The sequence below is a fragment of the Paenibacillus sp. OT2-17 genome, assembly GCF_009827695.1.
Lineage (GTDB): Bacteria > Bacillota > Bacilli > Paenibacillales > Paenibacillaceae > Paenibacillus > Paenibacillus polymyxa_B.
On sequence record NZ_WUDQ01000004.1, the window covers coordinates 1 to 57,671 of the forward strand.

General features: G+C 45.8%; 46 protein-coding genes and 1 pseudogene (1 of these 47 running past the window's edge). 26 read left to right on the forward strand and 21 right to left on the reverse strand.

Features of this window, described 5'->3' with window-relative positions; translation table 11 throughout:
* Both GRP75_RS02345 and GRP75_RS02350 read right to left on the reverse strand, forming a co-directional pair.
* Positions 1–426 (reverse strand): PAS domain-containing protein (locus tag GRP75_RS02345; RefSeq protein WP_160788518.1); only part of this gene is annotated, 426 nt, incomplete at its 3' end.
* Between the two features lie 257 nt (positions 427–683).
* Positions 684–1,937 (reverse strand): cation:dicarboxylate symporter family transporter, encoded by a 1,254-nt coding sequence (locus tag GRP75_RS02350; RefSeq protein WP_023986561.1) that lies wholly within the window; start codon positions 1,935–1,937, stop codon positions 684–686.
* A gap of 211 nt (positions 1,938–2,148) precedes the next feature.
* Here GRP75_RS02350 and GRP75_RS02355 point away from each other — a divergent pair, with 211 nt between their 5' ends.
* Both GRP75_RS02355 and GRP75_RS02360 read left to right on the forward strand, forming a co-directional pair.
* Positions 2,149–3,453: a sensor histidine kinase gene (locus GRP75_RS02355; RefSeq protein WP_160788519.1), complete on the forward strand. Its 1,305-nt coding sequence runs from the start codon at positions 2,149–2,151 to the stop codon at positions 3,451–3,453.
* Between the two features lie 5 nt (positions 3,454–3,458).
* Entirely contained in the window at positions 3,459–4,388 is a 930-nt protein-coding gene (locus tag GRP75_RS02360; RefSeq protein WP_160788520.1) for a response regulator, read from the forward strand.
* Between the two features lie 203 nt (positions 4,389–4,591).
* Here GRP75_RS02360 and GRP75_RS02365 read toward each other — a convergent pair whose 3' ends face one another.
* Positions 4,592–5,095 carry a MarR family transcriptional regulator gene (locus GRP75_RS02365; protein WP_076265112.1) on the reverse strand — a complete coding sequence of 168 codons (504 nt, stop codon included), beginning with the start codon at positions 5,093–5,095 and terminating at the stop codon, positions 4,592–4,594.
* A gap of 320 nt (positions 5,096–5,415) precedes the next feature.
* Here GRP75_RS02365 and GRP75_RS02370 point away from each other — a divergent pair, with 320 nt between their 5' ends.
* Both GRP75_RS02370 and GRP75_RS02375 read left to right on the forward strand, forming a co-directional pair.
* A complete protein-coding gene (locus GRP75_RS02370; protein ID WP_075153559.1) occupies positions 5,416–5,913 on the forward strand; it encodes a DinB family protein in 498 nt (165 codons plus the stop codon).
* 203 nt (positions 5,914–6,116) lie between these two features.
* A complete protein-coding gene (locus GRP75_RS02375; RefSeq protein WP_068938350.1) occupies positions 6,117–7,316 on the forward strand; it encodes an MFS transporter in 1,200 nt (399 codons plus the stop codon).
* A 23-nt stretch (positions 7,317–7,339) separates the two neighbouring features.
* Here the strand turns inward: GRP75_RS02375 and GRP75_RS02380 are convergent, their stop codons facing one another.
* Positions 7,340–8,161 (reverse strand): endonuclease/exonuclease/phosphatase family protein, encoded by an 822-nt coding sequence (locus tag GRP75_RS02380; protein ID WP_028541917.1) that lies wholly within the window; start codon positions 8,159–8,161, stop codon positions 7,340–7,342.
* Positions 8,162–8,166: 5 nt separating this feature from the next.
* Positions 8,167–9,831, reverse strand: a complete 1,665-nt coding sequence (locus GRP75_RS02385; protein ID WP_160788521.1) for a PTS transporter subunit IIBC — start codon at positions 9,829–9,831, stop codon at positions 8,167–8,169.
* A gap of 242 nt (positions 9,832–10,073) precedes the next feature.
* Between GRP75_RS02385 and GRP75_RS02390 the strand changes: the two genes are divergently transcribed.
* The 3 genes from GRP75_RS02390 to pgmB all read left to right on the forward strand — a co-directional run bounded on the left by GRP75_RS02390 (position 10,074) and on the right by pgmB (position 14,202).
* Positions 10,074–11,081, forward strand: a complete 1,008-nt coding sequence (locus GRP75_RS02390; protein ID WP_028541915.1) for a LacI family DNA-binding transcriptional regulator — start codon at positions 10,074–10,076, stop codon at positions 11,079–11,081.
* Between the two features lie 154 nt (positions 11,082–11,235).
* Positions 11,236–13,518, forward strand: coding sequence for a glycoside hydrolase family 65 protein (locus GRP75_RS02395; RefSeq protein ID WP_160788522.1), 2,283 nt, complete (start codon positions 11,236–11,238; stop codon positions 13,516–13,518).
* 24 nt (positions 13,519–13,542) lie between these two features.
* Positions 13,543–14,202 carry a beta-phosphoglucomutase gene (pgmB, locus tag GRP75_RS02400; RefSeq protein ID WP_028541913.1) on the forward strand — a complete coding sequence of 220 codons (660 nt, stop codon included), beginning with the start codon at positions 13,543–13,545 and terminating at the stop codon, positions 14,200–14,202.
* Between the two features lie 236 nt (positions 14,203–14,438).
* Here the strand turns inward: pgmB and GRP75_RS02405 are convergent, their stop codons facing one another.
* Complete coding sequence (locus GRP75_RS02405; RefSeq protein WP_160788523.1) at positions 14,439–15,227, reverse strand: DNA/RNA nuclease SfsA; 789 nt, start codon at positions 15,225–15,227, stop codon at positions 14,439–14,441.
* Positions 15,228–15,364: 137 nt separating this feature from the next.
* Here GRP75_RS02405 and GRP75_RS29455 point away from each other — a divergent pair.
* The 4 genes and pseudogenes from GRP75_RS29455 to GRP75_RS02420 all read left to right on the forward strand — a co-directional run.
* Positions 15,365–15,442 (forward strand): annotated as a pseudogene (locus GRP75_RS29455) (hypothetical protein); the annotation flags it as partial.
* 157 nt (positions 15,443–15,599) lie between these two features.
* Positions 15,600–16,550 carry a helix-turn-helix transcriptional regulator gene (locus tag GRP75_RS02410; RefSeq protein ID WP_028541912.1) on the forward strand — a complete coding sequence of 317 codons (951 nt, stop codon included), beginning with the start codon at positions 15,600–15,602 and terminating at the stop codon, positions 16,548–16,550.
* Between the two features lie 64 nt (positions 16,551–16,614).
* Positions 16,615–16,995 (forward strand): nuclear transport factor 2 family protein, encoded by a 381-nt coding sequence (locus GRP75_RS02415; RefSeq protein ID WP_028541911.1) that lies wholly within the window; start codon positions 16,615–16,617, stop codon positions 16,993–16,995.
* Between the two features lie 54 nt (positions 16,996–17,049).
* Positions 17,050–17,700, forward strand: a complete 651-nt coding sequence (locus tag GRP75_RS02420) for a nitroreductase family protein (RefSeq protein WP_023986548.1) — start codon at positions 17,050–17,052, stop codon at positions 17,698–17,700.
* 111 nt (positions 17,701–17,811) lie between these two features.
* Here GRP75_RS02420 and GRP75_RS02425 read toward each other — a convergent pair whose 3' ends face one another.
* Positions 17,812–18,468 (reverse strand): alpha/beta hydrolase, encoded by a 657-nt coding sequence (locus GRP75_RS02425; RefSeq protein ID WP_028541909.1) that lies wholly within the window; start codon positions 18,466–18,468, stop codon positions 17,812–17,814.
* Positions 18,469–18,739: 271 nt separating this feature from the next.
* Between GRP75_RS02425 and GRP75_RS02430 the strand changes: the two genes are divergently transcribed.
* The 3 genes from GRP75_RS02430 (at position 18,740) to GRP75_RS02440 (ending at position 23,844) form a co-directional block, all read left to right on the forward strand.
* Positions 18,740–20,395 carry an SWIM zinc finger family protein gene (locus GRP75_RS02430; RefSeq protein WP_160788524.1) on the forward strand — a complete coding sequence of 552 codons (1,656 nt, stop codon included), beginning with the start codon at positions 18,740–18,742 and terminating at the stop codon, positions 20,393–20,395.
* Positions 20,392–23,352, forward strand: coding sequence for a DEAD/DEAH box helicase (locus GRP75_RS02435; protein WP_160788525.1), 2,961 nt, complete (start codon positions 20,392–20,394; stop codon positions 23,350–23,352). The genes GRP75_RS02430 and GRP75_RS02435 overlap by 4 nt, the downstream gene beginning before the upstream one ends.
* 147 nt (positions 23,353–23,499) lie before the next feature.
* On the forward strand, positions 23,500–23,844 hold the full coding sequence (locus GRP75_RS02440) for a hypothetical protein (RefSeq protein ID WP_023986544.1): 345 nt from the start codon (positions 23,500–23,502) through the stop codon (positions 23,842–23,844).
* Positions 23,845–23,935: 91 nt separating this feature from the next.
* Here the strand turns inward: GRP75_RS02440 and GRP75_RS02445 are convergent, their stop codons facing one another.
* A complete protein-coding gene (locus tag GRP75_RS02445; RefSeq protein WP_160788526.1) occupies positions 23,936–26,029 on the reverse strand; it encodes a pectate lyase family protein in 2,094 nt (697 codons plus the stop codon).
* A gap of 375 nt (positions 26,030–26,404) precedes the next feature.
* Between GRP75_RS02445 and GRP75_RS02450 the strand changes: the two genes are divergently transcribed.
* The 8 genes from GRP75_RS02450 (at position 26,405) to lacZ (ending at position 37,919) form a co-directional block, all read left to right on the forward strand.
* Entirely contained in the window at positions 26,405–26,926 is a 522-nt protein-coding gene (locus tag GRP75_RS02450) for a ClbS/DfsB family four-helix bundle protein (RefSeq protein ID WP_103744750.1), read from the forward strand.
* A 75-nt stretch (positions 26,927–27,001) separates the two neighbouring features.
* Positions 27,002–27,637, forward strand: coding sequence for a uridine kinase (gene udk, locus GRP75_RS02455; protein WP_013308305.1), 636 nt, complete (start codon positions 27,002–27,004; stop codon positions 27,635–27,637).
* A gap of 260 nt (positions 27,638–27,897) precedes the next feature.
* Positions 27,898–29,457, forward strand: coding sequence for a response regulator transcription factor (locus tag GRP75_RS02460; protein ID WP_160788527.1), 1,560 nt, complete (start codon positions 27,898–27,900; stop codon positions 29,455–29,457).
* A gap of 38 nt (positions 29,458–29,495) precedes the next feature.
* On the forward strand, positions 29,496–31,310 hold the full coding sequence (locus GRP75_RS02465; protein WP_160788528.1) for a cache domain-containing sensor histidine kinase: 1,815 nt from the start codon (positions 29,496–29,498) through the stop codon (positions 31,308–31,310).
* Between the two features lie 403 nt (positions 31,311–31,713).
* Positions 31,714–33,003 carry an ABC transporter substrate-binding protein gene (locus tag GRP75_RS02470; protein ID WP_053324404.1) on the forward strand — a complete coding sequence of 430 codons (1,290 nt, stop codon included), beginning with the start codon at positions 31,714–31,716 and terminating at the stop codon, positions 33,001–33,003.
* 101 nt (positions 33,004–33,104) lie between these two features.
* Complete coding sequence (locus tag GRP75_RS02475; protein ID WP_013308301.1) at positions 33,105–34,001, forward strand: carbohydrate ABC transporter permease; 897 nt, start codon at positions 33,105–33,107, stop codon at positions 33,999–34,001.
* On the forward strand, positions 33,998–34,822 hold the full coding sequence (locus tag GRP75_RS02480) for a carbohydrate ABC transporter permease (RefSeq protein ID WP_023986538.1): 825 nt from the start codon (positions 33,998–34,000) through the stop codon (positions 34,820–34,822). Before GRP75_RS02475 ends, GRP75_RS02480 begins: the two co-directional genes overlap by 4 nt.
* 52 nt (positions 34,823–34,874) lie before the next feature.
* Positions 34,875–37,919 carry a beta-galactosidase, LacZ type gene (gene lacZ, locus GRP75_RS02485; protein ID WP_160788529.1) on the forward strand — a complete coding sequence of 1,015 codons (3,045 nt, stop codon included), beginning with the start codon at positions 34,875–34,877 and terminating at the stop codon, positions 37,917–37,919.
* A gap of 127 nt (positions 37,920–38,046) precedes the next feature.
* Here lacZ and GRP75_RS29460 read toward each other — a convergent pair whose 3' ends face one another.
* The 3 genes from GRP75_RS29460 to GRP75_RS02500 all read right to left on the reverse strand — a co-directional run bounded on the left by GRP75_RS29460 (position 38,047) and on the right by GRP75_RS02500 (position 41,314).
* Positions 38,047–39,663 (reverse strand): DUF4179 domain-containing protein, encoded by a 1,617-nt coding sequence (locus GRP75_RS29460; RefSeq protein WP_160788530.1) that lies wholly within the window; start codon positions 39,661–39,663, stop codon positions 38,047–38,049.
* Positions 39,647–40,165, reverse strand: a complete 519-nt coding sequence (locus GRP75_RS02495) for an RNA polymerase sigma factor (protein WP_160788531.1) — start codon at positions 40,163–40,165, stop codon at positions 39,647–39,649. The genes GRP75_RS29460 and GRP75_RS02495 overlap by 17 nt, the downstream gene beginning before the upstream one ends.
* Positions 40,166–40,375: 210 nt before the next feature.
* A complete protein-coding gene (locus GRP75_RS02500) occupies positions 40,376–41,314 on the reverse strand; it encodes a YwqG family protein (RefSeq protein WP_160788532.1) in 939 nt (312 codons plus the stop codon).
* 194 nt (positions 41,315–41,508) lie between these two features.
* On the opposite strand from GRP75_RS02500, the gene GRP75_RS02505 reads away from it, so the two are divergent.
* Positions 41,509–41,772, forward strand: a complete 264-nt coding sequence (locus tag GRP75_RS02505; RefSeq protein WP_013308294.1) for an AbrB/MazE/SpoVT family DNA-binding domain-containing protein — start codon at positions 41,509–41,511, stop codon at positions 41,770–41,772.
* On the forward strand, positions 41,769–42,173 hold the full coding sequence (locus GRP75_RS02510) for a type II toxin-antitoxin system death-on-curing family toxin (protein ID WP_023986534.1): 405 nt from the start codon (positions 41,769–41,771) through the stop codon (positions 42,171–42,173). Before GRP75_RS02505 ends, GRP75_RS02510 begins: the two co-directional genes overlap by 4 nt.
* 38 nt (positions 42,174–42,211) lie before the next feature.
* Here GRP75_RS02510 and GRP75_RS02515 read toward each other — a convergent pair whose 3' ends face one another.
* The 6 genes from GRP75_RS02515 to GRP75_RS02540 form a co-directional block, all read right to left on the reverse strand.
* The gene (locus tag GRP75_RS02515; RefSeq protein WP_028541897.1) at positions 42,212–44,179 is read right to left on the reverse strand and encodes a BglG family transcription antiterminator; all 1,968 of its coding nucleotides are present in this window, start codon (positions 44,177–44,179) and stop codon (positions 42,212–42,214) included.
* A 46-nt stretch (positions 44,180–44,225) separates the two neighbouring features.
* A complete protein-coding gene (gene mngB / locus GRP75_RS02520; protein ID WP_237448900.1) occupies positions 44,226–46,901 on the reverse strand; it encodes a mannosylglycerate hydrolase in 2,676 nt (891 codons plus the stop codon).
* A gap of 44 nt (positions 46,902–46,945) precedes the next feature.
* Positions 46,946–48,061, reverse strand: coding sequence for a PTS fructose transporter subunit IIC (locus GRP75_RS02525; RefSeq protein ID WP_160788564.1), 1,116 nt, complete (start codon positions 48,059–48,061; stop codon positions 46,946–46,948).
* Between the two features lie 99 nt (positions 48,062–48,160).
* Positions 48,161–48,478 (reverse strand): PTS fructose transporter subunit IIB, encoded by a 318-nt coding sequence (locus GRP75_RS02530; RefSeq protein WP_023986530.1) that lies wholly within the window; start codon positions 48,476–48,478, stop codon positions 48,161–48,163.
* Positions 48,478–48,933, reverse strand: coding sequence for a PTS sugar transporter subunit IIA (locus tag GRP75_RS02535; protein ID WP_023986529.1), 456 nt, complete (start codon positions 48,931–48,933; stop codon positions 48,478–48,480). Before GRP75_RS02535 ends, GRP75_RS02530 begins: the two co-directional genes overlap by 1 nt.
* Positions 48,934–49,045: 112 nt before the next feature.
* Positions 49,046–49,939 carry an AraC family transcriptional regulator gene (locus GRP75_RS02540; protein ID WP_160788534.1) on the reverse strand — a complete coding sequence of 298 codons (894 nt, stop codon included), beginning with the start codon at positions 49,937–49,939 and terminating at the stop codon, positions 49,046–49,048.
* A 130-nt stretch (positions 49,940–50,069) separates the two neighbouring features.
* Between GRP75_RS02540 and GRP75_RS02545 the strand changes: the two genes are divergently transcribed.
* Positions 50,070–52,328, forward strand: coding sequence for a glycoside hydrolase family 127 protein (locus GRP75_RS02545; protein ID WP_160788535.1), 2,259 nt, complete (start codon positions 50,070–50,072; stop codon positions 52,326–52,328).
* Positions 52,329–52,488: 160 nt separating this feature from the next.
* On the opposite strand, the gene GRP75_RS02550 is transcribed toward GRP75_RS02545, so the two are convergent.
* Positions 52,489–53,637 (reverse strand): RDD family protein, encoded by a 1,149-nt coding sequence (locus tag GRP75_RS02550; RefSeq protein WP_160788536.1) that lies wholly within the window; start codon positions 53,635–53,637, stop codon positions 52,489–52,491.
* Positions 53,615–54,487, reverse strand: a complete 873-nt coding sequence (locus GRP75_RS02555; RefSeq protein ID WP_160788537.1) for a LysR family transcriptional regulator — start codon at positions 54,485–54,487, stop codon at positions 53,615–53,617. The genes GRP75_RS02550 and GRP75_RS02555 overlap by 23 nt, the downstream gene beginning before the upstream one ends.
* 135 nt (positions 54,488–54,622) lie before the next feature.
* Between GRP75_RS02555 and GRP75_RS02560 the strand changes: the two genes are divergently transcribed.
* Positions 54,623–55,612 carry a zinc-binding dehydrogenase gene (locus GRP75_RS02560; protein WP_160788538.1) on the forward strand — a complete coding sequence of 330 codons (990 nt, stop codon included), beginning with the start codon at positions 54,623–54,625 and terminating at the stop codon, positions 55,610–55,612.
* Positions 55,613–55,701: 89 nt separating this feature from the next.
* On the opposite strand, the gene GRP75_RS02565 is transcribed toward GRP75_RS02560, so the two are convergent.
* Both GRP75_RS02565 and GRP75_RS02570 read right to left on the reverse strand, forming a co-directional pair.
* Entirely contained in the window at positions 55,702–57,093 is a 1,392-nt protein-coding gene (locus tag GRP75_RS02565; RefSeq protein WP_053324395.1) for an MATE family efflux transporter, read from the reverse strand.
* A gap of 275 nt (positions 57,094–57,368) precedes the next feature.
* A protein-coding gene (locus GRP75_RS02570) for a glycoside-pentoside-hexuronide (GPH):cation symporter (protein WP_023986522.1) crosses the window boundary here: on the reverse strand, positions 57,369–57,671 show its 3' end. 1,068 nt of this gene lie beyond the right edge of the window; 303 of the gene's 1,371 nt are visible here — the last part of the coding sequence; its start codon lies beyond the right edge, outside the window; it ends in the stop codon at positions 57,369–57,371.

Sequence of the window (57,671 nt, forward strand, 5' to 3'; positions counted from 1 at the left end):
CAGCAAATGATCTGACAAAGCTGCCAATGACCTGTCATGATCTTCGGGGTGCAGCCGGGATGCCCAGCTGTTTAATACATTGGGGAAGTCCTTTTCGCTCTGATACCCCAGCATAGCGCGAAATTCTTCTGACCATGTGAACGTATTACTTGGATTGACGGGATCACCCGCAACCACCTCCATGTCCCATAAGCCAATCTCTATAGCTTTGGTAACAAGCTTCAGACGAATGTCAACATGTTGAGCATCCTTTTTCATGGACTCAAGCGCTTGGTTGACATTGTTAGCGATTTCTTGAACCTCGGAAGATTTGGATGAAACTTGTATTGCGGCAGAATAATCCTTCTGCTGTATTCTTTGTGAAAGTTTGCGGCTTTCTTCTACTAAAGGAGCAAGTGAGTGGGTCTCATTTTTTTTAAGAAACATATATGCTCTTCCCTTCTAAGCCAATATATAAAACGATATAGTTTAATATCGGAATTTTATTAATAATCATTATAAATAAATCTAAAATTGCATAGGTAATAAGAATCATTTTTATGTCCATATACCTATATATCCATACAAAAAACATCGAAAAATGTCGAAAAAGGAAATATCTTAATAAGTTTGGAAACGAAAAGAACACCTTCGCATTACTTCGCAAAGGTGCCCTTTCTGTTAACTATTCCGTTCATTGCATCTTATTTAATTGAAGCGACGTATTCTTCGCCCTTTTCTTTATCATATTGGCCTTCCCATTTGGACATGACCACAGCGGCAAGCGAGTTGCCTAATACATTGACTACCGTACGCGCCATATCCAGAATGCGATCAATACCAGCGATAAAAGCCAAACCCTCCAGCGGGAGGTTCACTGCTCCAAGTGTAGCGAGCAAAACGACAAAGGAAGCACCCGGCACCCCTGCAATACCTTTGGATGAAATAATCAAAACTAGCACCAGCGTGATTTGTGTCGTGATTGGCAGGTCAATGCCGTACATTTGGGCAATGAAAATCGCAGCCAGTGCCTGATACAGGGTGGAACCGTCCAGATTAAAAGAATACCCAATCGGAATAACAAAGGAAGTAATTCCTTTAGGACATCCGAACTTCTCCATCTTCTCCATGATCTTAGGCAGAACACTTTCCGAACTGGCCGTCGAATATGCAAGCAACAGCTCACTTTTCAAAATTTTAATCATGGTCCAGAGACGGGTACCGCAAAGCTTGGCGATAATTCCAAAAACAATCACAATGAACAGCGCCATGGAGCCGTACACCGACAAAACAAGCTTCAATAATGGCCATAACGAGGCCAATCCAAACTTGGCCACTGTCGTTCCAATCAGTGCGAATACTCCGAACGGAGCCAGGCGCATGACCTGATTGGTTACCCAGAACATGGCGTCGGCTACGCCTTCAAAGAAATTCAGCACGGGCTTGCCCTTGTCACCAATCGCCGCTACCCCTAGTCCAAACAGTACGGAGAAGAATATAATAGCCAGCATATCTCCCTCACCCAGAGCTTGAATAATATTGGTAGGAACAATATGCACAATCGTATCTATAAAGCTATGGCCTGACTTCTCTGCAGTCTCCACATAGGAATGAATATCACTCTTGGCCAGGTGGGACATATCCACGCCGTCACCCGGTCGAACCAAGTTGGCAACAAGCAGTCCGAAAAGGATGGCGATTGTCGTTACAATCTCAAAGTACAGAATAGACTTGCCGCCAAGTTTACCTAGTTTTTTCATGTCTCCCACGCCGGCAACGCCGATAATGAGCGTTGAGATCACAATAGGCACGACAATCATCTTGATCAAGCGGATGAAAATATCGCCGATTGGCTTTAAGTAGACTTCCACCCCTGAATTGCCGTAAAATAAGGCACCAATAATAATACCTAAAGCCAGACCGATAAAGATTTGCATCGTCAAATTAATCTTTTTCACTTCGTGTCCCCCCTGGCTGATTTGTATATTTTTGCAGTATGCTGTTCTTAATATTCAAATGATGTTATTTATACTACAATCTGATCTATAAAAAACGACAATTATCTACAGCCACATTTATTTTTTTCTATAAATTCACAAACTTTAACGGCGAGCCTGTGAATTTAGCTCACATTGCCTTTCTGACTGAATACCCAGGAGGTGAATATGGATGAAGTTGAATACGCTCCTTTTCCTGCTCATGCTTGTATTTGTACCGCTCGCAGGTGAGCTGAATATTCACCCGTTCGCTAATACATTCCGTCTTAGCTTTGGTACGCCTGTATTTTTTTTCTTTCTGTTATCTATTCGTCATATTCCGCCTGCATTATCGGGAGTGCTTGCAGGGATAGCTGTAGTGGCCTTTCGCATCTTACTCAATCATTACACTCAGCCCAGCCTTCCCTTTGAAGAGATGCTGACACTGCACGGCCCTACCTTTTTTTATTACATGGTCTACGGTCTGCTCTTCCAGGTCCTTAACATTAATGCTGAGCCTTACCGCGCGCTCCGCGTGGGCATCCTCTCTGTAGGGATTGAGGTTGCCGCAAGTGTGTCGGAACTTAGCGTCCGGTGGAGCATTGACGGCGATTTCTGGGACATCGTTAAGATCAGCAAAGTAGCTTTCATGGCTATGATCCGCAGCTTCTTCGTGCTTGGGTTTTATAATATGATTCGGTTAAATCAATCGGTTCAGCATGAAGAGGCACAAAGGCAGCAGACAGAGCGAATTTTACTCCTTGTATCGGACTTGTATGAGGAGTCGGTCCAGTTAGGCAAAACGCTGTCACATGCAGAACAAATCACTCGTGAAAGCTACGAGCTGTACCGTGAGCTACAGCAGGATGAATCTTTGAAAGATAGAGAACATTACGCCAGACAGGCACTTCGTATTTCCGGACAGGTTCACGAGATCAAAAAAGACAGCCAGCGGATTTTTGCTGGTTTGTCCAAGCTGATTGATGCCGAAAGCGGAGTCCATTACATGGCTTCTCAAGAGCTTGGGGAGCTAATCATCCGAACGAACAGCAAATACGCCCAATCGCTGGACAAGTCTATTCGTTTTACCCTAGATGTCGATCCTTTGTTACCCAAGCTACATGTTTATACCGTTTTGACACTTATTAATAACCTGACAGCCAATGCGGTTGAAGCAATGAGGGACAACGGAAGGATTGACGTTTCCATTCGTTGTCTCCCGGGAAAAGAGGACATAGCTTCCTTTAGTGTTACCGACAACGGTCCGGGTATTCCTCAGCGGAAACGGGAAACGGTCTTCACACCGGGGTACACGACCAAGTATGATGAGGAAGGACAGCCGTCGACCGGTATGGGATTGTTTTATGTGCGTGAGGTCGCGGAGAGCCTTGAAGGAACGATTGAACTGCAACAGGATGAAGAAGAGAATACAGATAGATTACAGACCACTTTTAGAATTACATTGCCTTTACGGAAACTGACGGAGAAAGGAAGATAGCCCGGATGCGTTTTTATATTGTGGATGACGATCAGGGAATTCGTTCTATGCTGGCAGATATTATTGAAGACGAAGGTCTAGGGGAAGTCATCGGGGAAGCAGAGGATGGTACCTACGTGAATAGCGGCCTCCTGGAGTTGAACCGGATTGATGTATTGCTGATTGACCTGCTGATGCCGCTTCGTGACGGCATTCAGACCGTGCGTGCACTCGGCGATCAATTCAGCGGCAAAATCATTATGATTTCTCGCATCGAATCCAAAAACATGATTGGCGAGGCGTACTCGCTCGGTATTGAATATTATGTGGCCAAGCCTTTGAATCGACTGGAGATTATTGCAGTTATTCATAAGGTGGCTGAGCGTCTGCGCATGCAGCAATCGATTACGGATATCCAGCGCACGCTTCAAGGGTTGTCGATGTTCACATCGAATAACCCAACGGCAACAATTGAACCGACCCGAAACATCGTAACTTCCGGGCAGTTTCTGCTCTCTGAAATGGGGATGATCGGGGAAGCCGGGAGTATGGATCTACTGGACATGCTGGAATTTCTGGACCAGTATGAGGAGGAAACAGGCAATCTATCTCCCTATTTGTTCCCGCCGTTGAAGGATATATTTTCCAATGTGGCGTCCAAACGGTTAGGGGCTTTAGCCTCAGCAGTAGAGCTGAGTAAGGAAATCAAAGCATCGGAGCAACGTGTCCGCCGCGCTATTTTCCAGACGCTAAGCCATATAGTATCGCTCGGATTGACCGACTATACCCATCCTAAATTTGAAAATTATGCATCCAAATTTTTTGATTTTACAGAAATCCGCAAAAAAATGCTGGAGCTGCAAAACAATGTGGAGCCTTCACTGTCCCAAGCCCGCATTAATACGAAAAAGTTCGTACAGGTGCTCTATATGGAAGCAAAACGGCTATTACACTAAGCATTTTGCATAAATCCCAAGAGTATTCACAAATCAGCAATATATAGATCGGAACGGGTTAGTCCGTCTAAATATTGTACCTTCGAGCGTTGGGAATCGAATTATGCAAACTGCTGACATTAAAAGAAAAGCACCTGCATCTCCCCATGCATCTATTACTCGGAGATAAAACAGGTGCCCATCGTTGATGATTCGATATCCCTTTAGTCCAGACTCTTGTCCTGCCACTCCATAGTTTCTAAGAGATCTACACCATCGGACAGCAGACGTTTCAAGACATTCAGTTCTTCCGAGCTATAACGATTTAAAAATTCAAATAACTGCTGCTGTACCTTAACATGCAGTCGTTCATGCACAAGAAAGAGTCTTTTCCCCAACGGGGTTAACCGAAAATAAATTTCTTTCTTGTTGTCGTTAAGCTGGGTTCTGCGAATCCAGCCTTCCTTGATCAGCTTGGTGCTGACTTTCGAAACTGTACCCTTGCTCAGCTCAATTCGATCCGCTAATGTCGTAACATTAATCGGCTCATGCCTCCCAATACAGTCAATGACGTGCACATCCGTCAGATTGAGCGAAGCAATTCCATCAAAATGCTCGTGGATTTCTTCGAGAATAGTCATGCTCTCTCTCTGCTGATGCTGCTCCAGCTGGTGATTCATCTTAATGAGCAAATCATAAACATGCTGAACTGATGTCGCTTTCTCCATACGAACAAATGGTCACTCCTTTGGCATACTCCTCCTTTCATTATAGCCCATTTTTGTTTCATAGAAAACAATATATGTATACGGAAAGCTCCCCTTTAACATTTCCGTATATATACAAAATATATCTATTGTAGATACTTTGTTTCCCTTGAAACAATTTTATTTTAGTGAAATTGAGAATGATTATCAACCTTTTTTTAAAAAGTTATTTCTATTTCACTCCAAACTAAGTAGGTATTTTCATTTTGAAAAATATAATTGTATAATCGTAAAATGAGAATAAGCTAGAAACAAGTTCTCCATAGAAGGGATGATGATACATGTCGGATGCAAACCAATTATTCGGTCAAGCACTGGTTAAATCACTGGTCGGGGAACGTGGACATATTCGAGTAGCTCGGGCTTTACCAGACATCGACGTCGAGCTGGCAGGGAAGAAAAATGCAGAAATGCCTTACAGCATTTACCAACTGCTGAAGCATATGATTTACTGGCAGCAATTTATGTTGGAGCATTTGGAAGGACGGAAGCCCCAGCTTCCGGGGAATGTCATGGAAAGCTGGCCCGAAGAGACTGGACCGCAAAGCGATGAGGCATGGCAGGCTGTTATTAACGAATTTTTACAGGGCGTGGATCAGGCTGTGCAGATTGCCGAAACCGCGCAACTGGATGATTCACTAGCTCATTTCCCAGGTGAAACGAAAGCAGGACTTCTGCGGAATATCGCTTCCCACAATTCATATCATTTGGGTGAAATCGTACTGCTACGCCGGATTTATGGAGCTTGGCCACCACCAGGAGGCGGCTTTCCCGCTTAAGGCAACACCACGCTCTAATCAAGATTTCCCCCATCCGCTGCTTCATACCTCCGTCATTGCATTGGGATTTAGGCACCACGAGGAACTCGCTTGCGTACCCTATATGGGAACCCGCTAACTCGACCTGAAGCCGTTCATCCGTAATCAGGTGCAATCCGAATAACGGTTCCCATGATGCAAGATCAAAGAGAGGTTTCGAGGTTATGGTGAGACACTTATATTTAAATCGTAATATCGCCTGTATGATCGTTATCAGCCTTATTGCTAATATGAGTGGGAGTATGATCCTTCCACTCTTTGCTATTTATGTAGAGCAATTCGGGATATCTACACTCGGCATGAGTATTTTATTTTCTCTGTTTTATGTGGGAAGATTTCTTGGTGGAGGCATGGCAGGACGAATTTATGAAAAGATTGGCGCAAAACGCTTGGGGTTGAGCCTACTCATTGCCGAAATCGCTTGTATGCTCCTGTTTCCGATTGCAACAAGCTTCATCATTCTATCCATACTGAGACTCCTCCAAGGCTTGGTAGCTATAGGGCTAACCGTCTTTGTAAGAGTCACGATCAACCATATGAGCACCGCAGAGAATCGAGGCACACTCAATGGATATATCAGCAGCAGTGAAGGTGCCGGTATGATTTTAGGGCCTCTTATGAGTGGAGCTATTGTTTCTTATTTTTCTTTATCCATTCCGTTTTATTTCGTTGCTATTTTCTCATGTATATCCTTCGTTGCCGTTTCAAGAATGACTTTCCTCAGTTCTCCCTTAAAGCCACAAGAACAGCATTCGCCCCCTCTAAAACCCAAAGGAAAAACCATGTTAACGAAACCGTTACTTGTCTATTCTACCGTTCATTTTCTTGAAATGAGTGCATTCGCTATATTTTTAACGTACTTCTCTGTATATGCAACCTACAAGCTCCATTGGAGTCCCGCAGAAATTAGCTTAGCTTTTACAATTATCGGCATATCAACCTTCATATCAGCACCCTTTATTGGCAAAATATCTGATCTACTTAAGGATCGCTTGATGCTTTGTATCATCGGTCTATTGTTGATCATGGTGGAAATCATCTTATTTCTTTGGTTCACAGAACCATGGATCGTATACTTAGCGATGTTCATCGGAGGTATAGGAGGAGCCAGCTATCTGGATTCCTTTTACTCGCAACTAGGGGATGTTATTCCTGAGGAAAATAGAAGCTCATTTATCGGCAACGTCGTATCTTTGTCCGAATTGGGGGCCATTGTGTCTCCGATCATCGCAGGTGCACTCATGGAACGGTTTAGCATCAACACTCCCTTTTACTACAATTTGATTTTGGTGTTGATCGCTATAGTTATCCAATATGTCATTCGATTCAAGTCGAAATCTATAAGAAAAAGGCCAATTGCATAAGCAACTGGCCTCCTTTCTTTTCATCACAGCTCTAACTCAACTGCAACCCCAAAATGATCCGATACAACTGGTCCTGTCTTCCCGTTCAGTACAACGGTTGAGGATTGAACCTGTGCAGCCTTATTGGAGAAGATAAAGTCAATGCGGAGCGGCTCCGCGTTACTTTCCCAGCCAGCAATAGCTTTAATCACCGTGTGGCCTTCATCACGTACTGCTGCATTCGGATAGGTATCTGACCAGCCGGATTGCAGTACATAGTCATATCCTTCTCCACGTACTTCGGCCGCGTTGTTGAAATCACCCATCATAAACACAGGAGTCGGAGCAAAAGAATTTAGCACTTTGGTTGTACGATCCCATAGTCCACGGAAGGATTCTTCATCATTCCACCAGTTATAATGTCCACTTACAAACCAGGCCTGTACTCCGTCCACCACAGTTTGAATGCCGACAATTTTACGCGAGCGGTAGTTGTCATAATCCTGTAGCGAGGAAACATATTCGTTCACCGTAGCTGTAATCGGTGTTTTGGACAGAATCGCCAAACCCTCGTCGTATTTGGCAAAACCAACATGCGCGGGAGCCCACGTCCAATGATAGGCGTTGGACAATAGCCCGTTCAGCACATAAGCATAGTTATCACGCTTAATGACAACTTCAGGATCTGCGCTATAGTAAGCGCCCAAATCGTCCGGCGACAAAGGAGTCTCTTCCATGGACTGGTTCACTTCCTGCAAAGCAATGACATCAAACTGCTGTTCATCAATAAAAGCAGCCAGTTGCTTTAGCTTATCGTGCTGGTTTTCTTCCATCCAAGCATGTGCATTTAAGGTTAACAACTTCAAAGTAATCACCTGTTGAGTATGTCTTGTATATCTGATTTAAGCACATCAGCCTTCGGTCCGTAAACTGCCTGCACCCCATTATCTACTTTTATCAAGCCCAAGGCACCCAGCGCTTTCCACGTCTTTTCGTCCCCAACGGCATCTGTATCCTTCACCGTCACACGCAGACGGGTCATGCAAGCGTCCACCTCGACAATGTTCTGCTCACCCCCAAGCGTCTTGATGATATCCGTAGCCAGTTGATTTTGAGTGGAAACAGCTGCCACACCCTCTGTCTTCGTATTCCCCACCTCGGAAGTGCCCTGAGGCTCCTCATCCGTATAGTTCCCCAGTCTTCCCGGCGTAGCCATTTTGAATTTACCGATCATAAAATAAGCGATAAAGTAGGTTGCTACCGCAAACACCACACAAGTCAGCACGAAGTTAATAATATCCTGCACCAAACCCGCATTTATAGACAACGGTAATCGGGTCAGCAGTTCAATCATACCAAACGAATGTAAACGCAAATGTATGATGTCGGCCATTCCGAACGCAATACCGGTAAGAACAGCATAAACCACATACAGCACAGGTGCTACGAACATAAACATGAATTCCAGTGGCTCCGTTACCCCTGTTAAAAAGACAGCTGCGGCTGCCGAAAAGATCATCGACTTGTACTTGCTGCGTTTATCTTTGTCTACACGGCGATACATAGCCACCGCTAGTCCCATAAGGATTCCTGCTCCACCGATCATTTGTCCTACCTTGAAGCGGGCAGGCGTCACGCCTTCCAACAAGCTATTGTAGGCTGTCGGATCGGTACCACGAAGCGCACTCAGGTCACTTGCCCAAGCCAGCCACAGCGGGTCTTGCCCGGCAACGACGCTTCCTGCCCCGGAACCCGTAAGTGTCGTGTAAACGCCACCAAGTTGAGTATAGTTAATAGGAACAGTCAGCATATGGTGAAGTCCAAAAGGAATCAGTAGTCTTTCCAGTGTACCATAGACAAATGGCGCTACAAAAGGGGCCGACTCTCCCGAAGTCGCCAACCAAATACCGAACTGATTAATCCCCCCCTGAACAAATGGCCAGATGGCAGACATGATTAAACTTACGATGACAGACCATAAAATCACAACAAAAGGAACAAAACGTTTACCGTTAAAAAAGGCTAAAGCGTCTGGCAGCTTGCGGTAATTGTAGTACTTGTTAAATACCACGGCCCCGACAAATCCGGAGATGATACCAACAAACACACCCATATTAAGTGCAGGCGCCCCTAAGATAGAGGTAAAATAGCCACTAACCGGAATGGATGCACCAAAAAGAGTGTGGGTGGTGGCACCTTCCTGGGTTAGCATTTTCGAGGACACACCCAAAATCGTTCCTGTTGAAATATTAATGAGAATAAAGGCAATTAAGGCAGCAAAAGCCCCGCCCGCTCGTTCCTTAGCCCAGGAACCACCAATCGCCACTGCAAATAGAATGTGTAAATTATTGATAATACCCCAACCCAAATTCTCCATGACCCCGCCGACAGTCAACCAGAAATGGATATCGCCAGCCAACATCGCCACTACTTTACCGAGCGAAATCATAATCCCTGCTGCCGGCATGACAGCAACAACCACTAGCAGTGCTTTCCCGAGCTTTTGCCAAAAATCAAATGATAGAAGTTTTTTCATGCTCCTTCAATCTCCATCCCTTATAGTATGTACAGCGTTGTTCGTACCCTATAAACATTATGCAATCGGTTGCACAATTATTATAATGATATCGCTTTCTATTGGCAATACCCTAATTGTAAATATCTTGGTTAATGATGATGTAAAAACTCGAAAAAGCCGCGAATTTGTTGATTTTCGAGCAATATCGTATGATAGAACATAATATTTCCTGCTTGAGATAGCAAAAGGAGACGAAGACGATGGCAGTAACCATCAAAGATGTCGCAAAACGTGCTAATGTTGCTACTTCCACCGTATCCCGTGTCATTCAAGACAGCCCCAAAATTAGCGAAGCCACCAAGGCACGTGTCCGTAAAGAAATGAAGGCGCTTGGCTATGAACCCAACTATTCAGCTCAGAGTCTAGCTAACCGTGTCACACAGTCGATTGGCATTATTATGCCTGAATCGGATGTGGCAATCTTTCAAAATCCCTTCTTTCCGGAAAGCCTTCGCGGGATCAGCGAATGGGTGAATGAGCACAACTATACACTGTCCATTGTCACAGGAAAAACGAGTGATGAATTGCTATCCCGCGTGAGGCTGATGAGCCGGACCGGACGTGTTGACGGCTATATTGTTCTGTACTCCAAGCAAAAAGATAGCATCGTGGAGTATCTTCATCAAGAAAAAATACCTTACACCGTAATCGGTAAGCCTCAGCAATTTGTCAGTGAAACTACCCATGTAGACAACGATAACTACCAGGCTGCTAAGGATGTGGTCACTTATTTGACTGGGCTGAATCATCAGCGCATTGCTTATGTTGGCGGTGATCATGAACAGATCGTGAATATTGAAAGACTCCGAGGCTACCAGGATGCGCTGCGAGAGGCGGGCTTGCCTCTACCCAAGGAATACGTGGTCAGGGAGCCATTTAATCTAGAGGACATGCGCACATTATTGCAGGCTACCCCGCCGCCTACCGCGATGATCGTTAGCGACGACCTTGTAGCCATGGCAGTACAGAAAATGCTCTCTCAGCTCGGCGTGTCCATGCCAGAGCAGTTATCCATGGTGAGCTTCAATAATCTAATGCTGGCTGAGCTGATGAATCCCCCTCTCACTTCCGTGGATATTGATATCTTCACTCTAGGTTATCAGGCAGCCAAAAGCCTGATTGAAAAAATCGAAGACCCCAAAGAGTTGACCAAACACATCATTGTTCCCCACCGAATTGTGGAACGCGAGTCCAGCCAGGTACTATGATTCTCTGAGGAATGAACAAGAACTGATTTTGTGGAAACCCATAAAATCAGTTTTTTTGCGTTGACAGGGCAAACGGTTGCACTATATACTGAACTCGCTCATATACTGGTTTCGTTAAAACAACGATCTCATTTTCCGAGAGGGGTACACAATCATGGTTTACAACCGATTATTTGACGTAGATAGCTGGAAGCTGACAACACACACTCTACATAGCACACACATGCGATTACAGGAAAGCATAACGTCCATAGGCAACGGTTATATGGGCATGCGTGGCAATTTTGAAGAAGCTTATTCAGGTGATCATCATCAGGGAACTTATATCTCCGGTGTATGGTTCCCCGACAAAACAAAGGTCGGCTGGTGGAAAAACGGCTATCCTGAATATTTTGGCAAGGTCATCAATGCCATGAACTTCATCGGCATCCGTCTGATCGTAAACCAAGAGGAAGTAGACTTATTTACGGCACACGTCAGCGATTTTGTGCAGGAGTTGGACATGAAACAGGGCATCCTGCGACGCACCTGCACCGTGAACGATCAGGTTCGTATCACTACGGAGCGTTTTCTGAGCCTCACCACTCGTGAGCTATGCCTGATTGATTACCAAGCAACGAATATAAGCGAGCAGCCTCTAACCATAGAGCTTGTCCCTTATTTGGACGGCAATACGAAGAATGAAGATACGAACTATGATGAGGTTTTTTGGTTGGAGGAGGCCCGAGAGGTTCAAGAACAATTCATCAGCCTGTCCACAACAACTATAGATAATCCCTTCGGTATTCCGCGCTTTACCGTAAACGCTACCATGGGTATTGTGACCGAGGGACAGGATCTGCAGACGACGGAAGAGAGCTTTTTGTATGCTGCACGCCACTATCAATACAGCGTCGCTCCGGGCGACAGTATCCAGCTGCAAAAAATTGTGGCGGTTACCACCTCACGGGATATGGAAAAGGATGCACTGATTCCACAAGCTGAACGCATCGCTGTGGAGGCTGTGAACAAAGGCTACACCTCCCTCAAGCAGGAGCATGTCGCAGCTTGGGCTCGACGTTGGGACAAAGCAGATGTAGAAATCGAGGGAGATACAGAGGCCCAGCAGGGAATACGCTTTAATATTTTTCAGCTGTTCTCTACGTACTACGGCGAAGATGCCCGTCTAAATATTGGTCCCAAGGGCTTTACAGGTGAAAAATATGGCGGTGCCACCTATTGGGACACAGAAGCATATGCCGTACCTATGTACCTGGCGCTTGCAGACCCGGATGTAACCCGAAATCTGCTGCTGTACCGTCACCAACAACTAGAGGGTGCCAAGCATAACGCAGCCCAGCAAGGGCTACGGGGTGCACTATACCCTATGGTCACTTTTACAGGTGTGGAGTGCCATAACGAATGGGAGATTACCTTCGAGGAGATTCACCGTAATGGAGCCATCGCGTATGCCATTTACAACTACACCAACTATACGGGCGACCTGAGCTATTTACGGGAATATGGAATAGATGTACTGGTCGAAATTAGCCGCTTCTGGGCCGACCGGGTTCACTTTTCCAAAAGCCAGCAGCAGTATATGATCCACGGGGTTACCGGGCCGAACGAATACGAAAATAACGTCAATAACAACTGGTATACCAACACGCTGGCTGCATGGGTTCTGAAATATACATTATCGGTCTTACCTCAAATTTCAGCAGAAAAATCGGAGTATCTAGCAGTTACGGCTGATGAGCTTGCACATTGGCAGGATATCATCACTCACATGTATTATCCCTATGATGAGGAGCGGGAAGTCTTCGTACAGCACGATACCTTTATGGATAAGGATTTGCAGCCTGTATCCTCCCTTGATCCCAGCAACCTTCCACTAAATCAGAAATGGTCATGGGATAAAATCCTTCGTTCCTGCTTCATTAAGCAGGCAGATGTGCTACAAGGGCTGTATTTCTTTGGAGACCAGTTCACGCTGGAAGAAAAAGCGCGCAATTTTGCATTTTACGAGCCAATGACTGTTCATGAATCCAGTCTGTCCCCGTCCATTCACGCCGTGCTGGCTGCCGAACTCAAAATGGAGGAAAAGGCAGTCGAGATGTATAAGCGGACGGCCCGTCTGGATCTGGATAACTACAATAACGATACCGAAGACGGACTTCATATCACTTCCATGACGGGAAGCTGGCTGGCGATTGTACAGGGATTTGCCGGGATGAGAACGTATCGTGAAACATTAAGCTTCTCCCCCTTCCTGCCACAGGGCTGGAACAAATATACGTTTAAAATCAACTATCGCGGTCGCTTGTTAAGTATTCTCGTACAGGAAAATGAAGTAATCATTACCCTGTTGGACGGAGAACCGCTGACGCTGGAGCTGTATGGAGAGCCAACGCACATTACCAGTGGGCAGTCGTTAATGACGAACAGCGTTTCATAAATCGGGCAGACAGGGGGAAACCAAATGAAAGCAGTCATTTTTGATCTGGACGGAGTCATTACAGATACTGCAGAATATCATTTTCAAGCATGGGGCAGCTTGGCGGCAGCGCTGAGCATCCCTTTTGATCGGGAATTTAATGAACAGTTAAAAGGAATCAGCCGTACGGAATCGCTCGACAAAATACTGGCGCGCGGTAACCTGTCCGATAAGTTTTCAGAAGAAGGCAAGCAAGAACTGGCCACACGGAAAAATACGGAGTATCAGCGGCTCATTTCAGCTGTAACGCCCTCGGACATTCTTCCAGGCATTAAAGCGCTACTGACAGAACTTCGTGAAGCCCGAATCGGCATCGCGCTGGCCTCTGCAAGCAAAAATGCAACGTTTATCCTGGAGCGACTGGAGCTAGCCTACTATTTTGACAGTGTGGTGGATGTTACCGCCATTCGGCATGGCAAGCCTGACCCGGAAATTTTCCTCACCGGAGCCGCAAATCTAGGCGTTCAGCCTGCCGAATGTATCGGTATAGAGGACGCACAGGCTGGCATACAGGCGATCAAGGGTGCCGGGATGTTTGCGGTCGGTGTAGGAACACCTTCGCAAATGCAAGGTGCGGATATCGTGGTAGCCACTACTGCCGAGCTTTCTCTGAGCATGTTGGAGTCACATTTTATCAGAGGATGAAAAAGAAAAAAAAGATTATAAGGATCATAAAGACCGACTCTTAATGAATCGGTCTTTTTTGTCTGCTCCAAAAACCAGATGAGATCCGCCGCTAGGTCACCGTCTATTTTCTGTCTGTAAAGGTATACTCTTTTTAACAAACAATTAATGGTTGCTTGGTGAAGATGAATAGCAAATATCATTTTCTTCAGTAGCATCACTATATTGGAGTTTAATTGACAAAAGTGTGTCAGTAGCTATTTGTATATTTCTTCAGAAATAATATCGCCTGTTAAAAATTGATTGGTAATGTTGTAATAGCCCGTCAGGCTAACTGCATCGGGATTAATTTGTAAATCAACTTGCCAGATTTCAACTCCATTTTTGATGGAATTTTGAACGGTTTGCATAACATAACCGCTGTGTTTCCCAGAATTCCCAACTTTGAATCCATTGTTTTCATAAACTAAACAAACAATCAAAATCGCACGTTCATTTATAGATAAACTTCCACTGAGTTCACCCATGTGCTTGATAAAACGTTCAAAAGAATTAAATTCAGCGTTTTTTTTGATTACAATATGATCGCCCATCTCGACATGTAAAGTGGTTAATGGCGTTTTGACCTCTACATAAGTTTGATCCACCAGAAAATCCAGTTTTGAATTACCAAGCTTCGTTTCCCGGATGACTGTCTGGAAATCGCCAATCATATCTTTAAATTGACCACTTGTGATGAAATGTTCGATATACCGATTGGCCGCATTTTGGTTAATCCCAATCCATGACTTCGATTCAACGGATGGTAGATCCAGTGAAATGGCTTCAATGGTGAACTGTGTTTTTCTGTTAGGGTCATTACTACGCGAAACCAGACATGGGATATCATGAAAGACAATGTTTCCTATACTGCCTGTAGCAGGACAATGGCAATCGTGTAGCTCCCCATCCAGTTCAACCATCATAACAAATCGATTTTTCTTTTTTCGAATTACACCCTCAAGAAGAGGAGAAGCAAAATGAAAATGACTGCTTATATTCTCCATTACAGTTAAGCTCCTTCATTTCAGCGATTTTGGATCGTCTACAGAAACCACATGGAACTGTGTACCCCTCATAAAACTATACTGCTCGTCTCCTGACAACAGTGTGTCAGGAGGGTGATGGTAGGACGTATTTTCCGGCGGTGAGGACTGCACTATTGTTACCTTTGATGTTCAATACCGTTTTAATTATCTTTCCGTTTAAAAAGCGCGGGGCAATAATAATCTAGGATGACAACCGGGAATCATTACTTTCTATAGACCAAATTCTGATGGAGAGAACACTACTGACACACAAGTGTCAGTAGTGTTTTTTTATAGTGATTAAAAACAATTAGGTTTATAAATACAACTGAAACACAGGAGGGATGGAAATTGAATAAAACCGAACGGCAATTAGCGATTTTATTGGAGCTACAGCGTAGGAAGGTTCTAAAGGGAGAAGAACTAGCGGAGAAGTTAGAAACCAGTGTACGTACGATTTATCGAGACATTCAGGCTCTTAGTGAATCTGGCGTTCCGATTATCGGTGCACCTGGACACGGCTACTCTTTAATTGAAGGGTATTTCCTACCCCCGATTAGCTTTACGGTGGAGGAAGCGGTCTCCCTTTTACTTGGAGCCGAATTCATTGAACAGCGATTTGATAATCAATATAGTCAAAGTGCTCAGTCCTCTCGGGGAAAAATTGAAGTGATCTTACCTGACCCCATTCGTCATGAAACTGATCGAATCCGCAGTGGTATCCGTTTTCGACTTCAATCTGAAGACCCTGAATTAGGTGAAAGGGAAAAATCCAATATAAAAACGATTCGTATTGCCATGATGGAGGGAAAGAAAATACATTTCAAATATACGAAGCGAATATCGGAATCGGAGAATAGTCGTGAAACGATACGAACAGCCGCACCTTTAGGATTAGTTCTTGTGCAAGGAGGGTGGCTGCTTGTGGCTCAGTGTGATCTCAGAGGAGAGCATCGACATTTTAAAATATCTCGCATGAGTGATGTGAGTACAATGATCGAAAGTTTCGAATTACCTCGGGACTTCAATTTGCATACGTATCGTCCGGCAGATGATCGACATGTAACCATTCGAACCGTATTTAAGCCCGAGGTTGCAGATAAAGTCGATGAATCAAAAATATATTTTATGGAACATGCTGAGCTTCTTCCGAGTGGCTATTATGTAGACTTCCGTGTTCGATATGCTGAGGAATTATTGCATTGGATTTTGAGCTGGGGATCTAATGTTAAAGTATTGAAACCTGAATCCTTTCGAAGTCGTGTCAAAAAAGAAGTGGAAAGTATGTTGAAGAACTACTGACAAACTGTTGTCAGTAGAAGGCTTGTATATTGTAATTATTCCAACTGAAAGCGAGGTATTCAACATGAATACAAATGAAAACAACAATGCACTGGTGATCGCAAAAGCTTATTTTGAAGCGATGGCAAATAAAGATATCGAAAAGCTGATGACGCTGGTTTCGGACAAAGTCACTACGACCTCTCCCTTAGGTAACCTTGAAGGTAGAGAATCATTCCAAAATTTTGCAGAAGGATTTGCCCGGATGATTAACAAGCTAACACTCATTACAGCATTTGGAGATAATAAGGAGGCTGTGATCGTATATCATTCCAACACTATTCCAGTTCCGGATGCAACGGTTGCCGAATACATCGTCGTAGAGGATAACAAGATTTCCTCCGTTCAAGTGATCTACGATGGAACACCTTTTGCTGCTTACGCTGCAACTCAATCCAAACACTAAACCATTGGATCTATATAAATAATAAGCTTTGATACTTGAAAGGAAGAACCTACTGTGAACCAAAATAATACATCTAATTTTGAGAACGCGGAAGAAGTTATTGAGAAAATATTGCGTGAACGACATGCTACCAAAGAGTATAAAACAAACGTAATCATCCCAGAAGAAACGTTGAATGAAATTTTTGAACTTGCCGCGACAGCTCCTTCAGCCTGGAATCTTCAACACTGGCGCTTTCTGGTTATCCAGAATCAAGAACAAAAAGATCGAATCAAACCGATCGCCTATGGACAGCAACAGATTTCAGATGCTTCTGCTGTTGTTGTCATTCTCGGTGATCTTGAGGCAAACCGAACTGGCAGAGAAATGTATAACCGTCTTTATGAGTCAGAATTCATCTCGAAAGCAGTGCGAGACATCTTGTTCTCCCAAATCGAAGGAGGCTATCAAAGCCCTCAATTCGCTAGGGATGAAGCAAACAAAAATGCAGCTCTCGCAGCTATGCAACTCATGTTAGCTGCCAAGTCGAAAGGCTACGATAGTGGTCCAATAGGTGGATTTAATCCTGCAGGACTGCTTGAAGCTCTGAATATTCCTGGGCGGTTTATCCCTGTCATGATTGTCACCCTTGGTGTAGCCGCAACCCCTGCACGTCCAACAACACGTTTCTCCCTTAATGAATTAGTTATTCATGAATCCTTTTAAGTATTCGCGACAAAGAACCATCTGTCTCAAGATGGTTCTTTTTAGTTCATTCTGCAAGAAGGCAACCAGCCTAATAACCTATTACAACAAAAAAACGAATACCAAGGCTGGTTACATCTTCGAGCTTATCCCCGCATCCTCACGCAGCCACTGAAGCACATCTCGCTGGTTATCTGGTGAGACACCGTGATCCGTCGGGTATGTTTTGAATGTGGAGTGAGAAGTCCTGGTCTGGAAATATGCCGCCGTCTCATGGCCGATGCTCACTGGAAATACAGAATCGTATTCGCCGTGGGAAATAAATACGGACACGTCCTCTATGCTTTGCAGCGCGTATTCTGTTTTCACAAAATCAGGTACATAGCCGTTCAACGCTACAATCCCCTTCAACTGATTGCCAAGGGTAAGCGCAAGTGACATCGACAAAATCGCTCCCTGACTGAAGCCGAGGAAATACCGTTTACTAGGATCAACCGGATATTTATCTGTGGCATACTGTACGAACGCCTGAAGCTGTTCAATAGACCGATCAAACTGCTCACGCAGCGGATTACCCAGACTTTTCAGCTCATAATATTGGAATCCTCCACTCATGGGAAGGTCTCCACGAATGCCGATGATAATAAATTCCTCTGACAACGGCCCTACAACTCCGAACATATCCTGCTCATTGGACCCTTTCCCATGCAGTGTAAAAATGGTTGGATACTTACGGTTGGGATCAAGCTGGCTGGGCAGGTGAATATCATAGCTATATAAAGACGACATATTATTTCCCCCCTCTTAACAATAAGTTTATTGCATACCTCCACGGATACAGTTCACTACAAACCATTCCTAAACAGGATCATCAAACCTAAAATATTAGTAATATTTATTTTATATTTATAATAGAAATGTACTCTTCAAAAGGAAACATGTCAACCCGTATGAAAACTTTCCAACTGCTCCCTCCACTCAATTTATATTCGTGAACTGATATAATGGAAGAGTTAAGCTACTACCCGATCAACTATTCTCTCTTAGGAGACTAATGCATATGAAACCAACTTATCTTATGGATGATATACAGTGGCAACAGCTTATTGAAAACGTGGCTGACCATTTTAATGACGTGACGATCAAACGAGGTTTCCAGTATTTTAAGCAAGGAAAGGTAAAAGAGTTCGCAATGCCTGATGCCGATCATATTGCAGCTGTCGTGGATGGAAGCGAGCTATACGAGGTGGATCTCCACTTAAGCGCTTTTGCTGCCAGCAGATGTACGTGCCCTGTCCACACCAACTGCAAGCATATGATCGCCGTACTACTGAATTACGCGAATGAACAAGAACGTTCTGTACATGCTTTAGTGAACGCTCATTCGGCGGGATTCACTCGATTGGCGGCAAAAGCTGACACGGGTACTGTACCTCCTTCCCGGTCGAATCTTTCACCGGATCACAGGGAAGCAACAAGAAACGCTCTCAGTAAAACAGCAAGCAAGATACCAGACATGCCCATTTCAGAGTGGCATGATCTGTTCGATCAGTGTATCGCCCTTAACCGTGTGAACACACAAAATTCCCAATATGTCCAAAGCGCTTTAGCCTCGATCTATGCTGTGAAGCCACCGCTTTCACCCGGCATGCAACAGCTATACGGACTGCATGCTCATCTGCGTGTGCTGGAAAAGCTGGTGCCTCAGTCTCCCATGCCGGGCTATCCCTCTCATACCTATATGGGGTATTACACGCAAATCGCCGCCGATGAGCTTAAAGAAGCTATCGAGCGTGATTTTGAAAGCCCGCTGGGGCTGACCGATGAACCGATACAAGAAGCCCGTATCGCAGAAACCTTAGCCTATTTGCGCCGAAAAATGCTGACAGAATCGCGTAATGGTACTTATTTTTCAGACACGTATTATCAGTTTTGGCTGAACTGGATGCACCCCGAAAGACAGGACTCCAGCATATATACGGAGGAATTACAGCATTTACAGGCGGCTGAGGAGGATCTCGGCACAACTTTAGCACGGCTTCCATGGATGTTGGCTCGTAGCTGGATGCATATTTACCAATCGCAGGATAATGAAGCCTGGGTACTTCTTCAGGAAGCGGAACGAGCTTTTCCACTAAAAATCTCTTCCAACCAATTGCTTTTGTTCTTACAGGCGTTGCGCAAAGCCGAGGATTGGGCACGTCTCAAGGACGGACTGCGGCATATCGGTCCCCTACTTCACAGTCATCGGGATGACCATTTACAGGATTATATGCATGATTGGGATGTGGTTTTGCAGTACCTTCCAGAGGCAGAGCAGGACATGTGGGACACGCTGGTGGGTATGCTCCCATTTGCCGGGGGAATGTATGAAGAGGCGCTGCTTGCCCACGAAAAATGGCGGTCATGGATCGACTATCAGCTAAGCATACGCAGTGAACCTTTGAGTTTTCGGGTGAGTGTGTTGCAGCCCATTGAAAAGAATGCGCCTGAGTTACTACTCCCCTTTTACCATCAGGCGGTAGAACGCTATGTTTTGGAAAAAAACAGGGCCAGCTATAAAGCAGCAGTCAAGCTGTTAAAGCGACTGTTCAAGCTGTACAAGAAAATGAAGCAGGAATCACGCTGGGAGCTGTTCTTTACGACCTTCACCAGCCGTCATAGCCGCCTGCGGGCGCTACAGGAGGAATTACGGAAAGGGAAATTGTTATCATGAATCAATATACCGAAACGATTACCGTGCATATCCAATTAACTACCTATGGAGACGCGCTGATCTATGGCGATTCCTCCATGAACTATAGCATTTCCGGCCAAATTCTGAAGCAGCGTTTGTTTGCTTGGCATGAGGCTTCGTTTTATGGCACCGAGCTGGAGATTCAACATGTTCAAGACACGGATATTATCCTGCTGCCCTCGGAGCAAGTGATTCCTTTTCTGGCAGAGCAGGAACTGCTGAAGCACATCGAATGGATCTGGGACGAGGCCCATGCCCCGTGGCTTCGGCTGATCCCTTTACTTGCTCACTGTATTGAAGCGAAAGCATATGTGCCCAGCTTCACGGCATTCCAGGCAGGGAAGCTGCAATGGAAGTGGGATGCGGAAGCACTGGAAAACATCCAACCGGCAGAGCTTGCTTTGCTAGGCAGCTTGGAGAAGGGCGAGCAGGATGGGCTGATAGCGGCGTTCTCGGCTGCCGTATTTCAGCGCTGGTACGGCACCGAAGCGGAAGCCGCCGATTTGCGAAGAGAATATCCGATTCTCTTCGCCCCCAATCGCCCGGCGGCGGGTCTGGACGCGCGGGCCTGGCTCATCGCCATCGGCTGGAAAGCCGATACCGCGCCATTTCGGCCACTTCTGCAACTGCTGGAGCCAGAGCTGGAGGACGACGAGCCGTCCTGGCAGCTCAAGCTTGTGTTGCAGGACAAGCTTGACCCGGCGTTGCTGGTGTCTGTACAGCTCGCCGATGATGGGTACGCATCCGGCTCATGGCCCGATGCCTGGACAGCACATGTCCGTGAGCGCTCAGCCGGGTGGCTAGAACGTTTGACCTCGATTTTGCCCGCCGGGCAGCGTGCCGGAAGCCGCGATGACGTGCTGAATCGCCCGCTCTCCGACGAAGCGGCGTGGCAATTCCTGACGACCGACAGCCAGCGTCTGCTGGAAAGCGGTTGGCAGGTGCTGCTCCCGGCTTGGTGGGAGGCAGCTACCCGCAAGAAGCCAAAGCTGCGGGCCAAGGTACGCCCGGGCGAAGGGGCGGGAGAGCGCACGAAGGGTAGCTCGCTGTTCGGACTGGACTCGATTGTCCAGTTCGATTGGCGTGTTGCCATCGGTGATGCCGATCTCAGCGAGTCGGAATTCGCCGAGCTGGTCGCTCGCAACGAGCGCTTGGTACGCTTCCGCGGGCAATGGATCGCGCTCGACCCCGCGTTGCTGGCGCAGATCCGCCGGGCCATGGCCGGGATCGACAGTGCTCAGGGATTGTCCTTTCAGGACATCCTGCAGCTACACCTGCTCGGCAACGCCGACGAGCCTGAAGGCGACGCCTCGGGCGAGCAGCCGGAGGATGCGGCACGCTTCCGACTGGAAGTCGAGCTGAATGCCCATCTGCTGAAGCTGATCAGCCAGCTCGGACGGCAGTCGGAATGGCCTGCATTGGACGTGCCGGACGGGCTGCAAGCCGAGCTGCGGACGTATCAGCGGGACGGGTATGCATGGCTTGCTTTTTTACGTCGCTTTGGACTGGGTGCCTGTCTGGCCGATGATATGGGACTCGGTAAAACAGTGCAGTTTATTACTTATTTACTGCACCTACAGGATATTGCCGCCGAGACGGGCGTCCGCTCCAGTTCGCTGCTGATTTGCCCGACTTCGGTGCTGGGCAACTGGCAGAAGGAACTCAGCCGCTTCGCCCCTTCATTGAAGGTGATGCTGCACTATGGAAGCAAGCGGGAGCAGGGAGACTTGTTCCGCGAAGAAGTCGAGCAGGCCGATGTCATCCTGACCTCCTTCGCTACGGCAACCCTGGATCAAGAGCTGCTACAAAGCATGACCTGGGATTCAGTCTGCCTGGATGAAGCGCAGAACATTAAAAATGCGCAAACCAAGCAATCCACAGCCGTGCGCAGCTTTCCTGCACGTCATCGGATTGCGTTGACCGGGACACCTATTGAAAATCGCTTGTCAGAGCTATGGTCCATTTATGATTTTATCAATCCGGGTTATCTGGGCAGCTCACGCGCCTTTAGCAATCGCTTCATTAATGCTATTGAGAAGGAACATAACGAGCAGCGCACGTTAGATTTGCAAAAGCTGGTTCAGCCCTTCATGCTGCGGCGCAAGAAGAAGGACCCTGCTATACAGCTTGATTTGCCTGACAAGAATGAGATGAAAACCTACATTCATCTGACCTCTGAGCAGGGCGCGCTCTATGACCAGATTGTCAAAGAGTTGATGGAACGGATGCAGAAGCTGGAAGGGATTGAGCGGAAAGGAGCCATTTTATCCGCCCTTACCCAGTTGAAGCAGCTTTGTGACCATCCTGCCCTCTTAACCAAGGAGGCGCTCCCAGATACCGTGGCTTCCGGTTATAGTCAGGCCGATCTTGAAGCGGTCATTAGCCGTTCATCCAAGCTGGAGCGCATTCTGGCTATGGTCAAGGAACTGCGGGAGGAGGGCGAGCGCTGCCTTATTTTTACGCAGTATATTGGTATGGGGCAGATGCTCCAGCGGGTACTCGCTCAGGAGCTGCAAGAGCCCGTGCTCTATCTGAACGGCAGCACATCCAAAACGGCGCGTGACCGAATGATTGATCAATTCCAATCTCACACGCTCCCCCCTGCCGAGCAGCCATCCGTGTTTATTTTGTCGCTCAAAGCCGGGGGGGTGGGTCTGAATCTGACGGCCGCCAACCACGTCTTTCACTTTGATCGCTGGTGGAATCCGGCTGTTGAAAATCAGGCCACAGACCGAGCCTATCGGATGGGACAAACGAAGGATGTACAGGTGCACAAATTTATCTCGCTAGGCACGCTGGAGGAACGCATTGATGAAATGCTGGAGAGCAAGCAGCAGCTTAGCGACCAAATCATAACCAGTACCGAGGGCTGGATTACTGAGTTGTCTACAGACGCGTTAAAAGACCTCTTTACGCTACGACGCGATTGGGCATAAGGAGGTCCAAAATCGAACTATAATGTACATGGAATGCCATTTTGAGTTCGATATATACCTATTTTTAAGAAGTCGTAGTTTATAACACAGTCCAAAACTCCTTTGTTTGCATTTACTATCTCATCACAACAAAGGAGTTGATTTGAAGTGGCCATTCGTCCTCCACAAACATTGAAATCTACGGGCAGAAAGGTTCCTGTTACGAGATATCGCAATGTGAGCCCAACACAAACCCTGCGCCGTTTTACAGTCATCTGGGCTAACACCAACGGTGTTCCTTTTAACACAACCGGATTTTTTGCTATACTCCGGCGTCTAGATGGAAGCTTTGTGCAAGCTGCAGGCTTCGATGGTTTTGGTACTGCCCGATTCAGCAGAGTCCGTACACCTACGAACCAGGCTTTTATTCTGCGTACCTTTAGAGACGATGGAACGCTATTCCGGGTTAGAACCGTACCTGCTGGCGTGTCCTCGTTTGTCGTTATTGGTTAAGTTCGTACCGAACGCAGCCTTAACGTAGGTAACCAAAAAAGCAGCCAGAAACAGAGCATATCTGTCCTGGCTGCTTTTTTATATGGCCTACCTATTCGGAATCTTCTTCCACTATTGCATTTTTCGTAACGGACGTATTGTACACCGTTTTGAGCCAGTTTTCACTCGACCAGTTCAGCTTGCCTGCACCCGCTCCATCCTTGGCCTGCAATTGAGCAACCAGGTTAGCAGGGTCTTCGGCAGTATAGCTGTATGGCAACGTTGTGAATCCATTCCACGAGAAGCTCTTGGCCTTCGCAGGATAAGGGGCTAATGGGCTATTCGCTTCTTCGCTGCCTCCTCTGAATACAGTACCGTTGTCGGAGAAGATGACGTCTTCAGCCTTGATTTTTCCTGTGTAGTCATCTTTTTTAGGATCTTTTTGATTATTACGCACTGGAGAAAACACATCAATTAAATAAGACTTTTCTAGCAACACCGCACCGTTTTCTGTTGAAATCGCACCGTTACCCACGACGTCAAAATGGTATCCTTTTGCGGCAATTGCTTTAGCCATGTCAGAAGTGATTCTTTTTTTGGCTCTGGCCAATCCAGCATCGTCCATAACGATGTTATATGCATGAGCATTACCAGCACGCAGACGAGGCATACGATCCTGAATATCCAGGTAGTAATTATGATGCAGCGTTACCTCCAGGTCTGCATTGTCGGAAGCCATTTCCGTAGCACCAATCAGATGAGCCTTCTTTTGTCCTGCTGCAATATCAATGATATCTTCTTTACTCATGCCTACTGCACTGCTTCTCAGATAAGCGTACATAGGATAGGAAGACTTGTCTGCTTCCATCGCGTTGACTTGTTGGGTTACCCAGCTGTTGGAGCTGCGGTCATCTCCTTTGAACAAAGACCAGGAAATCGTAACTCCGTTACTACCTTTTTTCACATCTACCAGACCATCATAGGCTTTGTTAAATGTGCAATGGTCGATCCATACCTTGGAACTTGTACCTTCGATGGTAACATAATCCCAGTCATTCTTATCATAGTTCCCTTTGGTTGCTTCATCCCACTCCCAAAGTTCATCAAATTCGAGGTTACGGAAAATCAAATTGGAGCTTCTTTTGATAACAAAGCCGGCATGTTTGATTTTCGCACCATTGGCAGAGAAAATCGTAACCCCATTCATATTTTCGATATAGACTTTGCTCACACCTGTCTTTTTCAGAACAGGATGCGTCTGTACAGGGTTGTTGGCACTAAAAGGCATTACTTTGGCAGCACTAGGAATTTCATTCCAACCGAGATCAAGATCGTTCATAATCTCAATCACTTTGACTTTGCTGCCTTTCTTCAGTGCTTCGTTGAGATCTACAGCGTTGTAAACCTTTTTGTAGTTGGCATCTGTATCCGCAATGTTGCCACCACCTGTATTACCATACGAAAAGCCAGTCAAATTATAGTTATTTTTGGAGGTTGCGTTATGATCCACTCCAGGAGTCGGTTTCTCTGTACCTGGTGTCGGATTCACAGGCGGTGTTCCTGGTTCTCCCTCAGAAGAAGCACCGGATACAATCACATTATCGAATTGGGCAGCTGTTTTAGAAGTTACCAAACCAATGGCTCCAGCAGTGAGGCTGGTGTCTGTTGCGGACAGCTCCAGTTGATCATTGACATACATTTTGATTTCCGAACCGGATAGTTCCAGCTTGACTCTGTACCATGTATTCGTGTCCAGTTTGTATTTTTTATTGGTAGCCAGTGTCTTCATAGAGCCTTTGACTTTTTTTCGAATCTCAAGAGCTCCGTCTTTCTTGTTGTACAACGATGCTGCATAGAAGTTGTTGGAATCTGTGTATCTACCTGCAACGTAGACTCGATTGGAGCCATTAAAATCATTTACATATACATCTGCTTGCACGCTATAGTTCGTCCATGAGGCATTACCTTTGACGGAATGGCTTTCGCTTCGACTAGATTGTTGGTATGTAGAACCATTCCCATCCTTGACCACAGACCAGTTCCCCGAACCTGCGGTCCAGCCTTGAGCTTCTCCTTGCTCAAAATCGTCACTTATCTGTAAATTTCCATCTGCATGTGCATGACCTAGCAACGGTAATGATAAAGACAGTACCAACGTACTGCTTAACATTACACTTGCACATTTTTTTAACAAACTCGACTTCATATAACAATCCCCTTCTTGATTAGATTCATGAATACTAAAGCAACGGTTGCACCGTTCATCAGACATGACATGTCCAAACGGTATATAACGTACTGATGAAGGGAATAATATCCCAACACCAATGAGGGGCCCCAAGCGCTATACTCCAATAATTATAGGCTTTTAAATAAATATTAAAATATGTCTAATTACTTATCTTTTGTCTTAATTTTTCTATTAATTTTGCATCCTGTTTCGTGAACACGCCAAATGCTGTTTCATAAAATCACAAAAAACGATATTTTTTTATTTTTGTATAAGACATACAGCTGTCATATTGAGAATGGTACATATAAAGGAGTGAGTATCATCCATATCATTTAAAGGAGCGATTAGATGTCCAGCTACGACTACGCTTCCAAATTGGAGTTAAAAGAAGCCATTCATGCCTCCTACTTACGATTTGACGGTGAGTTCCAGGAGATCGACGAGAGCCAAAAGGATATTCGTATCCCCGAAGTAGATAAAACACCCGCAGAAATGATCGCCTACCAGCTCGGATGGCTTCATCTTGTCATGACATGGGACAGGGACGAACGGGAAGGAAAAACCGTCATCATGCCCGCTCCCAATTATAAATGGAATAGACTAGGCGAACTATATCAATCATTTTACAAGACCTATTCCCACCAATCTTTACGTGAATTACGCGATATGTTCAAGTTGACTGAGCAAAAGTGGCTGGATTGGATCGACACACTTAGCCATGAAGAGCTCTTCACTCAAGGCGTTCACAACTGGACGGGTACTAATCCGAACTGGCCCATGGCAAGATGGATTCACATCAACTCGGTGGCACCGTTTAAAACATTCAGAGCCAAGATACGGAAATGGAAGAAATACAAAGTTCAACAGTGATGAAAAAAAGTGTGCATTGTGCTACAATACTTGAGTTGTATCGGGATACATTTAGGGAAGGGTAAGTGAAACGCCATGCTTATTATTGGTATTGCCGGCGGTACAGGTTCCGGTAAATCGACGGTAGCACGCGCCGTCGTTGAGCGTCTGGGATCTAATAAAGTGACTTTCATATCTCAGGATAACTATTATAAAGACCATTCACATCTGAGCTATGATGAACGTGCTTTGGTCAATTATGATCATCCGTTTGCCTTTGACAACGAATTGCTTATTGAGCATCTCCAATGTCTGAAAAAAGGACAAGCGACACAAGCGCCAGTGTATGACTTTACGGTTCATGCACGCTCCACGGACGAGACGGTAGAGCTTCTGCCAAATCACATCGTTATGTTGGAGGGTCTGCATGTGCTGTCAGACGAGAAGCTCCGCAGCCTGCTTGACATCAAAGTATTTGTGGATACTGACCCTGATGTGCGCATTCTCCGTCGGGTTCTTCGCGATATTGAGGAACGCGGCCGCACCATCCATTCGATCCACGATCACTATTTGACTACGGTTAAGCCGATGCATGAGGCATTTATTGAGCCTTCCAAGAAATACGCTGACCTGATCCTTCCTGAGGGAGGACACAATGAGGTTGGTATTCAACTGCTGTCTATTTTGACTGAAAAATATTTGGCAGGAGATCGGACATGGGGTACTGTATAAGGTAATCCCGGTCGTTTAGGCTGTCGAGATTTTCTCGGCTGCCTTTTTTGTTGTTTTATATGCCATTTGGACTAAATTATTTTGGAATCCCCGTGTGGTTTATGTTAGCATGTAAAGATTAAATGCTTTAGATTTAAGCTAAGTTGGAAGCGTTGTCAAATATGTGCCTCAGATGATATGACGTCCACGTGATGGAGGTCTTTTTTGAATCAGGATTTTTGCAAAATCCTCGAATAGGTATAATTACGGAGAGTGCTGCCATGAATGAGCTATGCAACATTTTGATTGTCGATGATGAGATATTGGTACGGCAAGGGATTAAACACCATTTATCGTGGGAACAGTATGGATTTCGAATTGTAGGTGAGGCTTCTAACGGGAAAGAAGCATTGGAGCTGATTGAAACCTTGCGCCCTCATATTGTCATTACAGATATCGTAATGCCGATCATGGATGGCGAGGAGCTGACGCGCATAGTCAGACAGAACTATCCAGATATCGAAGTCATCGTGCTTAGCAGTTACGGTGAATTTAATTACGTGCGATCTACCTTTCAGCAAGGGGTTGCTGACTATATTTTAAAGCCCAAGCTGGACACGGATGAGTTGCTCCAAGTGCTCCAGAGAACCGCTCGCAAAATTCCATCCATTCAATATCAGGCAGATGCTAAGAATAGTCAAATTACGATAGATCATGTGATCGAAAAGCTGGTCTCCGGGTATAGCATGGACTATGACGCTGAGTTGCTGAAGCAAGCATTTCCTTATAGCCGTTTTGCGCTCATAGGCGTGGAACAGTCAGCACCGCAGAATAAAGGACGCTCTATCTCTGCCTCGGACCTATTTTCCAAGCTATCAGATCAAGTATCCTCTGCCTGTGAGCACATCGTACTGCGACAACTGCCGTCTGATGTCTATGCAGCTGTGATTTTAGCCAATCTTGATCCACGGGAAGTAGACGCCTGGATGGCTGCGGTTAGGGAAGTTGCTCAGGAGACAAAGCGGGTCGATCCACAGACAGGCTGGGCAGTTAGCCATTTATTTGATGACTTCAATCAGATTAGTGACGTCTATCAGGATGAACTGCCAAAACTGCTGAGTTACCGCTTTTATTTCCCAGGAACAGCGCTGCTAATAGAAGACGAACTCCCTCCGCCTATACAGGTGGACAGCTCGTTCAACTTAAAACAGTTTACAGAAGAGATGAAGCGTGAGCATTTTGATACAGCTTTTCAGGATTTGAGATCCTATGTAGCCGCCATGTCCGGCAACTATACCTCTACCGCTTTTGAATTCAAATCGCTTCTCGGAAATATCGTGTTTAACATTACGATTTTGCTCGGGAATCAGGGGTATGATATGAAGGAGCTGGATGCGGCGAAATATTCCTATTTCAAAACAATTAATGATGCCCCTCATGTACATGAAGCCGTGCGCCTTCTGGAGACTTTTTTGGAGGAAGCGAACAGACAGATCATGGCTAAAACGCAGCAAGGAAGTAGCGCAAGCATGAAAAAACTGCTGGAGTATATTGAGGAGCATCATGCTGAAACGCTCAATTTGACGACACTTGGGCAATATTTTCATTTTAACCCTTCCTACTTGTCCAGTTATTTTACAGCACACCATACAGAGGGTTTTAGCGAGTATCTAAACAAAATTCGGGTCGAAAAAGCCGCGGAGTTACTACGGTCGGGGACGATGTCCATTTCGGATATTAGCAGCACGGTAGGTTATTCGGACCCCAGCTATTTTACCAAAGTGTTTAAAAAAGTGAAGGGTTACTCGCCCAGTCAGTACCGCCGGGAGCATCTCTATTAGGGAGTAAGCCACATCTGCCAGCAGAAAAGAGATTGAATATGAAAAGATACATCCATAAGATCAAATATCAAGGTCTGTTCTTCAAAATCTTTATTGTTATGGTGGTCAGCATCACTGCGGTGTCCTTGCTGACCTCTTTGGTGACGATTCGGATGTCTGAACGACTTTTTGCTGAGACATTCAGTATTACAAATGCCAAGGTACTCAGCCAGATTCAATCCAGCTTTGAATCCTTCAATGATTCTATCGTGAATGCCGTAACCCATGCTTCGGAAAATGGAACGGTCAAAAACTATCTGACTGGCGGTCAATCTGACTCGATTAACTCGGCAAGAATTTACTTCGGAATGGCACAGCAAATGAAGCAAATTAAATCGAACGTCGATGCCTATGATGTCGGTGTCGCTGTAACAGGTCTGAACGGCCGGAGCTTTTACTCCGACTCGTCCTATTGGCCTGTAACTGCGGAAGAACTTAAAAGCAATGCTATTACAGCCCGAAGTGTAGCACGACCGGCACAGCTTATGTATCAATTGGATACTGAATTATTTCAACAACAAATGAATAGTACCGCGCAAAAGCCAACACCCTATATCATCGCCTCCAAGCCATTTATGGAGCGAACCAGCGGTACCCTGTACGGCATGATCTACATCGCTATCCGAGAGCCTGAATTTCGCCGTTTCTATAACAATTTCACGAGCAACGGCAATGATGTGCTTATTTTAGACAAGTCGGGACTGATTGTATCGAGCAACCGCCAGGACCTGATCGGACAACGCTCCAGTGAGCTGCTAGGCTATGCCACAAAAATCAATGAACAGGGACTTAACTACATTAATGCGGATGTGATGAATAAGGAGAGTATCCTCCTTTCCAACTATATCCCTTCATTTGATTTTTATCTGGTGAACATGATTGACAGACAAGCCGCCATTGGACAAATTATTGACGTTAAATCCGTTGTATGGATCTGCATTGCCATCGTACTGATTGCTTTGGTGATCGTTTTTCTGATATCCCGTCGACTGATTCGTTCCCTGACTCGACTGGTGAAGCAAATGTCGACCATACGCGAGAAAAATTTTGATAATTATATCCCGGTAACGGGCAGCTATGAGGTTAGACAATTAAGTCATGCTTACAACTACATGCTGGATGAACTAAATGACTATATCCGTAAGCTTTTAGAGACGCAAAAGGGTCAACGGAACGCAGAGCTTGCTGCACTACAACGGCAGATCAATCCGCATTTTCTGTACAATACACTGGCTTCGATCAAAATGCTGGTGCTCAAAGGAAATAAGGAAACAGCCGCCGAGACGATCAATGCACTCATTTCCTTACTGCAAAATACAATCAGCAATGTGAGTGAAACGATCACCATTGAGCAGGAAATGGCCAACATGCAAAATTATGTGTTCATTAACCATGTGCGCTACGGGCAGCGGGTACAAGTGAATTATTTTGTATCACCCGATTGTCTGGAGTACCATGTGCCCAAGCTCATCATTCAGCCTTTTATCGAAAACTCTTTTTTCCATGCGTTTAATGAAAAAAACGTAGGGCACATCTATATATTGGTGTCCAAAACGGAGCATACATTGATCTGTGAGGTGGTCGATGATGGAGACGGTATGGATTTGGACGGGCATACGGCGCAAGACGGACTTCCGAATCCCAAGAGCAAGCGCCAACTGTTCACAGGCATCGGCATCCAGAATGTGCACAACCGCATTACCCTTTTATATGGAGAAGAATACGGCGTGACCATCTCCAGTAAAAAGGGCGAGGGCACCAAAGTAAGAATGACCCTCCCCCTGATTTTGAAATCAAACGACTCCAGCAAATAATATATACACTGAACTAAAGATGCACGAAGTGCCACTGCGCGGTCGGATGGTGCTTCCCATCGCTGTTGTATCCAGATTTCTTTATCCAAATTATATAAGGTTGAAATCCGGATACAAAGGCGACCGCTACGCTTGTACAGCACCATTCCGCCCACTCCGTTTTTGTTCCACTTTTTTCATTTTTAGTTCAACCTAAAAAAAGTACCTAAACCAAAATAAAATACAATTGTAAGCGGTACCTTTTTTGATAAATCATAATAATAAAACCAAACCGTATAAAGATATTCCTAACACCGACAAAGTATGGATGGTACACTAGATTTATAAATGAGGTAACCGCTTTCATCTAAGAGCTTTAGAACTAGTAAGCAACATATAAAAAAAAGAGTAGGGGTTGAACAAAATGAAAAAAATGACTTTCCTTCTGCTGATTGCAAGCTTGATCTTGCTATCCGCATGCTCCAGCAATTCCGAGAAAGCAGCTACTACAACAGATTCAGGCAAAAAAGAAATCACCGTCTGGGCTTGGGACCCGAACTTTAATATCGCAGCCCTGAAGCTGGCAAAAGATCGCTACGTTGCCAAACATCCAGATGTAACCGTAAACATTGTTGAATATGCTCAAAACGATATCGTACAAAAAATGAATGCCGGCCTTAACTCCGGATCTACCAAAGGATTGCCGAACGTGGTTCTGATCGAGGATTATCGGGCACAGAACTTCCTGCAAGCCTATCCCGATTCTTTCCATGATATGAGCAGCACGATCAAAGCATCCGACTTCGCTGATTATAAAATCGGACCGACTAGCTACAACGGCAAACAGTATGGTGTTCCATTCGACTCCGGTGTTATGGGACTGTATGTAAGAACGGACTATCTGGAACAAGCCGGCTACAAAGTAGCGGACCTGACTAATATTGATTGGGACAAATTCATTGAAATTGGTAAAGCCGTAAAACAAAAAACAGGCAAAGAAATGCTGACTCAAGATCCGAATGACCTCGGTCTGATCCGTGGTATGATCCAAACTGCAGGTTCATGGTACCTGAAAGAAGACGGTAAAACACCGAACCTGGCTGGTAATCCAGCTCTGAAAGAAGCACTCTTGACGTACAAATCCTTGTTCGACGCTAACATTGTTAAAATGAATGCCGACTGGAGTCAGTTCCTGGCCGCATTCAACAGCGGTGCAGTTGCTTCCGTACCTACAGGTAACTGGATTACACCTTCGATCAAAGCAGAAGCTTCGCAATCGGGTAAATGGGCCGTTGTTCCTTTCCCTAAGCTGAAAAATATACCTGAATCCGTGAATGCTTCCAGCCTCGGCGGCAGCTCCTGGTATGTCCTTAACTCGGACGGTCAAGATACCGCTGCTGATTTCCTGAAAGAGACATTCGGAACAGATCAAGAGCTGTATCAAGATATGCTGAGCAAAATTGGAATTGTCGGTTCATTGAACGCAGCTTCCAGCGGTAAAGCTTATGACGTGGAAGATCCGTACTTCGGAGGCGACAAAGTATATAAGAAATTTGCAGAATGGACTAAGCAAGTTCCAAAAGTCAATTATGGCCTGCACACGTATGCCATTGAGGATATCATGACCGTTGAAATTCAAAACTATCTGAACGGAAAAGATGTAGACGCAGTTCTGAAAGATGCTCAAGGACAGGCGGAAGCACAGCTTAAATAAGACAGTCCATCTAGCCAAGGCTAAACAATAAAACGATAAGCACTTAAAACCTTGGGCTTGCGAGTTCAAGGTTTTATTGCTGCACAGGGAGTTGACATGGTATGAAGACAGCCGCGCCCAAAATAACTACAACACGTCTCAAAGCAGGTATGACAGGATGGTTGTTCATATCCATCGCAGTGATCATGATCGCCGCTTTTTATTTCTATCCGATGATTCAGGCGCTTATCTTGTCCTTTAAGACAGGTACAGGGTCTAATCTGAGCTTTAACGGCATTGATAACTACAAGCGACTCTTCACCGATAAAATGTTTATAACCGCCGTGAAGAATACGTTTATCTATTTAATTTTCCAGGTACCTTTGATGGTCATTCTGGCTCTGTTCATTTCGGTATTGTTGAATGATAAAAACCTGAAATTCAAGGGCTTTTTCCGCACAGCTATCTTCTTGCCGTGTATCACATCCCTTGTAGCATATTCGGTTGTCTTCAAGTACTTGTTCTCGTCCGACGGTCTGGTAAACTCCTTATTGCTGAATCTGCACGTGATTGGCACGCCCATCCAATGGATTACAGATCCTTTCTGGGCCAAGGTTACGATTATTATCGCGATCACATGGCGCTGGACTGGTTATAATATGATCTTTTACCTATCCGGTCTTCAGAACATTGACAGTTCCATCTACGAAGCGGCCCGTATTGACGGAGCTTCCCCTATCCGACAGTTTTTCAGCATTACAGTTCCACTGCTTAAGCCGATTATCCTGTTCACTTCGATTACATCAACGATTGGTACACTCCAACTCTTCGATGAAATTATGAATATTACCAAGGGTGGGCCAGGGAACGCGACATCTTCAATTTCGCAATATATTTACAATCTGTCCTTCAAATATTCATCCGACTTTGGTTATGCGGCGACCGTATCTTATTCCATCGTCATTATGATTATTATCTTGTCAATTATCCAGTTCAAAGTGGCAGGTGAGAAAAAATGATGAAAACAAAAAGAGCATTTACGTACGCCTTTCTGATCCTTGTGTCGTTCGTTTCGATTTTCCCGTTCCTCTGGATGCTATCCAGCTCCACGAACCTGTCGGTCGATGTGACCAAAGGCAAGCTTCTGCCTGGCTCCCATTTGATGGATAACATGCACAATTTGCTTGAAAAAGTAGACATCGTTACCGCACTAAGTAACTCTGCAAAAGTCTCCATCTCAACTACGCTGCTGGCTATGCTAATCGCATCACTGGCCGGTTATGGCTTTGAAATTTACAGAAGTAAAGCGAAAGACGTTGTCTTCAATATCCTGCTGATGTCTATGATGATTCCGTTTGCGGCGATCATGATCCCGCTCTACCGGATGTTCGGCAGTATTTCTAATGTCATACCGTGGATCGGCATTGATACACTCTCTTCTGTCGTCATTCCGACCGTAACTACGGCGTTCCTGATCTTCTTTTTCCGTCAAAGCACCAAGATGTTTCCTAAGGATCTACTGGAAGCAGGTCGTATGGATGGATTATCCGAGCTGGGTCTGTTCTTCCGGGTGTATATGCCTACGATGAAAACAACCTATGCCGCTGCCGCAATCATCACATTCATGTCCAGCTGGAACAACTACCTCTGGCCTCTGATTGTGCTGCAAACGCCGGAGAATCAAACGATTCCGCTGTTGATCTCGAACCTTGGCTCCAGCTATGCACCGGATTACGGTGTCATCATGATCGCCATTGTCCTGTCCACACTGCCGACTGCACTGGTATTCTTCCTGATGCAGAAACACTTTGTAGCGGGCATGGTTGGTTCGGTAAAATAACAAATTACTGTGTAATATCTTCATTTCATTTTAAAAATAAGGAGTGTTCGCCTTGACCATCCATACCCCTAGTCTGGACTGGCTGACCGACGTAACCAAATTTGCTGTACATCGGCTGCCCGCCTATTCCGATCACAAATATTACGCTACGCTTCAGGAAGCGGAGCAGCATGCTGATATGGCTTGGCGTCATAGCCTGAATGGGAGCTGGAAGTTTAACTATGCAACGAATCCAGCCAGCCGTCCAGTAGAGTTCTATGCGCCCGGCTTTGAGTATGGCGGCTGGAGCGATATTCAAGTGCCGGGTCACATTCAGACGCAAGGCTTTGGCCAAATGCAGTACGTGAATACGATGTATCCATGGGACGGACATTCGGACGTTCGTCCACCCCATATTCCGGAGGACCACAACCCGGTCGGGAGCTATATCAAAAGCTTTGTTTTGCCGGAAAATATGGCTTCGGGCGCGCAGCCTGTGTTCATTTCTTTCCAAGGCGTCGAGTCGGCTTTCTATGTATGGCTGAACGGACAATTTGTCGGTTACAGCGAGGACAGCTTTACACCGTCTGATTTTGAACTGACACCGTTCCTGCAAGCAGGCGAAAACAAGCTGGCAGTGGAGGTATATCAAAGAAGTACGGGAGCGTGGCTGGAGGATCAGGACTTTTGGCGTTTTTCCGGTATTTTCAGAGACGTATATCTCTATACCATCCCTACGGTTCACGTACGTGACCTGCATGCCAAGGCGGATCTGGATGCTTCCTACACGCAGGGTCTTCTGGAGCTGAAATTGACCTTGGAAAAGCCGGCAACGGCCTATGCAACTGTCGATGTGAAAGATGCTGCCGGCCATGTTGTAGCTTCTTTGAAAGCTGACTTTACTGATGGCAAAGCTTCGCTGTCAGCAGCCTTGGAGCAAGTGCAGCGTTGGAGTGCCGAGAAACCTTATTTGTACACGTTGTTCATTCAAATTTATGATGCCAGTGGATCGCTCGTGGAAGTCATTCCACAAAAAATTGGCTTTCGTAAATTTGAGCTGATCAACAAGGTCATGCATTTGAATGGCAAACGCATCGTCTTTAAAGGTGTGAACCGCCATGAATTTAACGCTCGCACCGGACGTGCGATTTCCCGTGAAGATATGCTGTGGGATATCCGGACGCTCAAGCAGAACAATATGAACGCTGTTCGCACCTCTCATTATCCAAATCAGACTCTGTGGTATGAGCTATGCGATGAGTACGGGGTCTATGTAATTGATGAAATGAACTTGGAAACACACGGTTCCTGGCAAAAACTCGGCGCCGTCGAGCCATCGTGGAATATTCCCGCCAATCTGCCTGAGTGGCAGGATATCGTCATGGATCGCGCCATTTCCATGCTGGAACGGGACAAAAACCATGCGTCCATTCTGATTTGGTCCTGCGGCAATGAGTCATATGCAGGTGAAGTGCTGCGCAATGTAGCCAACTATTTCCGAGCCACCGACCCGAGCCGTTTGGTACACTACGAAGGCGTGTTTCACAACCGTACGTACGATGATACCAGCGATATGGAGAGCCGGATGTACGCCAAACCCGCAGATATCGAGCAATATCTAAACGACAATCCGCAAAAGCCGTATATCAGTTGCGAATACATGCATGCGATGGGTAATTCCGTAGGCGGCATGCACAAGTATACCGAGCTGGAGAACAAATACGAGCTGTACCAGGGCGGTTTTATATGGGATTATATTGATCAGGCTGTTATGAAAAAAGATCGCTACGGACGCGAATACCTCGCGATCGGCGGTGACTTTGACGACCGTGCCACAGACTATGGCTTCTGTACGGACGGAATTGTCTATGCGGACCGGAAAGTTTCACCGAAGATGCAGGAGGTCAAATTCCTGTATCAAAATCTGAAGCTCACCCCGGATCGCAGCGGTGTAACCCTGCGCAATGAAAACCTGTTCGAGGGAACGGGCGACTATGAGCTAGTATACAGTCTACTGCATGAAGGCCAAGAAATCGTACGTAATGCCATTCATGTAGATGTGGCGGCTCAGACCGAAGCCTATATTCCACTGACGTTCCCCATTACGGACGGAAAGCCCGGTGAGTACGTCATTCACACCGCTCTAGTTTTGAAAGAATCCACGCTCTGGGCTGAGGCTGGACACGAAGTGGCCTTCGGACAGCATATTTTCATCGTGGAAGATCCAAATCCGCTGAAGATCCCTACGGGCGGTGCCTTACGAGTGGTGCATGGTGATGTTAACATTGGCGTTCACGGTGCAGATTTCAGTATCATGTTCTCCAAAGGAGCAGGCAGCCTGACTTCACTTCGCTACGCCGGACGTGAGATGATCGCCATGCCTCCTGCCCCATTGTTCTGGCGGGCGACCACAGACAATGATCGGGGAACCGCACTGGGCTTTGACGCTGGCGGCTGGTTTGCTGCAAGTCTGACACGTAAATGCGTGGACATTCAGGTCACGGAAGAGCAGACAGACCGTGTGACTGTTACGTTCCGCTACACGCTGAGTATTCATGCAGACGTACAGGTAACAGTGGCCTATACCGTCTTTGCCGATGGCAGTCTGAACGTAAAATCAACTTATGAAGGCGTCTCAGGACTGCCTAACCTGCCGATCTTTGCTCTTTCGTTCAAGGTTCCGGCGGACTACCGCCATCTGGACTGGTACGCGATGGGACCGGAAGAGAATTACATCGACCGTGCCTTTGGCGCGAGACTAGGCGTATTCCACAACGAAGCTGCGGATAACGTATCCGGGTATGTCGTACCGCAGGAATCCGGCAACCGTACAGGCGTGCGCCGTGTCGATATTACCGACGATTCTCAGCGTGGTATTCGCATTACTGCTCCTGCCACCGCACCTGTGGAATGCAATATTTCACCGTTTACAGCGTTTGAGCTGGAAAGTGCCTACCATCTGTATGAGCTACCAAACGTGTATTACACCGTTGTCACCATAGCCGGTAAACAAATGGGCGTAGGCGGCGACGATAGCTGGGGAGCTCCGGTACATGAAGAATACCAAATTACAGCCGATCAAAAGCTGGAATTCGAATTTACCGTGCAACGAGTATAAATAAGCACGCTCACTGTATAGACAAGTAGGTATAACAAAAGCCCTTCCGCTGCTTCCCTCATGAGAAGCTAAAGCTGGAAGGGCTTTTGTATTTACGTATCTGCAGAATAGGCAGCGATGGCCATATCTATTTCAAAAAAACTTCAATATCACGTCCAGGATCACTGTACTTGTAGATGCCAGGATTTAGTTCCAATTTTCCGTCTAATTCAATGTTTTTGTAACGGTCAACATTAACTCCTGTGGATACCATACCCTTCGCAATGATCTGAGGCACTACTTCTTTGCCGTTAATTCGCATCGTTGTTTGGTTGACGCCTTTGAAGCCAGGGGAACCGGATTTCGATTCGACAATCAAGTCTTTTCCCTCTGTATAGTATGTGAAATCAATTTGATAACCGTCCGCATTAAGCTCAGCGAACTGTTTTTCTTCCTTAGGTTTATGAAGAGTGATCCAATTCTTAGACGTATCACGTTTCTCGATGACAGCATCTTTCAATATAAGTTTCATTGGAACATCAGACCAGTCCTTATACCACTCTGGAGATTCAAATTGATATAAGTGTTGATAATTTTCAGGACCAGCTCCTTTAATATTCCACCCTCCGTTAATTTTTTTATCACCTATAACCAGCTGAGCTGTTTTATAATGAACAATTCCCTTTTTAAGTAAATCACGCTCTGTTACTAGAATTTCAATATCCAAGGGGGTAATAACCAGTTGGTCTAAGGTAGTGCCTGTATTTTCTTGGAATTCAGCGCTGCTATGCAGTTTCTTGGAATAAATCGCTTCACTTGCTTTTTTTCCATCCGCTTCAAATTCGAACTTCCAAGTACCCTCAATTCTTTTTGCTTCCTCAATATAACAAAAATGAAGGTTTGCCTTTTTCCAATCTTGTGCAGTCATGTTGAATACCTGCTCAATATGCAAGTCTGGGCTGTCGCTAGGTAGAATGGTTGGGATTGCGTCTATCTCTTTGTCGCCCACTTTCATTACCAAATGCGGGTTCCCACGTCCTAAATCGGATGGAGCTGCAGCAACTCTAAAGCGGACAACAGTCTTGTTGTTGATTTGTCGAACGGATTCTATATAAATGTTAGGATACTGCTTGGTCCCGGTAACGAGGGTATCCCCGGCTTGATGATCCGTCTTTAAAGGAATATCCTGATTACGATAAAAAATTAGATTCTGTGCCTCAAGTGTGTAATCTTTTTTACGATCCTTTAAAGTATCAATAGTTTCATAAATGCCAAGGAGTTTCTGGCTTTTAGGATCGTAATTTAAATATCCGTGTGCTTGTTCCTTGGTATCAGAATTGCTAGTTACCGTAGTTTTCTCTATAGCAAACCCAATATAACTGGTTGGATCGGTTCCTGGATCCAGAGAAATAAGCATTTTCATTTTTTCGCCATCCGTTACAACACCATTCAAATTCATCGTAATGCCTGCATTGGATGCTTTTAGATCATACCGTTGTCCAATACCGTTATTTAGCGCATTGGTTACACTACGTCCGCCTATTCTATCCCAATTGATAGTCACACTAGCGAATACAGGGATGGCGACGAGCAGAAAACATGAGAATACGATACTCGCTGGAACAATTTTTGCTCTATGCATAGGTGCTTCCTGTGACTGTTGCAAAGTTGCTTTTCGTTTGGTTGCTTCCTGTTCTATATTTACCCACATTGCATCATATTCAGGTTGAGGAATGTTCTGTTCTTTTTCAAAATACCGACTCACTGCTACTCATCTCCTTTACTTGGGATATCACCATTTTTTTTAGCAGTTTAAGCCCCCGATTTAATCTAGATTTAGCTGTTCCTTCGGGTATATTTATAACTCTAGATATCTCCGGCACAGTCAATTCGTTTACATAACGAAGGACCACGACCATTCGAATTTTATCTGGAAGCTTGTTATATAGCTTGTGTAGCTCTGTCTTAGTTTCTTGATGATATAAGCTCTCTTCCACCGGATTAAATGAATGAGGGCGTGACAATAAAAAAGTTCGTATTTCCTTCATCAGTCCAGTTTTCCGCCTTCTAAGCACATTGCTGCACTCATTAGAAGCAATTCGTAAAATCCATGATTTGAGATCTTGTACTCTGGACCTGTCGGCCAAAAGTGCTTTGACAAACACTTCCTGGCAAACATCTTCTGCATCTGCTTGATTTTGCATCAAATAATAACAAAAATAATATATCTGCTCCTTATATAGTTCAAACAGCTCTCGATCAGTCATATACGTGCACCTCCCTTGTTGTGGTCTCATCTATTAAGACTAATAACGGAGTACAATCGTTCATTTACATCGAAAAAAGGCGGCCCTGTATAGGACCACCTACAAACCTACTGTGCCATATGCTCAATTCACTGCTTTTATCAATCAAAAAACCGCCCTGCTCTAACCGCCATCATTTGCCCTAAATCAGCATGAGTCTGCCGCACCGGGCTAGCTCGTAGCAAGATTGACATATGTCTTCGAGAAATCAAGGTTCTTCAAGTCTCTTTGATCGATCAAAAATTCCAAATACCCTGCGTCCCACCAGCACATACCAACCTCGTCCAAAGAAGAGACCGAGAGCAGAACATGCCAATTTTCCGAAGCCTGATCGTGCTTTTCCCGATTCGTCTGATATTCTTGCAGCTGAGGCAACACCTCGGATCGTAAATGCTCCGCATAATCCGTACTTCCCCTATGCATAGCTTGCTCGATTTCCTTATGAATCTGACTCTCACTCTTATGCCAGTTAAACAGAAGACCCTCCAGCCCGTTTCGGCGTAGATAAGCATCCCGCCGGGTGTTCCCTGCAAAAGATTGATGCTGACCCCACACCGTGTCACTTTGTTCACAAACAAGCTCATACAGCTCTTCATACTGATCTACAAGAACATCTCCTAGCTCACCCTCCGACCGCAGGGTAACAATCGGCTGAAAAGAAATTGCATAAGATGTGAAACCCCTGTTCTCAGCACATACTTCAACCTTCCCGGTCGGTGGCAAGGTTTTCTTCAAAGCGCTGCTGTCACCGTTATAGTAAAAGATTTTATGGTCAATATCATAGGCGGGCTCATCCAGCCCAAGAAAAAAGTAAAGTATGCCCTGATGAGGCAATCCCTCAAATGGTGAAAAAGGTAGCTCGCCCAAATTAATTTGAGCAATGAACGTATAATATTCTCCGTCTGAATCACACGGCCACTCTATCGTGGGTGGCAGATCTGGATAGCCGGCGATCCGACTATTTCCAATGTGTTCGTAATTTTCCTCATGATCCACATGAAATTGTATAGCAGCTTGAGCTTCCTGATGAATCTCTTCTTTTAAATCTTCATCCAGTGAATGCCCTTCCAGTATTCGAGTCAGTTCATCCTTTAATAGTGGTTGTAGCATCTCGCTCGCCCCTTTTCATGAAGTAATAATATAGCCTGCAACCATTTAAACCCTTACCTCAGATTACCAAATAAAAGCCTGACAATCTATTTTTCTAGCAGATATAAGTTGAATTAAAAAGTATATGTTTATATACCCTGAAACCATGTATAATTGTTATAACAGTTGAATAGTATAATAAGGAGGATAAAGAGATGGGTAAGGTGATTGGAATGGAACGTAAAATTACTAAATTCGGAAATAGCTTAGGGATTACTATGACAGAAGCCATTAAGCAGCTCGGACTGGGCCAAGGAGATACAGTTCAGGTTGAAGTAGATCACAAGAGCGGACAAATCATTATACAAAAATCGAACAAAATAACTCTGCCCTCAGGGTTAAGTGATGATTTTCTTGAAAATCTTTCTCAAGTAATGGATTCATATGACGAAACCCTTAAAGGACTTAAGGATAGATGAGCAGCATTCGTTTCTTAACCATTCAAGAAGTTATAGCTATTAATGTCGCTATGATTGAAAGATACAGCAAAGGCGAACAAATCGGCGTCAAAGATACCAGTCTACTTGAGTCTGCTGTTCTACGTCCTCAATCATCAGCTTTTAGTGAAGATGCGTACCCCACAATATTCAGCAAAGCCGCTGCATTATTCGAATCCCTAGGGCAAAACCATCCTTTTCACAATGCAAACAAGCGAACAGCTTTTACTGCATTACTCATTTTTTTGCGCTACAATGGCTTTCAATTTAAAATGGATCAGAAAGCAGCCGAAGACTTTACTGTAGATATGGTTAATCATAAATTTTCGTTGAATCAGCTGGCTTTATTAATCGAGCTCCACTCTTCCAAACTACATGTGTGAACCTAAAAAAGAGATCACGAATGATCTCTTTTTTAGGTTCAATGGTAATCATTGCTCTTGACTGCAAGCACCTGACGGGCGATTAGCATAAAGGCATCAAAGGAATGGCAATGCTTTAATCGTTCCAGCGTCTCTTCCTGGCGGATCAATTCTACAAACAAATCATAAATCCCCATGGCCTGTTCGTAGTCCTCTTTGCAGATTGAAAGCAGGAATACCACATGAACCTCATGGTTGGCATCCCAAGGAATTGGATTTTCCAGCAAGCACACGCTTACGACCGTTCGGTTAGAGCTTAGCTCCAGGGGATGGGGGATGGCCATCCCTCGATCCAATGCAGTAGAGCCCAGCTTCTCTCTTTCTTTGACTGCTGGCAAAAACTTGTCAGTCACCACTCCTTTTTGCTTTAAAATACCACTCATTTCTTCAATTAGTGTATCTTTGCTCGGCTGATCGGATCGGGTCATAAACCATTGCTTGTCAAAATACCGTAGCAGTGAAGTTTCCTGTTCCTCATCGCTGGCCCGTACCATCCGCGTCATTGTCTCCATATCCCGTTCCGAAGGAATCGGGCTAATCACCGCGGACGGTTTATCCTTACGTTGCTGCAAGTGAATGGTCGAAACGACGAGGTCCTCCTCGACGGTGGACATCTCCTCGTATTCCCGAAGTGAAACCACTCGGGATACATCCAGCTCAGCGAACAGCGAACGCAGCCTGGATTCTAGAATCCGGGCGGTTCCATAGCCGGATCCGCACACCAGCAACACGGTTTTGCGACGCCGATGAGGGATATTGTATTTGCGTTCCAATGCAGCCCCGATATGAAGTGCCAAATAACCGATTTCGTTATCGTTGATGTCGTACGGAAACGATTTTTGTAGTTCTTTTACCGCACCAACTGTGATTTCATAGGCAAGCGGATAATACTTGCGAATATGTCCAAGCAGTGGATTACGCATGTTCATACCATGCTCCAGCCGGGTCAGCATTGGCTTCAAATGTACAAATAAATCCTTGGACAGCCGTTCATCGTCACGCAAGTCATAGGTAAAGCGTTCGTAGACGAATGTCAGCATCCCGCGCACTGCTAAGAAGAGACGATCGGACTGGAGGCGCTCCCACTCGGTTTCGGCCATCTTTTTGCTGACGATATGCAGCAGAACATAATCGAACTCTCCTTCAGGACAGGTGATGCCAAAGGCCTCTTCCATCTCCCTCAGCATGGCGCTAGCCAATTCAATATCCCGCGGACTGCCCACCACCGCCTCAAAGCGTTCTAAACCATGTCCTTCCTTCACTCGCAGCACCATGACCGCCAAATGAGTGATGAGATCTTTCAGCGCCAAATCAGCCATTTTGGTCCCAACGCTCCGCAAATGCTTTAGAATAATTGTCCGGATCTGCGGTAGATCCAATCCTTGAAACAGCTGTTGTTGTTCCAAGGGCATGTCGCTGCGTTGTCCCTCTTCATCGCGGACGTCAGCATATTCAGCCAGGCAGTAACGAATACTCTTTTCTTCCCCAATCACCTTTACACCATGTCCCGGCTTGGTGCGCAGGGTGAGACTATAATCCTCCAGAATCCGACGGATGATTTTAGAATCATTATTCATCGTGGCCCGGCTAATATACAGCTCATCGGCGAGATCTTCCATCTTCACGTATTCCCTCGCATTCAGCAGCTTGAACAGTTCATACCGTATGCGCTCTTCTGGAGCCCCCGGTAGCTGCTGACTTACTTCTGTTTCTTCCTGACTTTCATCAGCAAAAAAATGGTATTTCTCACGGTCATCAACCCTAATCGTATAGCCGCTACCCCTCTTGGATTCCAGATATGCTCCATATTCATTCAGCATACTGTCCAGCTTCTTAAGATCATCGCGGATGGTCCGCTCTGTTACCTCCAGCCGCTCAGCGAGCGCTTTGGTGGTCCAAGACCAGCCTTGATCATTTCCACTGACGAGCTGGTACAGCTTTTTCAAGCGTTTGTAGGGAAAAATCATGTAGATATAAGACCTCCTTTCCGATAAACCGTATTTTACTTCCACGTTATTTCAATTCCGGGGTTACCAGTACCGTTAATAGCTTGCAATGCTGCAATTCCGGCAATTGTGCACCTTCCGTATCGGACGAAACCAATGTTTCTCCCTTGGAACGCTCATCCAGCGAAACCAACTCGTAATGGGCCGATTCACTGTATGTGATATGTGCAGTCGCATTTTTCTCTAAATAAGGATTAAATACACGGACGATATAACCATCACTATGCTCTGCTTTCTTGAATGCACTCAAGATTACATTGGAATCCTTGCTAAAAGATAACAGGCTATAGTTTTGCTCAAATATTCTTTCTTCGTCTCGGAAGGCAAAAATTAAACGGCCGTTCAGAAAATCAGACAGCTGGTAGCTGGACAATGGTGTTAAATATTCCTTGGCCGCTTGAGCAATGCCCGCCTCATCAAACCCGGACTCGTGGACATGTAGAGCAAACGTAAATGAAAGCTCACCGAGCAGCTGTGCATCTGGCGTTTCTACGATCTTTTCTCCTGAGGCACGACCCGGGCGGTATAGCAGATTCTCCTTGCCCATATAACCAAAAGTGCGGAATAACGTCAGCGCTATTGTATCATGTTCATGTCCAATGATTTCATATTCCCTTACTCCTTCAGTCATCACGGCTACTCCATGGGAACCATTGTTTAATGCAACATAGCTTTGCATAGCTTCAATGGTGATCGGCTTTTCCGTCCACTGCTCCCGTTCCCATACCTTTACTTCCTCCAGCGTAGTTGGACGGGCAATGACTCCGAACGGCTGATCTGCAATAGATAGCTTAGAGGCAATCCCGGTATCAAATAGCACCCGCAGACGGTGACTCAGCACTCGGTTGTCCACATCCACCGAGAAACGTATCAGGCGTTCACCTTTCCGCAAGGAGACCGATGCCTGCAGTGGCAACTCAGCTGAAGTCCCAGCAGCGGAACGCTCATTTAAATCATACGGAACCTTCAGTTTCATCCGAAGGGACAATTCTTCGGATACCGTACTTTTGGATGTTATCGTCTCCACATCAGTACCAAGCGAAGAAACTGTAAGATCACGTTCCGGTGGAGAATAGTTGTAGGAATCTCCATCATCTCCGTTTTCCTCGAACACCATCTGATCTGAGTACACACGTCCCGAAATTTTATCCGTGATGCTTAATGCCCCGTTCTCCTGTACGGCTATGCTATAAAATTCATTTTCAATATGTTTTCCGTTGCTACGTTCTGCTGTTGCATCCCCTGTTGCACTAAAATCAAATATAATTTGTGTGTACCCCATAGCAGGTACTTCCTGAAGCTCCACCAACAGCTTGGCACGGAATACACGCTCAGGCAGGTACACCTTTTTGCTCGGATTCAGATCAATATGCTGACCGAGCACGTAGTCTGTTTGTTCCACTTTCTCGGTAATCGTATACAAAAGCTGCTGACCGTTCGTATCCCGAATGACAAAGCTTCCTTCCGGCAAGTAAGCATCAATTTCTGTCACTCCCTTGCGCGGGTAAGGCAACGTATTAAAGACGGTGAAGGCAAAAGTCTCCTCCTGCTTAATCTTCGACGCGATCAGTCGCTTGTGCAGCTCCAATACATTCTCCGCGATATCTCGCGCCTGTTTATAACGAAAAGCCACATCCCGATTCGTCGTATCACTATTGCATCCACCAATGCTGTCGTGGGCTGCATTTTCAAACAACAGCTTCCATATATCCTTCACGATATAATGTGGATATTCATGCCCAAGTGCATGGCTGATCGACAGTACAGGTTCCAGCGTGTTCACGATTAAATGTTCAATCTCGTTATTTTGCTGCTTAAGGTCAGCTCGTGTGGAAAAAATCGACTTATGAATACGCATATGCTTGGCTTCCATAAGCTCTCCTTCCAGTACAGGAAGGTCGTTGCTGTCCTTTTCAATCTCTTCAAGGAAACGTTCCGGCTCATTCATCACATATTCCCGTTCCGGGTCCAGCTCGTTGAATGTGCGAATCAATTCTGGCAAGTTCAGGCGGATAGGTGCTTGGTCGAAACCGTTGGGAAAATAAACATGGCGGGTAGACGCTTTTTCTTCCAGCGCACCGATCTGGCTGTCGAGATACGCCTCAAGTTCTCCCGCTTCCTCTGGAATATTCCCACCATAGTAGTAGCCAAACGGCATCTGTACCGCAAACACCTGACTGCCATCCGACCCCTTCCACAAAAACTCGGTTTTAGGATTCGTATTATCGGCTACCCCGCGCCAGAATAGAAAATGCCGAATACCGAACTCCTGATAAATCTGCGGCATCTGCGCCGACTGGCCGAAGGCATCCGGCACATAACCGACCTTCATGGCATGACCATATTTCTGCGCCGTTTCCATACCGTAATACAGATTACGGACCATCGATTCACCGGAAATCACCAATTGATCCGTCTGCGTATACCACGGCCCGGTCATCAGGCGTTTATCGCTTACCAGACGGCGAATGCGCTCTTCATCCTCCGGGCACCAGCGGGTATAATCGTCAAGCAAGGACCCTTGGGCATCCAAAAGATAGTATTTAAAACCGTCCCCATTCTCCAACGCATCCAATACTTCTTTCACATGCTTCACCAAGTAGACTTTGGATCTGGAAGTGGTAAAATACCATTCTCGATCCCAGTGAGTATGTGGTATGACATGCACTTTCGTACGGCTCATATCTCGTTCTCCCTCCATGCTGTCTATTCTTTATCTAGTGATATTTAGTCAAATACAAGCTCAATGTCTTCTCCATTTTTCTTAACAGAGGCCTCTTTCGTTTCAGCCTGCTGCTGTTCTTCCTCACGGAAATTGACGAGCAAGGTTCCTGCCACAATGATTAATGCGCCTGTAACCCCTCCAGCCAGATATGCAAACGGAGTACCTACGGAGATGGCGCCATACAAACCGCCAATTGGAGGCATGATGACATGTGCGCCCAGCAAAGCCGTCAATGCTGCACCTGCTGCGCAGGCAATCATATTCAATGGAATCAGCTTGGCAGGGTTACGCAGTGTAAACGGGATAGCCCCTTCCGTAATTCCGATAATGCCCATGATCACGGAGCCTTTTCCAGCTTCCCGATATGTTTTGGAAAAGCGATGTTTCAGAATTAGGGTTGCAATTCCATAGCCTAGCGGTGGAATACAGATGGCAATGTTTACGAAAATATTGGGTAAATACACACCCGACAGGAATAACGCATTTCCCGCCATCCAGGCAGCTTTATTGACGGGACCCCCAAGATCGAACCCAATCATGGCTCCCAAAATTAAGGCTAGCGCCAAGGTGCTGGTTCCGCTCTCACTCATATGCTTAATCCAGTTGACCAGTCCTTCATTAGTCGCGCTCAACGGCCCACCTAGGATGACGGACATGAGAATCCCGGTTAAGCCTACCGTAATGAGCGGCAAAATAATTAGCGGAACAGAACCTGCGGCCGGACCTGTGATTTTCACTTTGTTTTTCACCCAGAGGGTGACATACCCCGCGAAAAAACCTGCAACAAGAGCGCCCAAGAATCCCGCATTCGTCTCCTGTGCCAGCACGCCGCCAATCAGCCCTGCAGCAAGTGCAGGCTTGTCGGCAATTGAATAGGCGATATACCCAGCCAGAACCATGTTTAGCAGTCCAATTCCGCGCCAGCCTACATTTTCCACTAAGTATAAAATATGAAGAAAGCCACTTTTGTCAGCATATGGACCAAAGTCAGTGACACCCATTGTCAGACCGATAATTTTACACACGGCAACAATCAAGGAGCCTGCAATAATAACCGGAAGCAGGTAAGAAATGCCTGTCATCAGATGCTTTTTAGCTTCACTCAGCCATTTTTTCATCATGTTCTCCCCCATCATGAATACTACTGTTATTCAAAGGCTCATCGGATATCATTCAGATTATCTACGCCGCTGATTCTCCGTGTTGCCTCCCTAATCTTATTTTTGAGCAGAGATGGCCTCCACCGCTTTGGTAAGAACCGCTTCCGCATTGTTGACCGCATGACCGATTTTAACGCGAACGATTCTTTTATCTTCAAAACGCTCTGCATCCTTCACTGTCTGATCCGAGGCAATCAGTACAAAATCCGCCGCTGCAATGTCTTCCTCCGTAAGTTTGTTCACTTGGCCTAGTGCGCCTTGCTGCTCCACTTTAATATGGTGACCGAGCTGTGCCGCCGCTTTTTCCAGTGCTTTTGCCGCCATTGGAGTATGAGCCAACCCTGCGATACAGGATGTAACGCTTACAATTTTCATTATGACACCAACCCTTCTGTATACTGTTCCAGCAAATGATACACATCGCTGCTGCTATTGGCACCCGCTACCGCCTCTTTAAAGGAATCCTCTAAGAGCAGGGTTGCGAGCGAGGAAATAATTTGTAAATGGGATACATCCACGGACCCTTTAGGCACCAAAATACTAAAAATATACTGGACAGGCTTGCCATCATGAGAGGCCCAGTCAATGCTATGTTCCAATCGGATCACGAGGACTGCTGGTCTGGTGACCACTTCGCTCTGCGTATGAGGTATGGCAAACTGATCCTGAAGCCCTGTCGAATATACCTTTTCCCTCTCCCACAAATCCTGCACCAGTTGCTCCCTATGGACGGTGACACCCAGCTTTTCAGCCTCTTGGGCAATAAACTCAAACACAGCCGATTTGGTCTCCAGCTTCTCATCCAAATAAATCTGTTCTCTAGTAATCATGGTGGATGTCTCTCCTCCCTTCTATCTATAGGTGAAACGCTTACAAGTTTATTTTAGCCGACTCTTCCTCCATGTTTTATCTATAAAATTTCCCTATCCAAGCGGAAATGGACTAGACATTGTTCATAAATGTTTTGTGATAGGCATTCCGGTATTGGGAAGGAGTCATATGGGCTCTCTTTTTGAACAAACGCATAAAATACTTCTCATCGGTATATCCTGCCTCTTCGGCAACCTCCTTAATGCTCATATCTGTACGGGAAATCAACTCTTTGGCTTTGTTGATACGAATACTGTGAATGAACTCCAGGGGACGCATGCCTGTATTTTGCTTGAATAAACGAGATATATAATCCTTGTTGTAATTGAATTTTCGAGCTAAATCCGTCACGGTCAATGGTTCCTCGGCATGAATACGGGTCCACTCAATAATTTTGTTAAAACTCACATTCCCCTGTGAACTGGCAGGATTGGAAAGCAAGCGGCTGAGCGCCAGTTCAGATATCTCGATCAGCAGCGAGGTGAACAAATAATTTGCACTGTGATACGTAAGGTAATGTGAGTTGGCTACATGCAAAATCTGATTGACGATAATATGAATCCGATCTCCGTTGTCTGCCTGTACACATTGCGGTAAATAGATATCACGCATCACACCGTGACGCTGCAAAAGCCCATCCATAGCACTTGTTTCCTGCTTCATTTCTTCATTAGATAATACATTCGGGGTCGTGGGAACATCGAAATGAAACCAATAAAATTTCACGCCTGGCAACGATTCCCGGTATCCTTTATGCGTACGACCGGGGTACAGCAATAGAATATCTCCCTCGCCTACTTCAAAATCTTCCCGTTCCTCCCGTATATATACCGTCTCTTGGACACCTAGGATCAGCTCAAAATTCTCAATGGAACGACTCATATGCTTCCAAGGTACCTCGTTAACAAACTCGCCTGCCGAGATCAGTTGAATCGGAGCATCTACATTTACTTTTAGATAGGTCATGTTATCGCCTCTTTAGGTTCATGTTCGGATTTGTCCACCCATTGTATGGTTAAGCTACTGACATACCGCGATTGCAATGCTAATGTAGTGGAGAAATATACACTTTCATCTTAGCTAAGGAGCGATGATTTTGAAAGCTAAAGCTTTTGACTTGCATAAAGTAAGAATTGATTCCGGCCCACTTTTACATGCGATGGAACTGAATACGGCCTACCTGCTGAGTTTGGAACCCGACCGTTTACTATCACGCTTTCGTGAATATGCGGGACTGGAGCCCAAAGCGGCTCACTATGAAGGCTGGGAAGCGCGTGGCATCAGCGGACATACACTCGGTCACTACCTGTCCGGCTGTGCACTGATGTTTGCCTCCACAGGCGACGAAAGACTGTTGGAACGTGTGAACTATGTGGTCGACGAACTGGAAATATGCCAAAACAGTCATGGAAACGGATACATTTCCGGCATTCCACGTGGGAAAGAGATTTTTGAGGAAGTAAACGCCGGAGATATCCGCTCCCAGGGCTTTGATCTAAACGGCGGGTGGGTGCCGCTATATACCATGCACAAGCTTTTTGCGGGCTTGCGTGATGCACATCTGCTGGCGCATCATCCCAAGGCCCTGTCTATAGAAATCAAACTCGGCAACTGGCTGGAGGATGTACTTCAAGGGCTGGACGATGATCAGGTGCAGCAGGTGCTGCATTGCGAGTTTGGCGGTATGAACGAGGTGCTGACCGATCTGGCGGAGCATTCAGGAGAGGAACGCTTTTTAAGCCTTGCGGAACGCTTTTATCACGGAGAGGTGCTCAATGATCTCGCAGATAGCCAAGATACGCTGGCAGGGCGACATGCCAATACGCAAATTCCCAAAATCATTGGCGCTGCACGGCAATTTGAAATGACGGGAAAACCGCAATATGCGGACCTGTCTCGCTTTTTCTGGGATCGGGTTGTTCACAAGCATTCCTACGTGATCGGCGGCAATAGCTATAATGAACATTTTGGTGAACCCGGGAAGCTGAATGACCGCTTGGGCGAAGGTACCTGTGAAACTTGTAACACCTACAATATGCTGAAATTAACAAGACATATGTTCGAGTGGGACGCCTATGCAGCCTATGCCGACTACTATGAACGAGCGATGTTCAATCATATTCTGGCTTCACAGCAGCCTGTAGATGGACGTGTGTGCTATTTTGTATCGCTGGAAATGGGAGGACACAAGTCCTTTAATTCTCAATATGAGGATTTCACATGCTGTGTCGGTTCCGGTATGGAAAGCCACTCCATGTACGGCACTGCGATTTATTTTCACACGCCAGAAACGATCTATGTCAATCAATATGTCCCTTCTACCGTGACATGGAACGAGATGGGCGTACAGCTCAAACAAGATACTCTCTTTCCGCAAAATGGACGGGGAACGCTACGCGTCATCAGCAAGGAGCCCAAATCCTTCGCGATCAAGCTAAGATGCCCGCATTGGGCAGAGCAAGGGATGATGATTAAAATCAACGGGGAAGAGTACGTCACAGAGGCTTGTCCTACCAGCTACGTTGTAATTGAACGGGAATGGAACAATGGGGATACGATCGAGTATGACATTCCTATGACCGTGAGAGTCGAGGAAATGCCGGATAATCCACGCCGAATTGCTTTTATGTATGGGCCGCTAGTGCTGGCTGGGGACCTTGGTCCTGTTGAGCAGGAATCCAACGAAGAACGTCTGCTTGCGTCTGTTCTGATCGGAGCGACCGACTCATTGACAACGAAGCTGATTGCTGACGGGAACGAGCCTAATACATTCCATACGACCAACTTAGGCTATATCGGAGACTTGAAGCTTCGTCCGTTTTATCAAATGTATGATCGTTCATATACCGTCTATTGGGATCTCTTTTCCCAGGAGGAATGGGCAGCAACAGAGGCAGAATATCGTACCGCGTTAGCGTATCAGCTAGAGCTGGAACGACTTACAGTGGACGTTGTGCAGCCTGCCGAAATGCAGCCTGAACGGGATCATGCCTTTACTGGAGAGCATGTAGGTTTGGGGTCCATCTACAACCGCAAATATCGCGACACCTGGCCTGGGGGCTGGTTCTCTTTTGTCATGAAGGTGCTTTCGGATGAGCCTGTCCAATTGGCGGTCACTTATTTGAAGGACTTGAGCTGTCCTCATGGTGACTTTGACATCACTGCGGATGGTCAGATTTTAGGGGAAGGCAAGCTGGAGTCTGAGGAAATGAATAAATTCGAAACGTTCGCCTATGAGCTTCCTCTATCTGTGACGAACCACAAGAAGGAAGTGACGATTCAATTCAAAGCCCACCCACAAGGTAAAGTGGCGAAAGTTGCCGGATTACGAGTGATTAGACATTCTATTGTATGATCAAATTATCTATATAAATCTACTATTCCGCCTACTCCGTTTTGATGTTCATTTTTTAAAGGAAGCTTATAAAACAACAAGCAGACGCTTCTATAAGCTGTCTGCTTGTTCTGCTTACTGCCTTATAACTTCGATTCATCGTTATTGCTCCATGTTCACTTCACAGCATGTTCATTTCACGGAAGCTGTCTCTAATCTTGCGTAGCTCTTGCTGTGCCCTGCTGTATCGGGAAGCGTAGGTCCAGGCAAGCACCTGATGGTAATGTGAAGGCGTTTCAATCGTAGTCACGTTATACATGATCGGAGTCCCGTCTACTTCTCCTTTTAGGGTAAACTCAATGGCAGGGTATCCATTTACCTCGATGTCGGAAGGGTTCCCCAATTCAGGGTCCGTAATTCCTGACACCAAATGATCCTCAATGATCCCTTTATATTCTTGAAGAGTCATACTGCTGTCAAAATCGCTTTTCGGTTCAGATAATACAATCAAATATCTTTCGGTCAATTCATTTTTAATGGAAATATCCGCTTCCTCATTAATCATATTATCTCGTGACCAATTCCACGGAGCCGTAACCGCAAACTGGCTATCCTTACTGGTAAATACCTCAGGCTTCACGATTTGAGTAATGAGCGTAGAAATTAAAAATACAGCAAAGACAATCGAAATGATCGTCATCAGGATGATTACCCCGGACAAAATTCCGGTTTTTTTTCTGCTCACTGTCCCCAAATCCCGTACCTTAACCACATATGTATTCGCAGCCATATCTCCAATCCGTTGTTTCCGAGGTGTCACCAGCACACATATACCAGCGGGCAGCCCGAAGAAAAGCAGCGGATTCGTATCCACCAAATGTATAAGGGTACGGATCAAGGATTTAACCATGCCCGGCGGTTTCCCTTCTCCATTTACGACCTGAATGCGAAGTACAAACTTGCCCAGCGTATAGCCTGTAAGTCCTTCCAGTAACAGATAATAGCAGAAGGAGCCCATCAGGAAGAGCATCACTACCAGGCCCATATTTGGGGTTCCTACTTCAGATACTTTTTTCGCTGTAAAATAAACCAGCCCTCCATACCCGAAGACGATAAGAATGAAGTCAATCATCCAGGCCGCCCATCTTCTGAAGAAGATAGAGGCTCCGTATGTTTCTGATAATACTGCCATCTTATCCGGTTCTCGTCGATGGTAGTTGCCATTCGTCGCATATGGCCCCGGAGCTACTGTAGATGGATTATTCGTTACATCTTGTTCTTCCAAATGATACACCCCTGATGTCAATTTAATCCCAGTTAAGTATAACATCCTTTTTCATCCAGCGGAGCAAGCCTGACAGTGCACTGGAGTAAACCGAATCCCGCCGATAAACAAACCACACCTCTAATTTGCGATATTTTTCAGGTAAACGATGAGAAGCAATACTTCCCGCCTCCTCTGCCTTTGCAATCGACGATTGTGGCAACATGGACACCCCTAGACCAGAGGCTACACCACCCAAAATGACTTCCAACGTTCCGAACTCCATAACCTGATATGCATCCACACCCGCTTCGCTCAGAAAGCTTTCCGCTCTTGTACGATGCGTGCAGCCTACGTCGAAAAACAGCATAGGCTTGGCAAGCAACTCACCCATGTCCTTTTTCCCTGGTTCCGAGATGAGCACCAATTCCTCTTCAAAAGCTGCAACATACTCTATATGCGGATCATCGACGGGGCCATAGACGAACGCTCCATCTAATTCGTAATTCAATACCTTTTGTACGAGATCATGGGTGCTGCCTGTCATAAGCGATAGATGGACATCAGGATATTGAGCGTGATACTCCGTCAATAAAGAAGTCAGATGCGTAACCGCCGCCGTCTCAATCGATCCCAGTCGCGAAGGTCCCGCAGGATGGTCTGAATATTGAGTGGACTTTACAGCCTCGTCCAGCAAGGTCAGTATGGTATCCGCATATTCCAGCAGATTCTCTCCTGCTGGCGTTAGCGCCATTCCCCGGTTAGATCGGCGAAATAGCGGTACGTTCAATTGTGCCTCAAGCTGCTGAATCCGCGAGGTCACATTGGACTGTACATAGTTCAAGGCTTGCGCAGCCTTCGTGATACTGCCCTCGCGAGCGACGGCCCGAAAAATTTTCAAATCACTGCTTTCCATGTATACGTCACCTGCTTGGTATGATCATTTGTGATACTCACGTTCGATTTTGTCCATTTTACCGGATGCTTGCCGCTCTGTACAATTCAATATACATGCAATTGCATCTAAATTCGCACCACGGGAGGTTTTAAAATGAAAGCCGTGATACATGCCAGCAAAAATGGCCCTGAGGGTCTGATGTATACAGACGTTACGGACAGACAGCCAGGGCACGATGAGGTGAGAGTAAAACTCAAAGCCGCAGGCTTGAACCATCGGGACCTATTCCTCATGGCAGATCGAGCTGCCAACGATGCTCCACTCATTCTCGGATCGGATGGAGCAGGTGTGATTGAGGCTGTGGGTGCTAGTGTCCCAACCTCGCTGGTAGGCACCGATGTAATTATCAATCCCTGTATCGGATGGGAGAATACGCATCATGTTCCCTTGGTTCCAGCCATTCTGGGCGGACCTTCGGACGGGACATTCGCTGAATCGGTTATCATCCCCGTCCAAAATGCCGTCAGCAAGCCAGCATACCTTTCATGGGAAGAAGCAGGGGTACTGCCTTTGTCTGCTTTGACCGCTTATCGCGCGCTCTTCACAAGAGGCCAGTTACAGCAGGGTGAGCACGTCCTCATTCCCGGTATTGGCGGTGGTGTAGCCACGTATGCCATGCTTATGGCTTTAGCGGCAGGTGCACGGGTCACCGTCACATCACGCAGCGAAGCAAAGAGTCAGGCTGCCCTCGCCCATGGCGCTAATCATGCATTCGACAGCCATAGTGAATGGAAAGAAAGTATGAACGGAGACACTGTGGATCTGGTTCTTGACAGTATCGGTCCTGCTACATTCGATAAATATTTTGATATCCTCAAGCCGAACGGTCGGATCGTTACATTTGGCGCAAGCTCAGGAGATCGAGTAGAGATTCCGCTGCGGTCTATATTTTTCCCTCAAATCAGCATCATCGGCACCTCTATGGGCAGTGGCGAGGAATTCGCAGCTATGCTTCAGTTTATGGAGCGCCATGCACTCCATCCGATTATAGATAGCGTATTTCCTCTACAAGACACAACGCAGGCCCTCCACCGTATGCAGCAGGGGGCGCAGTTAGGCAATATAGGGATCAGGATGGAGTAAGCGGGCTGAACGAAGTATAGGAATAGAAAAAAAATCCACTGCCATAAAATCCCTTCATCCAGAAGTCAATTTTATGGTAGTGGACCTATTCAGTCGATCAAACGATGCTGGACCCATTTGTTGCCGCGGAAGCGCCAAAGGAAGACGATTCCCCGCACGCCCCATTCAATATCCATAGCCAACCAGACACCAACAATCCCCAGATTGAACACTATGCCCAAAATATATCCAAGCACCACCCGACATAACCACATGGACAGCATCGAGGTGAGGGACGTAAATTTTGAATCACCTGCTGCCCTTAGTGCAGAGGGTGTAATAAAGGCAATGGACCAGAGCGGAATCTGGGCCAACGTATTAATCAGAATGACAACAAAAATGTCATCTACGATTTCGGCAGGCGGATGAAATAGCCCCACCATCGGCTCAAACAAAGGCATCAGGATTAATCCCATTACAATAAATGAACAAGACGACAGCCAAATAAACGATTTGGTAAACTTCCGGGCATCCGCGACATTTCGACGCCCCATGCATTGACCGACCACAGTTACAATCGTAAGAGCCAAAGCATTTGCAGGGATTTGGAACACATTAGCTAGGGATGAGCAAATGGCATTCGTCGCCAACGCATTTGTCCCCAGGCTCACAATGAAAATTTGGGTTAAAATTTTGCCCCCATTAAAAAACATCTGTTCCGCTGCAAAGGGAAGCCCGATAAACAGAATCTTTTTAAGCATAGCCAGATTAAAATAAAGCATATCTCTAAGCTGAACACGCAAGTCATCATCTACCCTGACCAAATAGATCAGCGCGCATACTGCTCCTGCATATCTGGACACATTGACGGCAATCGTCATGCCCAGCACACCCATATCCAATACATTAATGAATACCACATTAAGAAGCACATACGAGAGGTTCATGATGAGCGAAAGAGCCAACGATGCCCTCGTCTTCCCAATGCCCCTCAGCGCCCCACACACTGCCTCAACGATTGCAATCCCCACAAAAGACATACAGCTTCCCAGCAGATAAACCTTACCGTTAGCTAATACATCAGGTGAGGCCGAACCAAACAGAACACTTAAAATCGGATTGTACAAAACCATCATAAACAAACTGATACATAAGGCCAGCAAGGAAACGGAGGAAATGGTGCCGGAAGCAGCTTTAGAGACCATGAGGTCGTTACCGCTCCCCTTATACTGTGCCACGACAACCGTTCCCCCGGTAGACACTGCAACAAACACATTAATCAGAAAAATATTCAAAGAATCGATCATATTTACAGCACTGACTGCCGCCATCCCCGACGAGCTAATCATTGCCGTGTTTACCAAATTAAGACCCACAATAAAAGCCTGATCAATCAGAAGCGGGATAAACAGCGCAATAATCTGTCGATAATCGATAGACTCTCCTGAAAAATGCTTATTCAGAAAGCCATGTGTTCTCATCCTTACACTCAGTTGACTCATATCATCACATTCTTTTTCTCAAATTGAAAAAAACCCTTCAACAGAAGAGCCTTCATGGCGAAAAAATGTATAAAGTTGCAAGGCTAGATGTGTCTAGTTCTTGATTCTGTACACTTTTCTCTACATAGAAGTATTACTCCAAAAGAAAATCCTGTCAATGGCTTTACTCACATTTGAATAGAAAAAAACAAAAAAACCTGCTCAGCTCAGCGAACAGGTTTTGGAGCAGCATTATAATGTTTTAATATATCATTAAACCCTTGTTAAAAGAATGTCTATGATCTTCTCGCAATTAAATCTTGTTGAATAGAAGCTTCATTCTTTTCGAATTTTTTATAAAAAAACATAGGAATGATTCCGATCAAGAAGACGATAAATGGCAGCCAGATAAAGCTAAACTGAATGCCGGACAACGCCGTAGGGGTTTGAACTTTCCCAGCGATGTAACCAGTGCTGCCCATGATCCATGCTGGCAATAATCCGCCGATTCCGCTACCTGCTTTAATACAGAATGCGCTTCCAATGGAGGTCAGGAAACCACTTGCCCGAATACCATTTTTCCATTCCCCATAATCGAC

Excerpts from the sequence above, each read along its gene's own strand:
- GRP75_RS02550 (WP_160788536.1), bottom strand. The coding sequence starts at position 53,637 with ATGTTATACTTAACTGGGATTAAATTGACATCAGGGGTGTATCATTTG.
- GRP75_RS02425 (WP_028541909.1), bottom strand. The coding sequence starts at position 18,468 with ATGTCGTCTTTATATAGCTATGATATTCACCTGCCCAGCCAGCTTGAT.
- GRP75_RS02355 (WP_160788519.1), top strand. The coding sequence starts at position 2,149 with ATGAAGTTGAATACGCTCCTTTTCCTGCTCATGCTTGTATTTGTACCG.
- mngB (WP_237448900.1), bottom strand. The coding sequence starts at position 46,901 with ATGAGCCGTACGAAAGTGCATGTCATACCACATACTCACTGGGATCGA.
- GRP75_RS02500 (WP_160788532.1), bottom strand. The coding sequence starts at position 41,314 with ATGCTACAACCACTATTAAAGGATGAACTGACTCGAATACTGGAAGGG.
- GRP75_RS02445 (WP_160788526.1), bottom strand. The coding sequence starts at position 26,029 with ATGAAGTCGAGTTTGTTAAAAAAATGTGCAAGTGTAATGTTAAGCAGT.
- GRP75_RS02465 (WP_160788528.1), top strand. The coding sequence starts at position 29,496 with ATGAAAAGATACATCCATAAGATCAAATATCAAGGTCTGTTCTTCAAA.
- GRP75_RS02415 (WP_028541911.1), top strand. The coding sequence starts at position 16,615 with ATGAATACAAATGAAAACAACAATGCACTGGTGATCGCAAAAGCTTAT.
- GRP75_RS02365 (WP_076265112.1), bottom strand. The coding sequence starts at position 5,095 with ATGGAGAAAGCGACATCAGTTCAGCATGTTTATGATTTGCTCATTAAG.
- GRP75_RS02475 (WP_013308301.1), top strand. The coding sequence starts at position 33,105 with ATGAAGACAGCCGCGCCCAAAATAACTACAACACGTCTCAAAGCAGGT.
- GRP75_RS02470 (WP_053324404.1), top strand. The coding sequence starts at position 31,714 with ATGAAAAAAATGACTTTCCTTCTGCTGATTGCAAGCTTGATCTTGCTA.
- GRP75_RS02525 (WP_160788564.1), bottom strand. The coding sequence starts at position 48,061 with ATGAAAAAATGGCTGAGTGAAGCTAAAAAGCATCTGATGACAGGCATT.
- GRP75_RS02530 (WP_023986530.1), bottom strand. The coding sequence starts at position 48,478 with ATGAAAATTGTAAGCGTTACATCCTGTATCGCAGGGTTGGCTCATACT.
- pgmB (WP_028541913.1), top strand. The coding sequence starts at position 13,543 with ATGAAAGCAGTCATTTTTGATCTGGACGGAGTCATTACAGATACTGCA.
- GRP75_RS02495 (WP_160788531.1), bottom strand. The coding sequence starts at position 40,165 with ATGACTGATCGAGAGCTGTTTGAACTATATAAGGAGCAGATATATTAT.
- GRP75_RS02385 (WP_160788521.1), bottom strand. The coding sequence starts at position 9,831 with ATGAAAAAACTTCTATCATTTGATTTTTGGCAAAAGCTCGGGAAAGCA.
- GRP75_RS02480 (WP_023986538.1), top strand. The coding sequence starts at position 33,998 with ATGATGAAAACAAAAAGAGCATTTACGTACGCCTTTCTGATCCTTGTG.
- GRP75_RS02390 (WP_028541915.1), top strand. The coding sequence starts at position 10,074 with ATGGCAGTAACCATCAAAGATGTCGCAAAACGTGCTAATGTTGCTACT.
- GRP75_RS02540 (WP_160788534.1), bottom strand. The coding sequence starts at position 49,939 with ATGACCTATCTAAAAGTAAATGTAGATGCTCCGATTCAACTGATCTCG.
- GRP75_RS02565 (WP_053324395.1), bottom strand. The coding sequence starts at position 57,093 with ATGAGTCAACTGAGTGTAAGGATGAGAACACATGGCTTTCTGAATAAG.
- udk (WP_013308305.1), top strand. The coding sequence starts at position 27,002 with ATGCTTATTATTGGTATTGCCGGCGGTACAGGTTCCGGTAAATCGACG.
- GRP75_RS02535 (WP_023986529.1), bottom strand. The coding sequence starts at position 48,933 with ATGATTACTAGAGAACAGATTTATTTGGATGAGAAGCTGGAGACCAAA.
- GRP75_RS02510 (WP_023986534.1), top strand. The coding sequence starts at position 41,769 with ATGAGCAGCATTCGTTTCTTAACCATTCAAGAAGTTATAGCTATTAAT.
- GRP75_RS02450 (WP_103744750.1), top strand. The coding sequence starts at position 26,405 with ATGTCCAGCTACGACTACGCTTCCAAATTGGAGTTAAAAGAAGCCATT.
- GRP75_RS02435 (WP_160788525.1), top strand. The coding sequence starts at position 20,392 with ATGAATCAATATACCGAAACGATTACCGTGCATATCCAATTAACTACC.
- GRP75_RS02555 (WP_160788537.1), bottom strand. The coding sequence starts at position 54,487 with ATGGAAAGCAGTGATTTGAAAATTTTTCGGGCCGTCGCTCGCGAGGGC.
- GRP75_RS02370 (WP_075153559.1), top strand. The coding sequence starts at position 5,416 with ATGTCGGATGCAAACCAATTATTCGGTCAAGCACTGGTTAAATCACTG.
- GRP75_RS02375 (WP_068938350.1), top strand. The coding sequence starts at position 6,117 with ATGGTGAGACACTTATATTTAAATCGTAATATCGCCTGTATGATCGTT.
- GRP75_RS02405 (WP_160788523.1), bottom strand. The coding sequence starts at position 15,227 with ATGGAGAATATAAGCAGTCATTTTCATTTTGCTTCTCCTCTTCTTGAG.
- GRP75_RS02395 (WP_160788522.1), top strand. The coding sequence starts at position 11,236 with ATGGTTTACAACCGATTATTTGACGTAGATAGCTGGAAGCTGACAACA.
- GRP75_RS02505 (WP_013308294.1), top strand. The coding sequence starts at position 41,509 with ATGGGTAAGGTGATTGGAATGGAACGTAAAATTACTAAATTCGGAAAT.
- GRP75_RS02360 (WP_160788520.1), top strand. The coding sequence starts at position 3,459 with ATGCGTTTTTATATTGTGGATGACGATCAGGGAATTCGTTCTATGCTG.
- GRP75_RS02515 (WP_028541897.1), bottom strand. The coding sequence starts at position 44,179 with ATGATTTTTCCCTACAAACGCTTGAAAAAGCTGTACCAGCTCGTCAGT.
- GRP75_RS02460 (WP_160788527.1), top strand. The coding sequence starts at position 27,898 with ATGAATGAGCTATGCAACATTTTGATTGTCGATGATGAGATATTGGTA.
- GRP75_RS02430 (WP_160788524.1), top strand. The coding sequence starts at position 18,740 with ATGAAACCAACTTATCTTATGGATGATATACAGTGGCAACAGCTTATT.
- GRP75_RS02560 (WP_160788538.1), top strand. The coding sequence starts at position 54,623 with ATGAAAGCCGTGATACATGCCAGCAAAAATGGCCCTGAGGGTCTGATG.